Source organism: Paenibacillus sp. FSL L8-0435 (assembly GCF_037965655.1).
Classification (GTDB): Bacteria; Bacillota; Bacilli; order Paenibacillales; family Paenibacillaceae; genus Paenibacillus.
Genome location: NZ_CP150185.1, coordinates 2,595,215 through 2,652,885 on the forward strand (window position 1 = coordinate 2,595,215; position 57,671 = coordinate 2,652,885).

57 protein-coding genes (2 of these 57 running past the window's edge) are annotated in these 57,671 nt (G+C 46.6%); 49 read left to right on the top strand and 8 right to left on the bottom strand.

Annotated features, from left to right (window positions below; all coding sequences use genetic code 11):
* Window positions 1–100 carry the 5' portion of an FAD-dependent oxidoreductase gene (locus tag NST33_RS11960; RefSeq protein ID WP_339307976.1) on the bottom strand. Its footprint begins 2,165 nt before the window's first position, so 100 of the gene's 2,265 nt are visible here — the first part of the coding sequence; the start codon lies at window positions 98–100; its stop codon lies beyond the left edge, outside the window.
* A 152-nt stretch (window positions 101–252) separates the two neighbouring features.
* Between NST33_RS11960 and NST33_RS11965 the strand changes: the two genes are divergently transcribed.
* The 12 genes from NST33_RS11965 (at window position 253) to NST33_RS12020 (ending at window position 13,237) form a co-directional block, all read left to right on the top strand.
* On the top strand, window positions 253–1,020 hold the full coding sequence (locus tag NST33_RS11965) for an AraC family transcriptional regulator (protein ID WP_221825077.1): 768 nt from the start codon (window positions 253–255) through the stop codon (window positions 1,018–1,020).
* Window positions 1,021–1,218: 198 nt separating this feature from the next.
* Entirely contained in the window at window positions 1,219–3,039 is a 1,821-nt protein-coding gene (locus tag NST33_RS11970; RefSeq protein WP_221825075.1) for a histidine kinase, read from the top strand.
* A 23-nt stretch (window positions 3,040–3,062) separates the two neighbouring features.
* Window positions 3,063–3,914: a helix-turn-helix domain-containing protein gene (locus tag NST33_RS11975; protein WP_221825073.1), complete on the top strand. Its 852-nt coding sequence runs from the start codon at window positions 3,063–3,065 to the stop codon at window positions 3,912–3,914.
* 168 nt (window positions 3,915–4,082) lie between these two features.
* Window positions 4,083–5,399, top strand: a complete 1,317-nt coding sequence (locus NST33_RS11980; RefSeq protein WP_339184350.1) for an ABC transporter substrate-binding protein — start codon at window positions 4,083–4,085, stop codon at window positions 5,397–5,399.
* A 209-nt stretch (window positions 5,400–5,608) separates the two neighbouring features.
* Window positions 5,609–6,490, top strand: a complete 882-nt coding sequence (locus NST33_RS11985; RefSeq protein ID WP_221825068.1) for a sugar ABC transporter permease — start codon at window positions 5,609–5,611, stop codon at window positions 6,488–6,490.
* Window positions 6,491–6,572: 82 nt separating this feature from the next.
* Window positions 6,573–7,403 carry a carbohydrate ABC transporter permease gene (locus tag NST33_RS11990; RefSeq protein WP_036671041.1) on the top strand — a complete coding sequence of 277 codons (831 nt, stop codon included), beginning with the start codon at window positions 6,573–6,575 and terminating at the stop codon, window positions 7,401–7,403.
* 189 nt (window positions 7,404–7,592) lie between these two features.
* A complete protein-coding gene (locus tag NST33_RS11995; protein ID WP_339307980.1) occupies window positions 7,593–8,141 on the top strand; it encodes a glutathione peroxidase in 549 nt (182 codons plus the stop codon).
* A 65-nt stretch (window positions 8,142–8,206) separates the two neighbouring features.
* A complete protein-coding gene (locus tag NST33_RS12000) occupies window positions 8,207–9,070 on the top strand; it encodes an AraC family transcriptional regulator (RefSeq protein ID WP_339307982.1) in 864 nt (287 codons plus the stop codon).
* A gap of 136 nt (window positions 9,071–9,206) precedes the next feature.
* A complete protein-coding gene (locus NST33_RS12005; protein WP_221825065.1) occupies window positions 9,207–9,461 on the top strand; it encodes a hypothetical protein in 255 nt (84 codons plus the stop codon).
* Window positions 9,462–9,606: 145 nt separating this feature from the next.
* Entirely contained in the window at window positions 9,607–10,206 is a 600-nt protein-coding gene (locus NST33_RS12010; RefSeq protein WP_074094703.1) for a nitroreductase family protein, read from the top strand.
* Window positions 10,207–10,300: 94 nt separating this feature from the next.
* Window positions 10,301–11,932 (top strand): S-layer homology domain-containing protein, encoded by a 1,632-nt coding sequence (locus NST33_RS12015; protein ID WP_339307984.1) that lies wholly within the window; start codon window positions 10,301–10,303, stop codon window positions 11,930–11,932.
* 387 nt (window positions 11,933–12,319) lie between these two features.
* Window positions 12,320–13,237 carry an NAD(P)/FAD-dependent oxidoreductase gene (locus tag NST33_RS12020; protein WP_221825063.1) on the top strand — a complete coding sequence of 306 codons (918 nt, stop codon included), beginning with the start codon at window positions 12,320–12,322 and terminating at the stop codon, window positions 13,235–13,237.
* Window positions 13,238–13,348: 111 nt separating this feature from the next.
* On the opposite strand, the gene NST33_RS12025 is transcribed toward NST33_RS12020, so the two are convergent.
* The gene (locus tag NST33_RS12025) at window positions 13,349–13,564 is read right to left on the bottom strand and encodes a hypothetical protein (RefSeq protein ID WP_221825060.1); all 216 of its coding nucleotides are present in this window, start codon (window positions 13,562–13,564) and stop codon (window positions 13,349–13,351) included.
* Between the two features lie 244 nt (window positions 13,565–13,808).
* On the opposite strand from NST33_RS12025, the gene NST33_RS12030 reads away from it, so the two are divergent.
* The 5 genes from NST33_RS12030 (at window position 13,809) to NST33_RS12050 (ending at window position 17,239) form a co-directional block, all read left to right on the top strand.
* Window positions 13,809–14,162, top strand: coding sequence for a DUF3243 domain-containing protein (locus tag NST33_RS12030; RefSeq protein ID WP_036609024.1), 354 nt, complete (start codon window positions 13,809–13,811; stop codon window positions 14,160–14,162).
* Between the two features lie 546 nt (window positions 14,163–14,708).
* Complete coding sequence (locus NST33_RS12035) at window positions 14,709–15,275, top strand: hypothetical protein (protein ID WP_221825058.1); 567 nt, start codon at window positions 14,709–14,711, stop codon at window positions 15,273–15,275.
* 157 nt (window positions 15,276–15,432) lie between these two features.
* Entirely contained in the window at window positions 15,433–16,290 is an 858-nt protein-coding gene (gene cyoE, locus NST33_RS12040; RefSeq protein WP_339184361.1) for a heme o synthase, read from the top strand.
* A 239-nt stretch (window positions 16,291–16,529) separates the two neighbouring features.
* A complete protein-coding gene (locus NST33_RS12045) occupies window positions 16,530–17,012 on the top strand; it encodes a tetratricopeptide repeat protein (protein ID WP_339184364.1) in 483 nt (160 codons plus the stop codon).
* A 29-nt stretch (window positions 17,013–17,041) separates the two neighbouring features.
* A complete protein-coding gene (locus NST33_RS12050) occupies window positions 17,042–17,239 on the top strand; it encodes a hypothetical protein (RefSeq protein WP_221825053.1) in 198 nt (65 codons plus the stop codon).
* Between the two features lie 45 nt (window positions 17,240–17,284).
* Here NST33_RS12050 and NST33_RS12055 read toward each other — a convergent pair whose 3' ends face one another.
* Window positions 17,285–18,160: a LysR family transcriptional regulator gene (locus NST33_RS12055; RefSeq protein ID WP_221825050.1), complete on the bottom strand. Its 876-nt coding sequence runs from the start codon at window positions 18,158–18,160 to the stop codon at window positions 17,285–17,287.
* A 165-nt stretch (window positions 18,161–18,325) separates the two neighbouring features.
* On the opposite strand from NST33_RS12055, the gene NST33_RS12060 reads away from it, so the two are divergent.
* The 10 genes from NST33_RS12060 (at window position 18,326) to NST33_RS12105 (ending at window position 30,400) form a co-directional block, all read left to right on the top strand.
* Window positions 18,326–19,273: a DMT family transporter gene (locus NST33_RS12060; RefSeq protein ID WP_339307988.1), complete on the top strand. Its 948-nt coding sequence runs from the start codon at window positions 18,326–18,328 to the stop codon at window positions 19,271–19,273.
* 188 nt (window positions 19,274–19,461) lie between these two features.
* A complete protein-coding gene (locus NST33_RS12065) occupies window positions 19,462–20,493 on the top strand; it encodes a LacI family DNA-binding transcriptional regulator (RefSeq protein WP_221825045.1) in 1,032 nt (343 codons plus the stop codon).
* Between the two features lie 247 nt (window positions 20,494–20,740).
* Window positions 20,741–23,290, top strand: coding sequence for a glycoside hydrolase family 2 protein (locus NST33_RS12070; protein ID WP_339307991.1), 2,550 nt, complete (start codon window positions 20,741–20,743; stop codon window positions 23,288–23,290).
* 166 nt (window positions 23,291–23,456) lie between these two features.
* Window positions 23,457–23,969, top strand: coding sequence for a hypothetical protein (locus tag NST33_RS12075; RefSeq protein ID WP_339307993.1), 513 nt, complete (start codon window positions 23,457–23,459; stop codon window positions 23,967–23,969).
* Window positions 23,970–24,046: 77 nt separating this feature from the next.
* Window positions 24,047–24,751 carry a response regulator transcription factor gene (locus NST33_RS12080; protein WP_017688950.1) on the top strand — a complete coding sequence of 235 codons (705 nt, stop codon included), beginning with the start codon at window positions 24,047–24,049 and terminating at the stop codon, window positions 24,749–24,751.
* Window positions 24,748–25,788 carry an ATP-binding protein gene (locus NST33_RS12085; RefSeq protein ID WP_339307995.1) on the top strand — a complete coding sequence of 347 codons (1,041 nt, stop codon included), beginning with the start codon at window positions 24,748–24,750 and terminating at the stop codon, window positions 25,786–25,788. Before NST33_RS12080 ends, NST33_RS12085 begins: the two co-directional genes overlap by 4 nt.
* A 34-nt stretch (window positions 25,789–25,822) precedes the next feature.
* Complete coding sequence (locus NST33_RS12090) at window positions 25,823–26,548, top strand: cytochrome c biogenesis protein CcdA (protein ID WP_339185385.1); 726 nt, start codon at window positions 25,823–25,825, stop codon at window positions 26,546–26,548.
* A gap of 18 nt (window positions 26,549–26,566) precedes the next feature.
* The gene (locus NST33_RS12095) at window positions 26,567–27,148 is read left to right on the top strand and encodes a redoxin family protein (RefSeq protein WP_339184373.1); all 582 of its coding nucleotides are present in this window, start codon (window positions 26,567–26,569) and stop codon (window positions 27,146–27,148) included.
* A 16-nt stretch (window positions 27,149–27,164) separates the two neighbouring features.
* Window positions 27,165–28,253, top strand: a complete 1,089-nt coding sequence (gene msrB / locus NST33_RS12100) for a peptide-methionine (R)-S-oxide reductase MsrB (RefSeq protein WP_339184375.1) — start codon at window positions 27,165–27,167, stop codon at window positions 28,251–28,253.
* A 236-nt stretch (window positions 28,254–28,489) separates the two neighbouring features.
* Window positions 28,490–30,400, top strand: a complete 1,911-nt coding sequence (locus NST33_RS12105) for an AraC family transcriptional regulator (RefSeq protein ID WP_339184377.1) — start codon at window positions 28,490–28,492, stop codon at window positions 30,398–30,400.
* A 130-nt stretch (window positions 30,401–30,530) separates the two neighbouring features.
* Here the strand turns inward: NST33_RS12105 and NST33_RS12110 are convergent, their stop codons facing one another.
* Together NST33_RS12110 and NST33_RS12115 are read right to left on the bottom strand one after the other, a co-directional pair.
* On the bottom strand, window positions 30,531–31,202 hold the full coding sequence (locus NST33_RS12110) for a hypothetical protein (protein WP_339184379.1): 672 nt from the start codon (window positions 31,200–31,202) through the stop codon (window positions 30,531–30,533).
* A 43-nt stretch (window positions 31,203–31,245) separates the two neighbouring features.
* The gene (locus NST33_RS12115) at window positions 31,246–31,767 is read right to left on the bottom strand and encodes a hypothetical protein (RefSeq protein WP_221825022.1); all 522 of its coding nucleotides are present in this window, start codon (window positions 31,765–31,767) and stop codon (window positions 31,246–31,248) included.
* A gap of 228 nt (window positions 31,768–31,995) precedes the next feature.
* Between NST33_RS12115 and NST33_RS12120 the strand changes: the two genes are divergently transcribed.
* The 5 genes from NST33_RS12120 to NST33_RS12140 all read left to right on the top strand — a co-directional run bounded on the left by NST33_RS12120 (window position 31,996) and on the right by NST33_RS12140 (window position 36,023).
* Window positions 31,996–32,673, top strand: a complete 678-nt coding sequence (locus NST33_RS12120) for an SOS response-associated peptidase (RefSeq protein WP_036608866.1) — start codon at window positions 31,996–31,998, stop codon at window positions 32,671–32,673.
* A 186-nt stretch (window positions 32,674–32,859) separates the two neighbouring features.
* A complete protein-coding gene (locus tag NST33_RS12125) occupies window positions 32,860–33,990 on the top strand; it encodes an NADH-dependent flavin oxidoreductase (protein ID WP_339307999.1) in 1,131 nt (376 codons plus the stop codon).
* 137 nt (window positions 33,991–34,127) lie between these two features.
* Window positions 34,128–34,895, top strand: a complete 768-nt coding sequence (locus NST33_RS12130; protein WP_221825018.1) for a DeoR/GlpR family DNA-binding transcription regulator — start codon at window positions 34,128–34,130, stop codon at window positions 34,893–34,895.
* A 20-nt stretch (window positions 34,896–34,915) separates the two neighbouring features.
* Window positions 34,916–35,374, top strand: a complete 459-nt coding sequence (locus NST33_RS12135) for an OsmC family protein (protein ID WP_076216163.1) — start codon at window positions 34,916–34,918, stop codon at window positions 35,372–35,374.
* 58 nt (window positions 35,375–35,432) lie between these two features.
* Window positions 35,433–36,023, top strand: a complete 591-nt coding sequence (locus NST33_RS12140) for a DUF2062 domain-containing protein (RefSeq protein WP_076327803.1) — start codon at window positions 35,433–35,435, stop codon at window positions 36,021–36,023.
* Here the strand turns inward: NST33_RS12140 and NST33_RS12145 are convergent.
* Window positions 36,001–36,930 (bottom strand): AEC family transporter, encoded by a 930-nt coding sequence (locus NST33_RS12145; RefSeq protein WP_221825017.1) that lies wholly within the window; start codon window positions 36,928–36,930, stop codon window positions 36,001–36,003. The genes NST33_RS12140 and NST33_RS12145 overlap by 23 nt on opposite strands.
* Window positions 36,931–37,143: 213 nt before the next feature.
* On the opposite strand from NST33_RS12145, the gene NST33_RS12150 reads away from it, so the two are divergent.
* The 13 genes from NST33_RS12150 (at window position 37,144) to NST33_RS12210 (ending at window position 53,216) form a co-directional block, all read left to right on the top strand.
* Window positions 37,144–38,226: a lactonase family protein gene (locus NST33_RS12150; protein WP_221825016.1), complete on the top strand. Its 1,083-nt coding sequence runs from the start codon at window positions 37,144–37,146 to the stop codon at window positions 38,224–38,226.
* Between the two features lie 376 nt (window positions 38,227–38,602).
* Window positions 38,603–39,235, top strand: coding sequence for a 3-hexulose-6-phosphate synthase (gene hxlA, locus NST33_RS12155; protein ID WP_036670570.1), 633 nt, complete (start codon window positions 38,603–38,605; stop codon window positions 39,233–39,235).
* Window positions 39,236–39,239: 4 nt separating this feature from the next.
* Window positions 39,240–39,803 (top strand): 6-phospho-3-hexuloisomerase, encoded by a 564-nt coding sequence (gene hxlB / locus NST33_RS12160; protein WP_221825015.1) that lies wholly within the window; start codon window positions 39,240–39,242, stop codon window positions 39,801–39,803.
* Between the two features lie 266 nt (window positions 39,804–40,069).
* Window positions 40,070–40,429, top strand: a complete 360-nt coding sequence (locus NST33_RS12165; protein ID WP_062833989.1) for a helix-turn-helix domain-containing protein — start codon at window positions 40,070–40,072, stop codon at window positions 40,427–40,429.
* A 391-nt stretch (window positions 40,430–40,820) separates the two neighbouring features.
* Window positions 40,821–42,623 carry an oligoendopeptidase F gene (pepF, locus tag NST33_RS12170; protein WP_221825014.1) on the top strand — a complete coding sequence of 601 codons (1,803 nt, stop codon included), beginning with the start codon at window positions 40,821–40,823 and terminating at the stop codon, window positions 42,621–42,623.
* 111 nt (window positions 42,624–42,734) lie between these two features.
* Window positions 42,735–43,250: a DUF2500 domain-containing protein gene (locus NST33_RS12175; protein ID WP_256704335.1), complete on the top strand. Its 516-nt coding sequence runs from the start codon at window positions 42,735–42,737 to the stop codon at window positions 43,248–43,250.
* Between the two features lie 235 nt (window positions 43,251–43,485).
* A complete protein-coding gene (locus NST33_RS12180) occupies window positions 43,486–44,979 on the top strand; it encodes a rhamnulokinase family protein (protein WP_076216147.1) in 1,494 nt (497 codons plus the stop codon).
* 1 nt (window position 44,980) lies between these two features.
* Entirely contained in the window at window positions 44,981–45,742 is a 762-nt protein-coding gene (locus NST33_RS12185; protein WP_221825011.1) for a DeoR/GlpR family DNA-binding transcription regulator, read from the top strand.
* A 271-nt stretch (window positions 45,743–46,013) separates the two neighbouring features.
* Window positions 46,014–46,742 carry a (Fe-S)-binding protein gene (locus NST33_RS12190; protein ID WP_221825009.1) on the top strand — a complete coding sequence of 243 codons (729 nt, stop codon included), beginning with the start codon at window positions 46,014–46,016 and terminating at the stop codon, window positions 46,740–46,742.
* The gene (locus tag NST33_RS12195; protein WP_339308003.1) at window positions 46,739–48,259 is read left to right on the top strand and encodes a LutB/LldF family L-lactate oxidation iron-sulfur protein; all 1,521 of its coding nucleotides are present in this window, start codon (window positions 46,739–46,741) and stop codon (window positions 48,257–48,259) included. The genes NST33_RS12190 and NST33_RS12195 overlap by 4 nt, the downstream gene beginning before the upstream one ends.
* Window positions 48,249–48,974: an LUD domain-containing protein gene (locus NST33_RS12200; RefSeq protein WP_339308005.1), complete on the top strand. Its 726-nt coding sequence runs from the start codon at window positions 48,249–48,251 to the stop codon at window positions 48,972–48,974. Before NST33_RS12195 ends, NST33_RS12200 begins: the two co-directional genes overlap by 11 nt.
* 213 nt (window positions 48,975–49,187) lie before the next feature.
* A complete protein-coding gene (locus tag NST33_RS12205) occupies window positions 49,188–49,742 on the top strand; it encodes a glutathione peroxidase (protein WP_339308007.1) in 555 nt (184 codons plus the stop codon).
* A gap of 300 nt (window positions 49,743–50,042) precedes the next feature.
* Window positions 50,043–53,216, top strand: a complete 3,174-nt coding sequence (locus NST33_RS12210) for a bifunctional cytochrome P450/NADPH--P450 reductase (RefSeq protein ID WP_339308009.1) — start codon at window positions 50,043–50,045, stop codon at window positions 53,214–53,216.
* Between the two features lie 199 nt (window positions 53,217–53,415).
* Here NST33_RS12210 and NST33_RS12215 read toward each other — a convergent pair whose 3' ends face one another.
* Complete coding sequence (locus NST33_RS12215; RefSeq protein WP_339308011.1) at window positions 53,416–53,838, bottom strand: hypothetical protein; 423 nt, start codon at window positions 53,836–53,838, stop codon at window positions 53,416–53,418.
* Window positions 53,839–53,962: 124 nt separating this feature from the next.
* On the opposite strand from NST33_RS12215, the gene NST33_RS12220 reads away from it, so the two are divergent.
* Entirely contained in the window at window positions 53,963–54,307 is a 345-nt protein-coding gene (locus NST33_RS12220; protein ID WP_215075235.1) for a hypothetical protein, read from the top strand.
* Between the two features lie 171 nt (window positions 54,308–54,478).
* On the opposite strand, the gene NST33_RS12225 is transcribed toward NST33_RS12220, so the two are convergent.
* A complete protein-coding gene (locus tag NST33_RS12225; RefSeq protein ID WP_221824983.1) occupies window positions 54,479–55,768 on the bottom strand; it encodes a Gfo/Idh/MocA family oxidoreductase in 1,290 nt (429 codons plus the stop codon).
* Between the two features lie 127 nt (window positions 55,769–55,895).
* Here NST33_RS12225 and NST33_RS12230 point away from each other — a divergent pair, with 127 nt between their 5' ends.
* The 3 genes in view from NST33_RS12230 to NST33_RS12240 are tightly spaced (at most 8 nt apart) and all read left to right on the top strand, a layout consistent with a single transcriptional unit that may run on beyond the window.
* Window positions 55,896–56,798, top strand: coding sequence for an AraC family transcriptional regulator (locus NST33_RS12230; protein WP_221824981.1), 903 nt, complete (start codon window positions 55,896–55,898; stop codon window positions 56,796–56,798).
* The gene (locus NST33_RS12235; RefSeq protein WP_221824978.1) at window positions 56,795–57,241 is read left to right on the top strand and encodes a RidA family protein; all 447 of its coding nucleotides are present in this window, start codon (window positions 56,795–56,797) and stop codon (window positions 57,239–57,241) included. The genes NST33_RS12230 and NST33_RS12235 overlap by 4 nt, the downstream gene beginning before the upstream one ends.
* Before the next feature lie 8 nt (window positions 57,242–57,249).
* Window positions 57,250–57,671, top strand: partial view of a GNAT family N-acetyltransferase gene (locus tag NST33_RS12240; protein ID WP_221824975.1) — the 5' portion only. The gene runs 169 nt beyond the window's last position; the window shows 422 of its 591 coding nt (coding positions 1–422); it begins with the start codon at window positions 57,250–57,252; its stop codon lies off the right edge, out of view.

The following is a 57,671-nucleotide window of genomic DNA, read 5'->3' on the forward strand; positions in this document are numbered from 1 at the left end:
CGACATGTTGGCCCAGCCGGGCAGCAGATATGGCAGCGCATACGCCAGCAAGCCCGCCCCCGATGACGGTGATATCCGGTTTAACGAGTTCGTGCTTCATGTGAACACCTCTCTCATTGAATATGGATGAGCCTAAGCTCAGATTTCATATTTCATATCTATAATTTCATATTAGTTCTATATATTTACTTTTCAAATACACTATATTATCATCGAGCATATACTTTATTTCATAACAAAGGCAGGTGTGTCATGGACCTCCTTAATCACATCTACTGGAAGAAGAAAGCTGAATTTGCTCTGACAGAAGATATCTACGACGCTTGGGTGGTCTTTGCCGTTGAAGAGGGTGTATTTCGTTACGAGATTGATGGACAGAGCGGAGAGGCGGGTTTTGCTGATCTGGTGTTATGTCCGCCCCACGTTCCTTTTCGCAGAGAGACGGTAACCCCGCTGACGTTTCACTATATGCTGTTCCGTTGTAACTCCGCAGAGGATGAGCGTCTCCTGCCGCCAATCGGAAAATCCCTCATTAATGATACAAAGCGTCTGGCTTCAACATATGCCTACCTGCGTCAGGCGAGTGAGGACAACGATGATGCTACAACAGGATGGAAAACCCACTTGATGTTGGATTTGTGGCGGCTATATCAATGGGAGCGCAGACAGAGCAGGCTAATGGAAACGAAGTTCACGGAGGATGGCCTCATGGCTGAAGCGGCAGTATTGTTGGAGGAATGGGCGGGAGAGGCGGTCAGTCTTCGAACGTTGGCCGAACAGTTGGCTTTGAGTCCAGTCCAGCTCACCCGAAGGTTCCGGGAGGCCTTTCAAGAGACACCATCCGATTATCTGAAAGCGATTCGTCTCAAAAAAGCAAAAGCTTTGCTGGCAGATAGCCGTCTGACTCTCACGCAGATCGCTGAGAGATGTGGATATGAGAACGGATTTTATCTGAGCCGTGTATTTTCGTCCACCATAGGAATCAGTCCCTCAGAGTATCGGAAACGACATCAAGTATGAGGTAAGGGTCTCGTCCATCCAGCCTTCCATCCATTCACTCATTCATTTCTTGCTTACACCAATAGAACATATCTGTGTAGTTCACATGGATGCAGGCAGCGAATATCACAAATCCATGCAAATCATTCGACTCCGGCTGTAAATGGCAGGCAGGTGCTATAATGGGGTCATTAATTGTAGGGGAGCGAGCACTAAGGAATGAAGAAGCCAAATTGGAAGAGTTGGTTACCACAGCGGCTCAGATACCGCCTGTTCGGTGCATTTGTGGTGTTGATTCTTTTGCCGTTCAGTGCATTGAATGTCTACAATTATCAGCAAATTGAATCCCTGGTCGAGCAGAAAATCAGTGAGCAGAGTCATGAGCAGCTAGTCCAGATGTATCGCTCTCTGGAGGACCAGATGAGCATTGCCTTCAAAACGCTTATTTTTCTGGAACAGGATTCCGCGGTAAGAAATGTGCTAACCTCCCCGGGCAGTCGTACGCCGCTTGAGAACAAGTCGCTGGTAGAAGAAAAGTTCAAGATGATCAACAACAGTTTCTTCCTATATAATCCTTCGGTGTACTTTACCTTGCTGGATTTTCATGATAGCGTTTACACTTCGTATTTGCCCAAAAAAGCACTGACGTATGGCCCCTATCTGGAACAATTCCGTGAGCGTCTGGGGAAAATAACCATTCCAAAAGGCGGTGCGGATTCACACTCGCTTCAACCGGAAGAACTCTTCTATCGCTGGGATGCACGGGATTCCAACCCTGTGCTTAGAGAGTTATCTTCCAGCCCATATCTGTTGTCGCTGTATGCTTACATGAAAGATAGCGGCGGCAAGCGATACGGGCTGGCACGAATTAGCATTGATTATTCCTACTGGTTCCAGACCATGTTGAAGGATTCACAGAGTAACCAGGAGTATTACCTTATTACAGGTAGTGGAGAGACCATCACCAGTTCATCCAAAACAGCGGTGCTCTCCCCGGAGGTTACGCGTGAAATAGCTCTTCATCCGGCACAGGCTTACCTGACCGATCCAGCCTCGGATACGCTGATTAACTACGTGTACATCGAATCACTGGACTGGTATATGGTGAATCGCATTCCACTTTCCATCCTGTTTACAGAGATATCCGAGCTTAAACAACGTTACTTTCTGACCTTTTTTGGTTTCACAGGAGCATTTGTAGTGATGGCTTTTATGATCTCGGCAACGTTTACGCGCCCCTTGTCGCACTTACAGAACAAGATGAAGGAGGTTGTCCGCAAAAACCTCAAGATTCGTATTCCCGAAGGCCGCAGCCGTGGGGAAGTATTGGAATTGACACGCACGTTTAATACGATGCTGGATGATGCTAATCAGATGATCAACAGACTCAAGGCGGAGGAACGTCAAAAGGAAGCGGTACATTTTCATATGCTTCTGGCCCAGATGAATCCGCACTTTCTCCTGAATACATTGAATACAATGAAATGGAGCGCGATCCGCAGCGGGAATGAAGAGATCTCCGAGATGTGTGTTTCCTTGGGCAAATTACTGGAAGTCAGCCTGAATTCACAGGTCGAATTGGTATACTTGAAGGACGAGATTGAGTTGGTTCAAGCCTACCTTCATATTCAGCGGATTCGTTACCGCGATAGCTTTGAGGTGACTTGTGAATTTGACGATAAATTGGAGTATGCGCTCGTGCCCAAGCTGAGCTTGCAGCCACTGGTGGAGAATGCCATTCATCACGGTGTCGGGCCACTGGAACAACTTGGTCAGATCCGCATCGGAATTTACAGGCAAGACACAGGAAAGCTGATGCTGGAGGTGGCAGACAACGGAATTGGAATGGAGGAATCCCGGCGTCAGCAGATGACTCGCACACGTCTGGGGATCGGCCTGTCTAACCTTAAGGAACGATTGCGATTATTGTTCAAAGGCCAAAGTGAACTCGAAGTGATTGATACCAAGCCGGGGACATTAGTGAGGTTCAGCATTCCTTTTTTATTGTCGACGCCGTACGTACAGAAGCGATCTGACTAGCCGACTGGAGAGGGGAATCTGGCATGTGGAAAGTATTACTTGTAGAAGATGAGGTATTTGTACGTGAGTCGGTGCGAGAGATTATTTCCTGGGAAGAGCTGGGCTTCACGGTCATCGGAGAATCCGGTAATGGGACCGAAGCGCTGGCGATGATCATACAGGATACACCGGATCTGGTACTGACCGATATTGTCATGCCAGGTATGGATGGTCTGGAATTACTTAAACAGACCCGTCAGGCCGGGTTAAAAACCAAATTTGTCATGCTCACCTGTATGGGGGAGTTCGAATATGTACGCCGGGCAATGGAATACGGGGCATCCAATTATATTTTGAAACTGTCCATGAGTGTGAATTCACTGCGTGATACACTCCGTAAAGTAAGTGCAGAACTGGGAGCTTCAACTGAAGCCCGGACAGAGACAGATCATCATGAAGTGCCACCTTCCACACCGGTTCTCCCATCAACGCCTGATTTGCCTAATTCTCTTACGGTCTCTTCTGCGCCCCCGTCTGATACGGATCTTCCATTTACACCTGTTCGTGAGCCGATTGTGAAGCATCCGGAGATTAGCAAAATAATTCAGTATATCGGACAGCATTACGACCAGGACATTACCGTCAAATCCATGTCACGATATGTGATGATGGGCGAGAATTATGTGAGTGCTCTGTTCAAAAAGAAAACCGGTCATACCCTGATTCATTACCTGCATGGGGTACGGATGGAGAAAGCGGCTGAATACTTGCGTGAGACGGACCTTCCTGTACAGGAGATTGGTTACCGGGTAGGGTTCGGAAGTGATAATTATTTCATCAAAATATTCAAGCGTTGGACCGGTTGCACGCCCAGCCAGTATCGCCATCGTTCGTGACTCACAGGATGAGTAGAAGGAATATGTGTACCGAGTGCTCAGGCAAGCACAAGTAAATCCGCATTTTTGTTCAATCCGAATCATGGATATGTATCTTATGAACCCAGCAAGGTCCCTGCTACGATGTAACGGAAGGTACACTTCAATTCAGGGAGGTCATGTGACCAGATGAAAATCAAAAAAGGATTAACGGGGTTAATCGTAGGCGCGCTGATGCTGGGATTACTTGCCGGCTGTGTAGGTAAAAATGAGACGAACGGTGGAGATAACGGAGGTGGAGCGGCAGAGGGAAAAGTGAAGCTCACCATGTGGGGCGCGGTGCCGCCTGAGAATGGTCCACAGGAAGTGGTGGATACCTGGAATGCGGAGCATCCTGATATTCAGGTGGAATATGTGCGGTTTGTGAATGACGATGATGGCAACCTGAAGCTGGATACGGCGCTGTCCACCGGGCAGAACGTTGACCTGTATGTCAACTATACCCTTACAAATCTGGATAAACGCATCAAGGGCGGGACAGCGCTGGATCTGGGCGAGTTCACCGACTACAACATTGATGAGAAAATGGGTGAAGATGCGGCTTCCTGGAAAGTGGACGGTAAATATTACGGGATGCCAACCAAGAAAAACGCTGCCTTCTTCGCTTTAAATATGAAAGCGCTTGATCAGGCCGGACTGAGTGTACCGAAAGCTTGGACATGGGATGAAGCCCGTGAATATGCACTCAAACTGAAGACAGCTGGCTTCAAGTACGGATTGGTGCAGCATACCGCTTCCTATGTAGACCCGCTCGATTCCGTTCTGGTGAAGAACGGTTATGTTAAGGCAGACGGTTCTTCCAACCTCGATGATCCACTCGTTACCAAATGGCTGGAGACGTTGAACGGGATGATGAAGGAGGATGCAACCACGCCTCCACTCGGGGAGCAGCTGACTTCCAAAATGCCGGTGGAAAACATGTTCCTTGGCGGTGAGTCTGCCATGATTAATATCGGCGAATGGCTGATCCGTACATCCAACAATATGACTGAGTTCCCTCGGGATTGGAAAATCGCCTTTGCCCCTGTACCGAGACTGGCTGCAGAGGAAGCGGATATGGTGAAGAGTGGAGGACTGGGTGACTTTATTGCGATCAATTCCAAGTCGAAAAATAAAGAAGCCGCATGGGAGTTCCTGAAATGGTACGCCGATGGGGGAATGATGCCGATGGCTGCGGGTGGACGTTTGCCTTCCTCCAATGCGGTCGATCAGCAGACTGCCATTGATCATTTGCTTGGTGATTATGCTGATTCTTATGACAAGGAGTCACTGGAATTTGTGTTGTATGGTGACGAGACACCTACGTTTGTCCGCAGCATTGCGCAAGAGGTGGTTGATCTGCGTGCACAGGAGTATGAAAAATTCTTCCTTGGTAACCAGACTGCCGAAGTTACGGTACAGAACATGGTCAAACGCCATAATGATTGGCTGAAGCAGAATCAATAGATTGCAAAAGCATTAAGTCCAAAGGCCGTCCCCAATGGGGCGGTTTTTTCTATATAAGTAATAGAACAATTCCATGTTGTTTCCCTCCCGAAAGGCACTGCCGAAATACATATATCTGTGATATCAGGTACAGGGTTATGTTCCTTAAATGTTAGAGGACATCTTGTTATGCTTAATTCCAGAACAGATGTTAAGGAGTGGGGGAGCATATGCATAAATCCTGGATGAAACGGCAGAGCAGACTCGGGTATCTGTTTATTGGGCCCAATATGATTGGTGTGCTGGTGTTTTTTATTATACCGGCTGTCTATTCGTTCTATCTCATGTTCACTGATTACAAATTCATGAGCCCGGAGACGAATTTCGTCGGGCTGGACAATATCCGCCGGATGTTGAATGATGATCTGTTTGGCGTGGCGCTGCGAAATACATTTGTATTTCTGTTAGCGGTTCCGGTATCAATGGGGTTGGCTTTTATCGTGGCGGTGGCGCTGAACAAGTCGGTGTATTGGCAAAAAACGCTGCGTGCTCTCTATTTCATGCCCTATATCACCAGCGGCGTTGCCATCGCTTTTGTCTGGATGCTGCTGTTCCAGCCAACATCGGGGCCCATTAATGGCTTCTTGCGGGGAATCGGTATTACGAATCCACCCGGCTGGTTATCAACAACCGAATGGTCCATGTATGCGATTGATATCATCTGGATCTGGTTCATGTTGGGTTACAACATGATTATTTATCTGGCCGCTTTGCAGGAAATCCCGGAGGAACTGGTTGAGGCTGCACGGATAGATGGAGCCCGTCCCTGGCAGACGATACGCCAAGTGATCTGGCCGCTTGTGAGCCCAACGACCTTTTTACTGCTAATTACGGGACTGATTATGACCATCAAAAACTTTGGTATCATTCAAGCGATTACCCAGGGTGGGCCGGGGAACAGCACAACCGTCCTGTCGCTGTTTATCTACCAGAATGCCTTCCGCTACTACGAGATGGGCTACGCTGCTGCCATTAGCTGGGCACTCTTTGCCATCATTATGGTCTTCACTGTATTGCAGTGGCTTGGTCAGAAACGTTGGGTTCACTACTAGGAGAGGAGGGATCGTTATGGAGAAACAAATTGCCGCGAATGCAAAGCCTACAGCTCCACATTCACCTAAAGTTAAAGTCCGCATGGAGTCCTTGAGCCAGATTCGAAAAATCATACTGACACTTCTGATGTCCGGGTTTGCCCTGCTGATGATTATGCCGTTCATCTGGATGATCAGCACGTCGTTCAAATCTCCGGCGGACGTATTCACCTATCCCATCCAGTGGATACCCTCCAGCCTGAACTGGGAGCATCATATTAAGGTCTGGAGCGGGGCGGATACTTTTGCGACATATTATCTGAACTCGTTGAAAATATCGCTAATTAGCACGATCGGAGCTGTATTTCTCTCGGCTTTTGCAGCCTATGGCTTCGCACGGATTCAATTCAAAGGTCGGGAGACATTGTTCCTGATCTATCTCTCAATGATGATGGTGCCACCGCAGGTACTCTTTGTACCGAAGTTCCTGATGTTTGAATGGGTCGGCATATATAATACGCATTGGGCATTGATCCTGCCTGGGATGTTCACAATCTTTGGGGTGTTTATGCTGCGGCAATTCTTCCTCTCGGTGCCTTCGGAAATCTCGGAAGCGGCGTTCATCGACGGTGCTGGACACTTGCGTATATTCTTCAGGCTGATTCTGCCCTTGGCAAAGCCAGCGTTGGCTACACTGGCGATCATTGACTTCTCCTGGCACTGGAATGACTATGAAAATGCGCTTGTGTTCCTCATCGACAAAGACCTATACACCGTGCCGCTCGGACTGCAGAATTTTATTCTGGAGAATAATGTGGATTACAACGGCATGATGGCCGCTGCAACGGCAGGCATTATCCCGATGATCATCGTTTTCCTCGTGGGTCAGCATTATATCATTCAGGGCGTAGCCGGAAGTGCCGTGAAAGGCTGAATCTGCTGTCACTGTGATCCCATATAATAACCCTTTTGCTGAACGAAGAGATTTTCGTGGCAGAAGGGTTTTCTGTGGTGAGGGAGAGTAACTTATCTTGCGCGATACAATAGTTCAAACTTCGTATATAATTAACAATGACATATGATGCTGTATGACTACATAACTATCGCGAGGTGCACTAGACTTATGCCAACCATCTACGACTTTACCGTAACCAGAACCAGTGGAGAGCGTTTCCCGCTCTATCAATATGAAGGAAAACCTGTGCTCATCGTAAACACGGCAAGTAAATGTAAATATACGCACCAGTTTGATGACATGCAGAAGCTGTATGACCAGTACAAGGATCAAGGGCTTCAGATTATTGGTTTCCCGTGTAACCAGTTTGCAGAGCAAGAGCCTGGAAGCAGTTCGGAAGCGGAATCCTTTTGTCAGATTAACTATGGTGTGAAATTTCCGATGTTCTCCAAACTGGATGTGAATGGAGAAGCGGCGCACCCGCTCTACGACTTTTTGAAAAGATCAGGGCCTTTTGCTGGCTTTGATGAAACAGATATACAGGCCAAATTATTGAAATTAATGATGGCTGAGAAGGCACCAGAATGGTTACACGGCGATGCAATCAAATGGAATTTCACGAAATTCCTGATTGATGCAGAGGGTCGTGTGGTCAGACGCTTCGAACCTATCGACTCCATCGACGAGATTCAAGAGAGTATTAAACAGCTTCTATAATTTCACTTTCATATATCCTACAGGGGCATGACACAAATCGTTTCCCTCTTCCGAACAGGAGGTGCATGAATGTGCCGAGCATGATGCAATTTAGTGCTTCACTGGAGTATAGTTACCGATCCACTAGCACGTTTAACCCAGGCAAGTCAGATGGATTCCATTCACATCCACATTATGAGATTTATTATTTTCATGATGGAGAATGTACTTACATCATAGGGGACCGGGTATATAACCTGGAGCCGGGTGATCTGGTGCTGATGCATGGCTTGACTCTTCATCGACCACATCCGAAACCAGGCAGTGCTTATGAGCGAAGCACACTGCATTTTGATCCGTCTGCAATCCGCAGCAGCCTGCATCCAGACCGTATGGCTGAGGTCTTGAGGCCATTTGAAGAACTCAGAAATTGCCGGGTCAATCTGAAGGGAGATAGCTGCTTTGAATTCGAAGCTCTATTGCATGATCTTCATCGTCTGTCTCAAAGTCAGAGCAATTTCAGGCAAGAGCGAATGAATGTCAGACTGTGTGATCTGTTGTATTTTGTAGCAGAGATCTGCCAGGGTGATGTCCAGGAACAACTTCCCTCATCGGAGAGAGAGCGGCATGTCCAACACATTATTCGTTATGTGGATACCCATTATATGAAGGACATTGGTCTGGATGATTTGGCACTGGAATTACATCTGTCCAAGCCATATCTGGCAGGCATGTTTAAGGAAATGACAGGTTTGACGATATTCAAATATCTGTATGACCGCCGTATCAATCAGGCGAAGCTTTTGTTTCAGTTTCAGCCTGAGATCACCGTGACAGAAGCAAGTCGATTGTCCGGTTTCAAACGCCTTTCGCATTTTAGTCGGATGTTCAAACAAAGTGTGGGATGTTCGCCTGATCTGTACCGTACCCAATTGCATCGCCAATCATAGAAGTCTTGTTTGAGCTGACCAGCTTGTCTGGTTGGCTTTTTTTGTTGATTTTCGTTTGAGGAATGCATACCACTGTGTTTAGAGGACACGCAGAACAGGTAAAGAAAGGTAATGAACCTAGAGGAGGCGAATATGAATGAAACAGCGCACACCGGATCAGAATAACAGCGATACCCATCAGGAGCAATCCCGTGACAATCCTGAACAATATAAGACAGAGCACGAAAGTCTGCTTGACAGATATGAAGAAGAACAGACTGTAGATCCAATTCCGATGGAAGATCTGAATATGGAGGCTCAGGAAGAGAAGAATAAAGACCAGACAAAAAGCAACTCGTCTACTGAAGAGAAATACCGGGCGGATTATCGTAAAAAGACGGGCGAAGGATAATTTCAATTGCTGTATTGGGCAAACTTGTTGAATTGTTTTCGGTGAATGTATATTTAGTGAAAATAAATTAGTTTGTTGACTAATGTATGTTACTATATTATAGTTACTGTGTTGGCAATTGAAAAAAATTGGGAGGCGATTAAGAATGACAACTTTTTTTGATGCGTTGAAAAACAGAAGATCTTATTATGGGATCAGCAAGGAATCTACAATTTCGGATGCTAAAATCCAGGAAATCGTAGAAGAAGCGGTGAAATATACACCAACTTCCTTTAACTCACAAACATCCCGTGCCGTTGTATTGCTCGGTGAACAACATGATAAATTGTGGAATCACACAGAAGAAATTTTGCGTGAAGTGGTAGGCAATGAAGAAGCCTTCAAATCCACAGCAGAGAAAATGACTGGATTCCGCAGCGGATATGGTACGGTTCTCTTCTTCGAAGATAACAATGCGATCGCACAGCTTCAACAAAATTTTGCAGCTTATGCAGATAACTTCCCAATCTGGGCTAACCAATCCAACGGCATGTTGCAACTGGTAATCTGGACTGCTCTGGAACAAGAAGGTCTGGGTGCATCTTTGCAGCACTACAACCCGTTGATTGATGAGAAAGTGAAGCAAGAATGGAGCATTCCTGAGAACTGGAGATTGATCGCTCAGATGCCATTTGGTAAACCAACGGCAGCACCGGGTGAGAAAGAATTCCAACCCATTGAAGAGCGCGTAAAAGTACACAAGTAAGCTTCGCATTTCCCAACATTTAACCACATACGGCCTCGCTTTAATTTGATACGATGATAGTTGATCGTAATCCAATGAAGCGAGGCTTTTTGATGTGAATAATAGATTAAAAGACATAACAAACCAACGGATATGGAAAATAGCTTTATGCGGGTTATTAACACTTGGATCGGTGGCTGGATACGGCTCTACCGTTCAGGCTGCAAGCGTGCAGCAACAGTTTCAGGATACGCACACCAGTTACGCTAAGGATGCCATTACACATCTGGTGGCCAAAGGTATTGCTGCCGGTACGTCAGAGACTACGTTTGAACCGAAGAAAGCCGTTACTCGTGCAGAGTTTGCGACGTTTGCGGTTAGATTGCTAGGTTTGAAGCCCGTTAAAAATAATATAAATCCCTATCAGGATATAAGCATGAATGCTTGGTATTACGGCAACGTTGCTGCCATGACGAATCTTTTTATTTTGGAGGGTAAGGGTCAGGGAACTTTCCAGCCTAATGCTTCCATTACGCGTGAAGAAGCGGCTGCCCTTCTTGTGCGGATGTTAAAACAACAACCCGTAGAGACATCACTCTTATCTTCAACGTATTTTGACGCAGCGGATATCTCGGACTGGGCACGTCCTTATGTGCAGACAGTATATCAACTTGGACTAATGCGGGGAAGCGGAGGCGTGTTCCGACCACATGACCAGGTAACGCGGGAAGAAGCAGCCGTCATGCTTGATGCCATTTTACAAAAGAAAACATGGTCTGAGCAGTTACAACGTGGGGACGAACTTGGCGTTCAGCTGGGCTGGCAATATAACTCCACTACAGCTGAGTTCAAGAAGCAAGTGGAACAGTCTGAAGTGAATACGCTTGTCCCGCGCTGGTTTTTCCTGAACAGCAGTATGAAAGTAACTGATCACGCAGACCCTGCATTGATTTCCTGGGCATCCGCCACCGACAGGCAGCTATGGCCATTACTTGGGAATCGTTCCGATTCGGCACTTACGCATCAGATGTTATCCAGTTCGGCCAACCGAGCGGCAGTGATCTCACAGGTAGCCGCTTATGTCAAAACCTATAAACTGGACGGCATTAACGTGGACTTCGAGAATGTCGATCCTGTGGATCGTGAAGGATTAACGGCATTTGTCACCTCGTTGACGGCAACGTTGCACGCACTGGGTGCAGTTGTCTCCGTGGATGTATCGCCAGACCTGGGTACAGATTGGACGGATGCATTTGATTATGCCAAGCTGGGCGCTGTATCGGATTATATGGTGCTGATGGGATATGAGGAACACTGGAATGGTGATCCAAAAGCAGGGTCTGTGGCCTCTCTTCCATGGGTGGAAAAAGCTTTGGATACCATGCTCTCCGAGGTGGTACGTGCCAAAACAATTTTGGCCCTTCCGTTATATACACGGGACTGGTCTTCCGTTAATCCAGCAACCAGTTCTTGGGACATTACACTGGCAGAGCAGGGAATGCGTGCGCATGCTACGGGATCTGTAAGACGATGGGATGCAACTCTGGTTCAATATATTATTGGGTACAACAGTAACGGTATGCCAAGATATATATGGGCAGAGGATAGTCGTTCTTTATCAGCCAAAGTGTTAATGAGTGAGCAACGGCAAATTGCTGGACTGGCTTACTGGTATATGGGCGGCGAAACAGCCGATGTATGGAACGCCATTTCAAATGCTTCGCGATTTGAATCGTATAACTTCTAAGTAATCATAAATCTTATAGGCCCAAACTCACCGTGATTCCTACGGATGGTTTGGGCCTGTTTATTTTGGTATAAGATAAGGAATAAGAGGAATCGTTTAAGCTTTGCTGAACGGTTTAATGTATAGAAGGACAAAATATATATATATTGAGCTAAACATTTACACAAAACGGAGAGGACAGAACGAATCTGAAGAAGCGAAGCGTGCGCCTAAAAGCTTTCTGAAAGAAAGCTGCATCGAAAGCATACGCTTATCCCCGGATTTACCCTTTGTAGAAGGTATTAAAAAAATCTGGGGATAACAGCGATCGGAAGGTTGTTCTGTCATCGGAGTGACCAGTGTAAATATTCTTTAGTTCAATGTATATAGTTCAGGAGGAGAAGGAGCATGCGAGAGGTTGATTGCATAATAGTAGGTGGAGGGCTCGCAGGGCTTCAGGCAGCCATTCAGCTTGGACGTTATTCAGCTCATCAGGTGTTGGTAATCGACGCGGGAGAAGGCAGATCGACGTTGTGCCGGACTTATCATAATATCCTCGGTTTCCCCGATGGGGTATCCGGTGAAGAGCTTAGAGAACGAGGCAGGATGCAGGCAGAGCGGACCGGTGTATCTTTTGAGAAAGATCGTATTGTTAAAGCAGGACGTCATGGAGAGAAGATCCAATTGTTCGGTACTTCAGGAACTGAATATAGGAGCAAAACCGTGTTATTGGCAACGGGGCTCACGGATAGAGTTCCGGACATTCCGGGACTAACCCCTACGCTGGGCCGAACCGTGTATGTCTGCCCTGATTGCGATGGTTATGAGATTCAGGATCAACGTACGGTACTGTTGGGATCTGGTGAAGCAGGTGCCAATATGGCAATGATTTTAATTCAGCGTACGAATGATCTGTTATATATTAATCATGAGCAGGCCCCCATATCTGCAGAGCTGCATCGCAGCATGAAAGAGGCGGGAGTGCGTTATCTGGAAGCGGCTGTCCAGGAAGTGCAACAGATTGAGGATGGTCATATCACCGGTGTTCTGACCGAAGATGGACAGATCTTTGAGTCGGAGCGTGGATTTATCGCATTTGGAGGCAATCGTGTACACTATGAACTGGCGGAGCAGCTTGGAGCTGTAATCGCAGATAACAAACATGTAGAAGCTGATCCACGCAGCTTGCAGGCAGCGACTAATGTATGGATTGCCGGGGATCTGGGCCTGCACGCAGAGCAAGCAACTGTTGCGATGGGTGAAGGTTCCATTGCCGCGATCTGGATTCATAAGGCGTTACAGCAAATGACAAAGGATTCACGTTGAAATGTACCTCTGGATAAGAGGCTGATTATTCAATTATTACCAAAAAGTCCTCCCAAGCCATGCGTATGGCAGGAGGATTTTTTGAGTTATCTTTTGCTAGGCAGAAAAGCATTACGCTTGTTTGTCTGATGAAGCCGTTGACTTGGAAGAAGAACTCTTGTCCTTCGAGTCATGTGAGAAATCTTTGCGAATGTTGTCCACGATATCACCAACCACGCCTTCGATCATATCGGTTGGTCCGGGATTATTTTTGTCTGGATGGATAACGGTATTTACTCCTGGTTCAAGTTCATCGTTTGTCTTCTCATGTTTTGTTTTATCACGCATGGGAAATCCCTCCTGGTTCGATATTGTATAAGGTGTTCATTAACATATCCAAACACCGTTACGTATATGTAAACGATTAACCGCTGTAGTTCTTTTGAAACGTGTACTTGCTCATATATAGAAGATATACAGAATTGAACGTACTGATTAAAGTTCTGCAATACGTTTATATTATAGATAACCAGTGAGTATTAAGTTTAAAGCTCCAAACCAATAAACAACTATTATGCAGGAGGTTATTCAAATGAATGAAGAAAATCATGTAATCCATAAAGATGGCCAGGTTTCAACGGACAAGGTGGACAATGCAATCGAGAAGATTGCGCCGGAAGAAAGAGAACAGATTCTACAGAACTTTGATGCATTCAAAGAATACCTGGGTAAGCGAATTGCCATGGGAGAATCGATTGGACTAAGTGAGGAGCAGATGGCCAAAATTGCCGAGAAAGTAGCGGATTATCTGGCAGCTCGGGAGGAACCCCGGAATCGTGAAGAAAAACTGCTTCAGGAGCTGTGGAATGTCGGCAAGGAAGATGAACGTCACATGCTCGCTCATATGCTCGTTCGTTTGGCACAAAGCTCCACACCCAATCATTAAGATTAACATCTATGCGGGAACCTGTGACGTCTTATTCAAGGGTTTGAAAGTCCCGCAGCAAACTAAGGAATCTGAGACGCGCTATATTGGTATAAACGGCCATTAATTTCGTGTTTCAGGGAATTTTGGCAAATAACGTGTCTCATGTTCCTTTCAAAATAAAAGGAGCGCCAGAAGAGCAAAAAAGACGTCCTCGGCTCCTTAGTTGTCTGGACCATTCGTCAGGACGAGGCAGCTTGGACTTCAAGATGTTTTGGACACAGACATCCTTCAACGTATCACTTGCCTGAGTTTAAAAGACACACCCTAGTAAAGAACCTCTGAATGGCGATGCCTTCATTGGTTCTTTGCTGTTTACGGAGACTATAGACAGAAGTAATGACGCGCATTGTAACTATTTTTAATCTGGCTGATACTTTTATAATCCCTGTTCTAAGTATGATAGGAAAAGAAAGAACGTTGGAATTAATAGTTCACATGAACGTTTGAGAAGCAAGACTTCCGGTTAAGGAATAATAACGTTCATATTAAGGAGAGATGTTACCTATGAAGAACGCGACAAAACAATGGAAACTACGAATGATCGGTGCAGTTGTTGCTTTACTTGGTATGATTGTGCTGACTACATATTTACTTACCCCTGCGAATGCTCAAGGTAGTACGGATGCTCAACAACCTTCTGCGAAAGAAGCTCAAGTTGCAAACTCCGAGATGTTTACAGCCTATGTTGAAGGTATGCATATAGAAGACGGCAAATTGTTTATGACAGTGGACAAGATTGGCTGGTATCAGGGTGAAGAAGCCGATGCAATTTTTGCACAGCGTAATCCAGAAGCAGGTATAGACGGTGCTCCAGATGGTTACTATATTGTCAATGACAGCAAAGAGCAGGAACAAGTTGAGGTTAGTGCCAATGCTGAAGTGTTGATGCAGTTGTATGATCGGGATGGTACGATGCAGGGCGTAGACATTCAGTGGAACGAACCCGTGACATTATCCAAGTTCGAATCGTTGTATGAGAATACCCGTATTCTTGATCTGTCCGTATTCCCGTATCATCTGACGGTGCAGGATGGAAAAGTGACTAAAATTGTGCAACAATACATCCCATAAAATAAGATGAAATTCATCATTCAAGCATTCCTCCTGTTCATTGGAACGGTGAGGGATGCTTTTTGGTTATGACAAATTCATGAAAGCGATTGTAATTAATGGTAGGTACATGTATCATTATTGGAATGGCGTTTTTACATAGTTCAGGAGGAGCCTCATGCTTAAAGACATGATTGCATTAACTAAGCCCGGACTACTAAGGTTAAATGTGTTTGCGGTGGCGGTAGGATTCTGGGTAGCTTCAAAATGGGATATCAACTGGTTATCTCTGCTCATGGTCGTGATTGGATCAACTTTGGTTATTGCTTCAGCTTGTGTAATCAACAATTATTGGGATCGTGAATTGGACCAAAAGATGGAGCGCACCAAAAAAAGGATGGATTACATCAACCATCTGAAGCCAGGGTTTGTACTTGGCTATGGCATTATCCTGGGTGTTGTGGGACTAGCAGTACTGTATCTCCTGGTGAATCCGTTATCAGGCTGGATGGCACTGCTTGGGTGGTTCGCTTACATCGTGATTTACACGATGTGGTTGAAACGCAGTTCGACGTGGAGCACGTCGCTGGGTGGAATTGCGGGAGCGATGCCGCCTGTCATCGGTTATACGGCTGTAACCAATGAGATTGATGCAGGTGCCTGGTTGCTGTTTGCACTATTATTCTTGTGGCAGCCACCACACTTCTGGTCATTGGGTATTCGCCGGGTAGAGGAGTATCGCGCTGCGGGCTTCCCGTTGTTGCCAGTGGTTAAAGGGGTGAAACGCACAAAGTTTCAGATGATTCCTTATGTTTTTCTGCTGCTTCCTGCTGTATTTCTGTTGTATTATTACAACTACGTAGGTCTGGTATTTCTGATTGTATCTCTGGTCGGTGGACTGATCTGGTTCGTGCATACACTTAGCGGACTGAAGACACAGGATGATGAGAAGTGGGCAAAAGTAAACTTTCTGATCTCGGTTAATTATCTCATGCTCGTATTTATTGTCATGGTAGCAAATACGGTATGGTCTTAATTAGACGATGAACAGATCATTTTCAGAGAGATTTCACCGTTCTGTCATCGAAGTGTCCAGTGGAAATATGCTTTAGTCCATTTTTTATAACAAGCTGCATCGAATGAAAAAGCACACGATGGAATAGCGTTTGGACAACCTTAAGTTGTTACAACATATTCTCTGGGGTGCTTTTTTGGTATAATAAAACAATTGAATCATATATGTGGAAATTATATTGCAAGATGGGAAGTGACAGCATGAGTAATTTGGAACAGGCCGTACGATGGAGACAAGAAGGCAAGGTGCAGGAAGCGATTGAACTACTGCAAGAGATTACAGTCCAGGAACCCGAGAATGCCAATGTCTGGTATCAGCTCGCTTGGGCACATGATTCGCTTGGGTTAGAGCGGGAGGCTGTCCCGCATTATGAGAAGGCACTAAGTCTTGGACTTTCTGGCGAGGACAGAGCAGGTGCAATACTTGGACTAGGCAGTACATATCGAACGCTTGGACAGTATAAGCAGGCGAAGGTTTGGTTTGAAACGGGCATGAAAGAATTCCCGGCGTACCGGGAATTTGAAGTTTTCTATGCCATGGTGCTCTACAATCTGGGTGAACATGCAGAAGCGATGCAAAGACTGCTCGTGCAACTTGCGGACACATCAAGTGACAAGAGAATCAATGACTATAACAGAGCAATCCGTTACTACGCAGATCAGCTCGATCGGGTGTGGGAATAGATCGAATACACAGAAAAGGGGATGTATGAATGAACTCCAATCAAGAACTGAAACAGGTAAATGAAAGATTGGATCAGATTGAGCAAAAGCTGGATAACCTGGGAGGCAACCAACGGAACAAACGCTCACCTGGCGTACGCTTCCTGATTGGTTTTGGCATCACGATTGCGATTATATCTGTACTGCTGCTGACTCTTGGTGTTATCCAATTTGTGAGTATCGGATAGGAGAAAAGGATCATACAGAAAAAGGTAGTGATTCTCCACATTTACTTACATAGCCTGGCCGAGCCACTGTTGCACCTCTTCTATAAAACGTCGCGTAGCGGGCGATAGATTACCCAAAGATGGGCAGGCCATGCCAATCGTACGATAAGGATCTCCAGTGAGTGGCACGAGCGCGAGTGAATCATTATGATTTTGAAGTACCATTTCCGGCAGCAAACTGATTCCGAGACCATTCCGGACCATCGCCATGATGGCTTGATCCTCTGCAACTTCATAGACGACATTAAGCTTGGCTGCATGCTGCCGGATCAGTCGTTCAATCTCGTTATCTCCGCCCCACTTGGGCAGAATAAAGGGTTGCTCCAGCAGAATATCAAACGAAACAGACTCCTCTGAGGCGAGAGGATGATCCAGAGGCAGGATACACATCATCCTGTCTTTTTGTAATGGGATCGTCTCAAAAGGTGATGAATCACCGAGGGACAGAAATCCGAGATCAATGGCACCTCCAGCTAGCCAGCCCTCAATCTCAGCATAATCGCCCTCCCACAGTTTGATCTCAATTCCGGGATGACGCAGGCGAAATTGTTTCAGGATGCCGGGCAACCATTGTGTGGAGACACTTGCGAAGGTACCAATACGCACCGTACCAATCTCCGCTCCGCGAATGAGGGAGATTTCCTGGTTCATCAGTTCCGTCCAGCGCAGAATCTCACGGGTGTATCCCAGAATGCGTTCCCCTTCAGCGGTAACCCGTACACCGGAGCGGCCGCGATGGAGCAGTGAAAAACCACATTCTGTCTCAAGACTTGCGATGGCATGGCTGACTGCGGATTGGGTGATATTCAGAGCTTCAGCTGCTTTGGTGAGACTGCCATATTCCACAACGGTATTTAATATTTCGTATTTGATCAGTGACATGAATGGTTCCGTTCCTTCCCATTTCTGATGCATGAATTTGTTTCATATAATCCATTATAAATATTCATTTTTATAATGCAAAGAGATCGTTTATACTTGCCAAGGCGAGTTAGTTTGACGCACGATCACACAGATCAGAATACATAGAATGAAGGTTGAAGCAAGATGAATGGTGTACAGGTTAATCAAGGTCAGACAACAAGAAGAGCGGACATACAGATGCTGCTCGCAACGGTTATATGGGGATCTTCCTATCTGTTTATGAAATCGGGTCTGGAGTCCATGCAAGAATTGAATCTGGTCGCATTTCGTTTTGGAATTGCCTTTATTGCCGCAGGACTTCTTTTTCATCGGCGGTTGTTTAACATGGATCGCAGAACACTTGTGGCAGGCGCTATTATGGGGACAGCTTTATTCGCTGCATTTGTATTCATCACCTATGGTGTGCAACGAACCACGACATCTCAAGCGGGATTCCTAATAAGTTTGGCCGTTATTTTTGTACCGATCCTGACGACGATCCAGCATCGTCGTATGCCAGATAAACGATTGACGCTCAGTATCCTGCTTGCAGTTACCGGTCTTGGCTTGCTGACGCTTCAACATCAGCTTAGTCTGCACACGGGAGATATTCTCTGCATACTAGCAGCACTTGTGTATGCCATCTATATCATGATTGCTGGCAAGTTCACACCGAAGCATGATCCATTAACATTAGGGACAGTTCAATTGGGTGTTGCGGCGGTGTGGGGAATTGCAGCTACATTTATGCTGGAGACGCCACGTATGCCCGATACGGCTGAATCCTGGGCAGCCATTCTCGGGTTAGGTGTTTTGTGTAGTGGCTTGGGGTATATTCTGCAGACACTCGCGCAGCGTCATGCCTCTCCTACAAGAACAAGTCTGATTTTTTCACTCGAACCACTATTTGCAGCGGCCTTTGCATTTACCTTTCAAGGAGAGTCGCTAACGTTGCAAGGGTATGCAGGAGCAGCTTTGATGTTGGCCGGTGTTCTGATCACAGAGATCAAACTTCCACAGCCTATCTTCTGGCGCAGAAAACGCCCGGTTTTACAGTCGGAACTCGGCGATCAGGGAGCACCAAGTGTATAATTGGAGGACAAAGGGTCCTTTCGTCATCTTCTATGAAGGTGGGGAGAGGGCCTTTTTGGTTATGTCATACACCTTGTGAAACAGGTAAACAGCTACCTAACAAAAACGGGAATAACATAACCTTGTTTTGTTGATTTTTGTTTTTTATGCTACACTGAATGGAAAATTAGGAAATACGGGTGAGTAGGATGGCCAAAAGAGTAACGATGCAGCAAATTGCGGATGCTGCAGGGGTGTCCAAATTCGCAGTCTCCCGTGCGCTGACAGGCAAGCCTGGTGTGAGTGAGCATACACGCGAGATGATTGTCAGAACGGCGGGGCAGCTTGGGTATTTCAGAACTGAGCCTAAGCGTTATCCGGGGGAGACACAGATATCAACGGGGATGAAGCCGGAAGCGGAGCGACAAGGCACCATATTGATTTTGTTTCCCAACATTCGTTCTCAGAATCGAGCTTCCTTATACTGGGGGCCTGTGTTTGATGGCATTTCTGAGAGGCTGAATGAGAAGGGAATGGATATTCTAACGCTGACAGAACCCTCTTCAGATCGGATGTTCTCGGTCCTTAATCCCGACGCAATCAGCGGAGTCATTACCGTGGGCACCATCTCGACATCGGTATTGCTTGAGATTTACAGGCTGCGTATTCCGCTTGTCATGGTGGATCATGAAGACCCTGCCATATACGCTGACTCGGTTTTTACGGACAATATGAAGTGTATGAAAGAACTGGTTCTGATGCTCGTTGGAAAAGGGTATAGAAAGTTCCAGTTTGCCGGGCAACTGCCCGATGCGGCAAGTTTTAGAGAACGCTGGCTTGGATATCGTACGGTGCTGGAAGAGAAGCAGTTGGAGGGGGAACAGCAAGAAGGATTGCTGGGACCAGAGTATGATGAGATCCGGAGATCCATTGCTGAAATGGAGCTGGAGGATATCCCTGAAGTATTCGTGTGTGCAAATGACCATACAGCTGTCATTGTCATTCAGGCACTCCAAAGTCGAGACATTCAGGTGCCTGAACGCTGTGCTGTAACCGGATTTGACAATACGCAGACGGATGAACCCATTCTTGCTTCGGTACATATTAACAAAGAGAATCTGGGAACAAGAGCAGTAGATCAGCTGTTGTGGCGGATCAAACATCTGGATGAACCTTATGAACGCAAGCTGATCTATTCGGAATTAATTATTCGTGATGAATATAACGCCAGTATAGAGTAATGTGATATAAAGTTGATGAACTATTCTAACAATGAACATACGTGTAAATGAAATCAGGTGAAAGACATGGAGAGGTTGGAGCTTCATGTCTTTTTGTTATGCAGAAACCATTTAACAAATTAAATTACAAAACAGATTGACTATAAGAAGTAAATCGTGTTAATTTTGTTTTGTAAGTTATTTGTTTTTATAATAACAAAACCTAACAAAATAATGTTTACCAACTCTAACAACAATGGAGGCTGTCATGAGCACAATACAATCACATGTTTTTCAGAATTGGACGTTCAAGGCTTGCGAAGATCAAGAGTGGATGCCGGCTCAGGTGCCCGGCTGTGTGCATACAGATTTGCTGAAGCTGGGCAAGATTCCAGATCCTTTTTATGGAACAAACGAGAAGGAAGTACAATGGATTGATAAGATAGATTGGGAATATCAGACGGAATTTGACGTTGCCGAAACGTTGTTCTCGCAGGAACATCTGGAACTGGTGTTTGATGGTCTGGATACATATGCGGATGTGTATGTGAATGAGATGCATGTGTTATCAGCAGATAATATGTTCCGAGTATGGAAGGCAGATGTAAAGTCTGTATTGAAGGGGAAAGGCAACATTCTCCGAATACGTTTTCGGTCACCAATTCAGGAAGATCTGCCGAAGCTGGAGAAGCTCGGATATGCATTACCAGCATCGAATGATCAGTCCGATGTTGGCGGACTTGGCGACAAGAGAGTAAGTATTTTTGCACGTAAAGCCCCGTATCACTATGGTTGGGACTGGGGACCGCGTTTTGTAACCAGTGGGATCTGGCGTGAAGCACGTCTTGAAGGTTGGACACAGGTACGAATCAATGATGTGTATATCCAGCAAAATAAAGTAAGCGCTACCTCAGCTTCATTAACTGCTGTTGTGGAAGTCGAGACATCACAAGCGGTAGATACGATTATTCGTATCGGCGCAGATGGACAGAGATGGGAAAGATCCGTATCACTACAACCCGGAACTCAGACTGTGGAGATTCCAATCTCCATGGATGAACCGAAACTGTGGTGGAGCCGTGGACTTGGTGATCCGCATATGTACAACTTCCTTACCGAAGTGCTTCAAGGTGAGCGAGCTGTGGCTGAATCTACAGTGAAGACTGGGCTTCGTTCCATTCGGCTGGTACGTGACAAAGATGAAGCAGGAGCATCCTTTTACTTTGAACTAAATGGTGTTGCGGTCTTTGCCAAAGGGGCCAATCACATTCCGAATGATAGCTTCATCACTGAAATTACTCATGAACGTTATCGTCATGAGATCGTATCCGCAGCCGAGTCCAATATGAATATGCTGCGTGTGTGGGGTGGCGGAATCTATGAGCAGGATGTGTTCTACGAACTGTGTGATGAATACGGAATCCTGGTATGGCAAGACTTCATGTTTGCATGCAGCATGTATCCAGGAGATGAAGCGTTCCTGAACAGTGTAAGACATGAAGCCATTGATAATGTGAAACGTCTACGCAACCATCCAAGTATTGCACTCTGGTGTGGGAACAACGAGATTGATTCGGCTTGGGCTCACTATGTTGAGAATGGTGGCTGGGGTTGGAAAAAGGAATATACTGCCGAGCAGCGTGAAAGCATCTGGGCCGATTACGAAGCCATCTTCCATGATCTGCTGCCAGAAGTCGTTGAAGCGTATTCGCCAGGTGTGGATTACTGGCCTTCCTCACCACTGGTATCACTGACAGGGGATGAGACGCAGCATGCGCACCCGTCCACAGCCGAAGGTGATATCCACTACTGGGGCGTGTGGCACAATGTAGAACCATTCGAGAACTATAACGTGCATGTGGGTCGTTTCATGAGTGAATACGGATTCCAGTCTTTCCCGGAGTACAAGTCAGTACGCACTTACGCGGAAGAAGAGGATCTTGCTCTGGAATCGGAAGTCATGCTTGCACATCAGAAGAATGGCGCTGGTAATCGTCTGATCAAACAGTACATGGATATGTACATGCATGAATCGAAGGACTTCCCATCGTTCCTGTATATGAGCCAGGTGCTTCAGGCCGAAGCGATGAAGACAGCGATCGAGGCACATCGTCGCCGCAAACCATTCTGCATGGGCACACTTTACTGGCAAATGAATGATTGCTGGCCGGTGGCTTCATGGGCAGGTATGGACTACCTTGGTCGCTGGAAAGCATTGCAATATTATGCGAAACGCAGCTTCAGCGATGTGTTGGTATCGGTAGATGGAACAAAAGAAGATACAACCGATATATATATCATTTCGGATCAATTACAACCTGTAATAGGGCAGTTACAGATTCGTTTGCTCGGGTTCGATGGAACGGTGCATCGTAATGAAACACATGACGTGACCTTGGCATCTAATACAGGAGATCAAGTGCTGTCATTACGTAACGCGGAATGGCTTGAAGGTCATGATACAGCTAACACGCTGCTGCGCCTGGATCTGAAACAGGAAGGTGCGGCGAATATTGTACAGGAACACTATTTTGTACCGTCCAAAGACCTTGCTCTGCAGCCTGCAAACATCAATGTAAGCGGGGGAGCGGATGAGAACGGCGTTCATCTGGTACTGGAAAGTGATGTGCTTGCTAAACAGGTATGGCTATCTTCGGATGTGGAGGGTGTCTTCTCAGATAACTTCTTCGACTTGATTCCTGGCATTCCGGTGAAGGTGCACTTTACGTCCAGAGAGGGAATGCAGTCTAATGATGTGATATCAAATCCGGGACCGATCGAGGTTCGATCCATGATTGATTTTATTCGTTTGACCTAGAAGACACGGTTGGAGTCTCTCGTAAGAGAGATTTCAACCGTTTTTTTATTGAAACCTGATCCCATTTATATATCGTAATGGTTTCGTAATACTTCGCTTAGAGAATCGTAAGCTGTCTTGCTTATTGTAATCCATGTAAGAAATAAACCAATGGAGAGTGATAAGAATGATGAAAACAAATAAGAGCAAAAAAGTGATGGTAGCAGTGGTATTGATGATGTCTATGGCCTTTTCTGGATTGGCAAGTGCTGCAGATATGAAAACGATTAAAAAGGATGGCATGGAGCTTGTTCAATTGAGACAGGCAGCCAAAATGTATGATTACAGCATTATGTGGGACAGCAAGGATAGATCTGTAACTCTGATGTATATGGGCAAAATGGACGACATGATGATGAAAGACGACAACATGATGGAAGATGACATGAAGATGAAAGACGACAAGATGATGAAAGACGACATGATGATGAAAGATGACAACATGATGAAAGATGACATGATGGAAGAAACGATGATGCCTGCGGGGAAAACGATTAAATTGTGGATTGGATCGAAAAAAATCATGGTAGACGGTATGCAAGTTAACTTGAAATCGATGCCTGTCATCCATGAAGGGAATTCGTATGCGGCTGAGTCTGTAATTAAACAATACATGATGCCAGCCATGGGAATGAAGTAATTTAAGGGCTAAGCATCGCCATCACCATATGATATGATTGGCTCAAATGTATTTTCTGGAATATGGGGTGGGTTCGTTTGAATGAATGTGTACTGGTTGCTGATGATGATACCAATATTACGGACGTTTGTCGCAGGTATCTGGAACGGGAAGGTTATCTTGTCGTGACGGCCAAGGACGGTTTGGAGGCTATTGAGCTGTGGCACAGTCAAACACCAAGCTTGATTGTGCTCGACCTGATGATGCCACATAAGAATGGCTGGGAAGTTTGCAACGAGATTCGGCAAACTGAGGATGTGCCCATTGTAATGCTGACGGCCCGTGGTGAGGAACAGGACCGTCTGATGGGACTGACGATGGGGGCGGATGATTATCTGACCAAACCATTCAGTCCGAGAGAACTTGTTTTGCGTGTGAAGGCAATCCTGCGGAGAATGCGAATTGCGCAGGCATCACCTGTTACAACATCTGAATATACGATCAATTATGAAGGGCTTACTATTGATTTTACCAAGCGTGAAGTGCATATCAGTGGGCAGGCCATTGAATTGACCGTTACAGAGTTTGAGATGTTGTATTTGCTGGCAAGTCACCCGGGTCAGGTGTTCTCCCGTAACCAGATGTTAAGCAAGATTTGGGATTTTAGCTATGAGGGAGATACAACAACGGTGACTGTACATGTTCGGAGATTACGCGAGAAGATCGAACAAAATCCTTCTGATCCAAAATATATTAAAACAGTTTGGGGTATAGGCTACAAGTTTGCGGGTGGCAGTTCATGAAACTTCGCACATACTTGGTGTTGTCCAGTCTCACAGGCATTGGCGTATTATTAATTTGTTTGTTCATCAGTTATTCCAAAATGCTGCTTACGATCGAACAATTGTATTGGTTATCGGCTATAACGGCAGGGGTAGGCTTACTTTCGTTTATTCTTCAATATTTGCTGACCAAGCCATTAGAGAAATCAATTGCGCGAATTACACAGCAGACAATACGAATTGCCGAAGGGGATTTCCATACGGAAGTCCCTCTCATCGGTACGCAGGAATTTAAGCTCCTGGCACAGCAATTTAATGAAATGAGTTCCAAGCTGAAGGAAAGCTTTGATCATCTGCATCACTCAGAAACCGCGAGACGAGAGTTGATCGCCAATGTTTCCCATGATTTACGGACTCCCTTGGCATCCATTCAGTCATTCGTCGAAGCGTTGGAGGATGATGTCATTAAGGATAAAGAAACCTTTCAACGTTACCTGAACACGATACGACTTGAGACGAAGCGTTTGGGAGGGCTTATTCAAGACTTGTTTGAATTATCCAGCCTGGAAGCGCAAGGTGAGGTATTTGACCCTCAGCCTTGTCACGTCGATGAGTTGCTGCTCAGTACGTTGGAGAGTTTTTCGTTTCATCTCGCCGAGAAAACGCTGAACGTTGAAATCGATTTGCCCGATAAATTACCAGCCGCGGTCATGATGCCTGCACAAATGAAGCGGGTCCTTTCCAATTTGCTGCAAAATGCCATTCAATACTCTTCTATTGAAGGAAAAATCATTCTGGCTGCCGAAGAGAAGGGGCCGTTTATACGAATTTCAGTTACGGATGAAGGGGAAGGCATTGAAGCGGAGGAAACTTCGCGTATATTTGAACGTTTTTATCGAATTGACAAATCACGTAGCAAGAGCAATGGTGGGGCCGGGCTTGGCCTTGCCATCGCTCAATCGATTGTGGAACTCCATGGTGGCGAGATCGGGGTTCAGAGTACAAAAGGAGAAGGAAGCTGCTTCTGGTTCACACTTCCGATCTACGTCAGTCGTTAACCTTGGTTAATCAAACGCAGTATTTATTCAGGTGGTGAATGACTTGACCAGTGATTTAGTATTCCTTTTCGGCGTTTTTGGTGCAGGATTGTTATCGTTTTTTGCGCCATGTATTCTGCCACTGATCCCGGTATACGTATCTTATCTGTCGGGAAGTATGGTCAACGCTACGAATCAGCAACAGCCTGACACCAATTCGGTTCGGTTGCGGTCTACACTTGTTTTGCGGACATTTTTATTTGTTCTTGGGCTGTCCCTGGTATTTGTTTTACTCGGTTTTGGTTCGGGCATCGTTGGTAATTTGATCACAAGTCCTGTGTTTATTGCCATCTGCGGAGCCATCGTGGTGCTTTTTGGGATTTATCAAACCGGGTTGATCCGGCTATCCTGGCTGGAACGGGAGAGAAAGCTGTCAAACAATCAAGCCAAACGGGGAGGGTATGTCGGAGCGTTCCTGTTGGGTCTGACGTTTAGTTTTGGCTGGACGCCTTGTATCGGGCCTGTGCTGGCGGCCATTCTTGGTATCGCCGCAGGAGAAGGCTCTCCACTGTATGGCGGGTTTCTCATGTTCCTGTATACCCTTGGGTTAGCGATTCCCTTTCTGATTCTGTCCGTTTTTTCGGAATATGTTATGAAGCGGATACGTCGTTTATACAGGTACATGGGTGTCATCAAAATAACTTCCGGCTGTATTCTTATTATCATGGGACTATTGTTAATGACAGACCGACTAAACAGCTTGGTGACCTGGTTTCAATAATCATTGGAGGAATTTGGTATGAAGATGGCACGGAAATGGATGGTATCTGTAATCGTATACGCTGGAGTCCTGTTGATCTTGAGCGGATGTGGATCACAGCAAACTGAATCAAAACAAACGGGGTCATCATCAACCCCAGCATTAACATCCGATATGAGTTCGTCAACCATGATGAACAATGGCGAGACGGCTCCTGAATTTTCATTGCGTGATCTGAAAGGAAACACGGTTGGACTCTCTGATGTTCAAGGCAAGAAAGTGTATGTGAAATACTGGGCTTCCTGGTGTTCCATCTGCCTTGCGGGTTTGGAAGACCTGAACAATCTAGCGGGTCAAGACAATGATTTTCAAGTCATTACGATTGTGACGCCAGACTACAAAGGGGAGAAATCCTCCCAAGCGTTTACCGAATGGTTTGACCAACAGCCGTATGATAACATAACTGTTCTTTTGGATGAGAAAGGTGTATGGGCCAAGAAATTTGGTGTAAGAGCGTATCCTAGTTCCTTTTATATTGGCTCTGATGGTATTTTAACGAAATCGCAGCCAGGGCATGCATCCAATGAACAGATCATGGAATCATTACAAGAGATTTTGTGAGAAGGGAGGAAGTGTCATGAAAAGGACGCTGCTCGGCTTGTGCCTCCTTGTTATAGCGATAGTTGTGTCTGCTTGTGGAAACAGGGCTGAGAGTCATTCATCTTCATCTTCGATATCCACTCAACCTGTCAAGGCATCGAGTGTCTCCGAGGAAAACCTGAGTAACCTGTACTTGGCAGGAGGCTGTTTCTGGGGTGTGGAGGCATATATCGCTCGTATTCCGGGGGTTCAGGATGTGACTTCCGGTTATGCCAACGGTGAAGGAGAGAATCCAACCTATGAGGAGGTTATTCGCGGGGACCGGGGGTTTGCGGAGACGGTTCATGTAAAATATGATCCGCAGCAAGTATCTTTGCAGAAATTGCTTGAATCTTATTTTCGAGTTATTGATCCTACCAGCTTGAATAAGCAGGGCAATGATCGTGGCGTTCAGTATCGGACTGGCATATATTATACGTTGCCTGAAGATGCCAAAATCATTGAGCAGGCTGTAGCGGTAGAACAAGAAAAATATGACCAACCCATTGTAACGGAAGTGATGCCTCTGCAGAATTATTATTTGGCGGAGGAGTACCATCAGGATTATTTGGAAAAAAATCCGAACGGATATTGTCACATTGATATGACTGTCCTGGATGACCTGGAGATTGGAATTGATCCGGCTCAATATCCACGTCCAACAGATGAACAATTAAAGGAACAATTAACAGACGAACAGTATGCGGTTACGGTAAACAATGATACGGAGCATGCGTTCAGTAACGAATACTGGGATAATGAGGAGCCCGGTCTGTATGTGGATATTGCAACGGGAGAGCCGTTATTCACCAGCCTGGATAAGTACGATTCCGGTTGCGGGTGGCCAAGTTTTACAAAACCGATTGTACCTGAGGTTGTTACCTATACAACGGATACGAGCTTTGGGATGGAGCGCACGGAGGTACGAAGCCGGGCAGGTGACATCCACCTCGGTCATGTGTTCGATGATGGTCCCGAAGATCGCGGCGGCAAACGTTACTGCATTAACAGTTCATCGATCCGGTTTATTCCGTTAGACAAAATGGAGGAAGAACGATACGGGTATTTATTGTCTTTTGTCGAGTAGAGAAGGGCAGCTGACTTTATCAAAAGATAATAAGGCCATAATTTTAGAACGGTTGAGATCTCTCTATGAGGGATTTCGACCGTTTTTTGTTCTGCGGCATCTAACAAAAACGGAGGTAGGCTTCTAAGATGGTTCCATCATTGTTATAATTGATAATCATTATCAATTATAGGTGGGTTTTTAGTCACAATGCCAAGGTATTGTGTGTGTTTGATCGCTCAGGAGAGGGAGTTTATATGGGAATTCAGAATGACATCAAGCTGTGGGATCAGGTACAGGTTCGCGTGCTTGATGTGCGTCTTATATCACTCGCAACACACGAGTTCATACGCAATTATGTGTTACCAACCAGTGCATTTGTGTATGTTCAAGGCAGGGGTCAGGTCTGGCTGGATGAAGAGGTATGGACTACAAGCCAGTTCTTGCTGCTGCATGGTGGAAAAGGAAGACGTCTGACACTTGAAGCGACAGGGGTTATGGAGGTACATCTGATTTTGTACAAATCAACCTTGCCCTCCAACGTGCTTGTGGAGTACCGAATGATGTTGAACCAGCGTAATCCGTTTGAAGAGTCCTGGGCGACAGTGCCGGATCATACACTTGAGCTACGTGAGCTTGTGCGGAATATACATGAATATTGGTCAGGGCAGGAGCGAGTGAGCAAAATTCAAGTCAAAGTGTATTTTTTTCAACTGGTACAGCTAGTTTTGTTACAGCGGAGTCGCATGTTTAACGAAGTTCAACAGCCTTCGCTTACCGATCAGGTTTTGCGATATATCAAAGCTCATTACCGGGAATCCATCTCACTTGATTCGCTTGCCCAGTCCTTGAGTTACAGTCCGCAATATGTATCACGCAAATTCAAGGAACAGACGGGATGTACACCGACAGAATATGTGATTCGGTTACGAATGGGTGAGGCAAGGAGTCTGCTTGCGTCCACAGAAGCTTCATTACAGGAGATTGCTGCGTATGTGGGTTATATGGACCCGTTTTATTTCAATCGCATATTCAAAAAAGAGACCGGTATCACACCGGGGCAATATCGGTTGAAGCAGCAGGAAAACTCGAAATCAGTTTCAAAAAGTACATTAAATGCAACAAATGAATCCATTGTAACAGGTGGGGATGAACGTTATCCTTTAATTGATGATGATAATCATTATCAATATAAGGGAGATGAGGAAATCAACATGTTTAACCATTTTAAATCAGCGATCATGTCGCTTGCGCTTGTACTCACATTAAGTGCTTGTGGAACAGCCCAGCAGGGGGCAGAAACATCCGAAGCTGCAGCTGAACCCGAACAACCGGCAGTCGTGGAGACCCAAATGGTAAATACGACCTTTGGTGAGGTAGAGATTCCTGCACATCCGGAGCGAGTTGCTGCCATAGATTATCTGGGAACGGTGCTTGCTCTTGGTGTCAAACCGATTGGTGGAGGCCAATTTCTGATGAACAGCCCTTATCTGGAAGGTCACTTGGATGGTCTTGAGACCATAGGGGATTCCGTTGAACAATTGATGGAGTTGGAACCTGATCTCATTATTACATTGAATCCGGACAAGGCGGCTTATGAGAAATATAGCAAGATTGCTCCAACCGTTTCGATCGCATCCATCACATTCCCGACACTGAAGGATGAAGTGAACTATTTCGGTAAAGTCCTTGGCAAAGAAGCGGAAGCAGAGAAGTGGCTGTCTGATTTTGATGAGGAGGTTGCCAAAATCAAACAGGAGGTGCAGAGCGTTGTTCCAGCTGATGCTACATTCTCCGTTATGCAGGAATATGATCGTCAAGTCTTCATTTTTGGCAATCAGTCGGGCCGAGGAGGACGTAACATCTATGAATTGCTTGGATTGCAAGCACCAAAGAACATTCCATCCGAGTTGATGCAGGGCGCTTATCATGAATTCTCCATAGAACTGCTCTCCAAATACGCTGGAGATTACATTGTGTTGACCAGCAACTCTCAACTGAAAGACCTTCAGGCAGATCCGATCTGGGGTTTATTGCCTGCAATCAAAAATGGAAAAGTGTACATATGGACGGAAGAGCAATCCTGGTTCCGTGATCCGATCGCCTTGTTGAAACAGACACAGGATCTGGCTGAATGGATTATTGGACTTAATACACCGTCTAAGTAAGGAACTTCAGAAAAACCGTGCCGCCCAGTTTGCTGAGCAGCACGGTTTTCATATTCTTATGTAGGACTGAACAGTAGAGGGGATTAACTGCCTGTAGGTAGATGAAATAACAGTGTGATTACCTAAGAGTTTATTCGCTCTTTTGTTCGTTCTGAATTTCTTGCAGATCCTCCAGCTGGAGTGTAAGGTCATTCTCGGGGTTTGCACTCACAATGACTTCTGACTGTGATTGTTGCTGACCTGGCTGGTTCGACTTGGCGGCAGATTTGATCACGTAGAGACTTTGAACGGAGTTGAGCAGGCTGGCTGGGGTGTCTTCATACGTTTCCAGGAAGAGTACATAGTCTTTGGTAGGAATCAGCTTGAGGTTGTCATCATTAATAATCTCGGTGTTGCCTAGTTGTCCGCCAAGTTGCTTCACTTCAAGTTTTTCCCCGGCAGTGTAACTGCCCTTATAGGATTCAGCGACCTGAATCGTATGGATCGTATAGATTTTGTCAAAGGAAGATGGCTCTCCGCCCGGATCGGACGCGGGATTTAACTCGTTCTCATTGGCAGCATCAGTAACTTGTACAATATCGTTTAAAGCTTCCACACGAGTCTCAACAACACTACCTTTCACAATGGTATTTGCTCTCTCGGACAGGTCGCCAATGCTGGCATAACTCGGGTAATCTTCAGAAGCAATAATGGTCATGGGTGCATCGGATGGGGACGCGGTAGGTGTAACAGAAGAACATCCAACAGCAGATAAAATGAAAATGGAAGAAAGAAGCAGCGTTAATACTCGATTTTTGTTCATGGATAGGAATCCTCCTTGGATTTTGGGATAAGTTCGTAGCAGATTAGTACTTGGATCTTACGTTATTGATATCAAAAGTTTGGGGTTGGGTCATGGAATTGCGGTTGCGGGAGTAAGACATAATGGAAGGACTGCTTGTTGTTGGGTTGTCACCGAGCCATATGGAGTGCCCGAGTTCGTGGACAAATACGCTTTGAATGAAGTTGGATAAGTTGGTTGCGTCAGGGGTGATCGTGGCTGCATTGAGTTCGATGCGGAAGCTTACGACTTGACTGCCGGATACAGAGGCGTAGTTGACACCATATGCTGTATTATTGAAGTTTCCTGCGGTGATGGTGTTTGGGGAGTTACTTGTTTTGGTGAATTTAACTTTGGCACCTGCATTGTTCCAGTTGGTAAGGGAAGCGTCCATGGGAGTCTGCCATGCGGAGGCGTAATTATACGTACGAATGGGGATGGTGGTGCTTGGATAACCGTAGGTCAGAAAGGTTGCCGCATAGATGGTACTGCCAAACATCGCAATCGCTGAGAGCAACATGATGCTCATCAAAAACTTCCTTTTCATACTTAAAACCTCCAATAAATGTATTTTATTCTCTATTATAGTAACAAGTAATATTGGAGTTGAAATGAGTCCGAGGTCGTTGTTTTTGTTGTGAAAAACATGAAATATATCTTGATCAGACCCTAATGGTGTCAAAATAAGTCATTTTCTGTTCGATATGCATGCATAATTTCCCTAAAATTACAAACAATACGTTCAACTTCTCATAGGGAAAGGTAGTGCTTGAACATGTGCAACCGATTTTCATTGGCAGCCGATTTGGACGATGTCAGAGATCATTTCAAGATTCAGCGAGTGATGTATTATTACAAAAACCGATACAATATCAGCCCAACCCAGCATACGCCGATTATTTTGCATCAGGATGGTGAGCGTGTACTGGATGAGTTCCGGTGGGGGTTCATTCCATTCTGGGGTCGTGATGCCGTTAACGCGAATCTTATGACGGTACATGAGAATCCTTCCTATTACAAACTGGTAGAGACCAAGCGCTGCGTCATTCCCTGCAATGGATTATATTACTGGCGGCAAGAGGGCAAAAAAAGTTATGCAGTTCGTGTTGTCATGCCAGATCGCGGTCTGTTCGGCATTGCCGGGTTATACGAGGTGTGGAGAGATACACGGAAAGAGCCGCTTCGTACCTGCACGATGCTTATGACAGGCGCAAACATGGTTACACGCGAGTTTGGCAGTAAAATGCCAGCCATTCTCTCCGAAGAAGAGATCAACACCTGGCTTGACCCTGCCAATACACGAGTGACTCAGTTGTTACCGCTATTGAAATCGTATAACAGTACAGAGATGAATCTGTATCCAGTCACCCCAATGGTCGCCAACGATGAACACGACTGTTACGAATGCGTGGAAGAGATGGATCAGAAGCTGGCTTACGTTCGGAGTTTCTGAGTATCCTTTGCATGATGTGAAGAAAATGAAGAGGGCTGAGAGTCTGGAGACACTCTGCTCTTTTTTCCTTTCAGAAAATGAAAAGTTGCAATTGCGGTGAAACGTAACTATAATCATTACAGTAAGTGAACGCACATATTCATATATCTATTAAAAGAGATATTTATAATCAGGAGGGAACCACGAATGAATCCAAAGTTTAACCAGATGTTTGAACAAGTTTCACTACCGACTGGCATTACACTGAAAAACCGTATCGTGCTCGCTCCGATGACTCATATGTCCTCGAATGCTGATGGTACAATATCCGACGCTGAACTTGCTTATTATGCACGTCGCACCGGTGGTGCTGGCATGTCAATTACGGCTGTAGGGCATGTAACAGAGACAGGCATTGGTTTCCCGGCTCAATTTGGTGTTTATGACGACCGCTTCATTCCTGGTCTGAAAAAACTGGCTGATACCATGAAACAACAGGGCTCCGTAGCCGTATTGCAAATTTTCCATGCGGGCCGTCTAACTCCTGAACAAGCTGTACCTGCGGGTCAAGTTGTTGCTCCTAGTGCGGTTGCAAGCGAGCGTCCGGGCTCTCCTGAACCAAGAGAGTTGACAGATTCCGAGATTACTTCGATTATCAAAGACTTTGGTGAAGCGACACGTCGTGCCATTGAAGCCGGATTTGATGGTGTTGAGATTCACGGTGCTAATGGTTATCTGATCCAGCAATTCTTCTCCCCGCATTCCAACCGGCGTGAAGATCGTTGGGGCGGAAGTGTAGAGAAACGTCTGACATTCCCACTTGCTGTAGTGGATGAGATTCAGAAAGTGGTTGCCGAACATACCAAACTGCCATTCATCATTGGTTACCGTTTCTCTCCGGAAGAACCGGAAACACCGGGACTCACAATGGAAGATACGTATGCACTGGTGGATGCGCTGAAAGATAAAAACTTGGATTACCTGCACGTTTCCCTGAACGAATTCTGGTCCAAACCAAGACGTGGCGAAGCAGATACGCGTTCGAGAATGGAATTCATTCTGGATCGTGTGAACGGTAAACTGCCTGTTATTGGCGTAGGTTCAATTCATACGGCTGATCAGGCCGCTGAGGCGCTTCAAACGGGAGTACCTCTGCTTGCCATTGGACGTGAGCTGATTATTGAACCGGATTGGGTTGAGAAAATCGAGAGTGGACGGGAAGAAGATATTGAGACGATTCTGACCAAATCCGATCAGGAACGTCTGGTTATCCCTGACGGGTTGTGGAATGCAATCATCCACACACCAGGCTGGTTCCCTATGGCAGAAGATAAATAAGATACACTTCAGAACTGGAATGGAGGGGGCGAAAGCTCCCTCTTTTTGCACATGGTCCAAATTCTCCTTGTCATCGCTCTGTGGTATGATGGATGAACAGGATTAACTGGATAATCAACGGTTTGGAGTGAAGGAATATGCTCGTAGCTGAACGGTATGAGAAAATAGTGGAATGGGTGGATACGCAAGGCAGCATGCGTGTGACCGAACTTAGTGAGCGCTGCGGGGTGACGGAAGAGACGATTCGTCGTGATCTGGACAAGCTCGAACAGGCAGGCAGGCTCAGGCGGTCCCATGGCGGGGCGGTCAGCGTAAAATACAAGGATGAGTTACAGTCGGAGATTCCGTATCCGGAACGGGCTATAGCCCATGCAGAAGAGAAGCGCAGAATTGCAAGCGAAGCAGTGAAAATGGTGGAATCCGGCGACCGGATCGCCCTGGATGCAAGTACAACGGCGTGGTATATGGCGGCAGGATTGCCAAACATTCCACTGACGGTATTAACCAACTCGATTAAGGTCGCCGCTGAGCTGAGTAACAAGGAACAGATTCGAGTTATTGCCACAGGTGGGCAACTGGCTTCGAAGTCACTGTCTTTTGTAGGACCGCTGGCAGAACGTTCGCTTGATGCCTATCATGTGGATAAAGTATTCCTGTCTTGCAAAGGAGTGCATCTGACCAAAGGCATCAGTGAATCCAATGAATTACAGGGCTTGGTGAAGCAGAAAATGATCCATATTGCGGATGAGGTCATTTTACTTGCAGATTCCAGCAAATTTAACATACAGGCGTTTACCAGAGTTGCTGAGATGAGAAGTGTGGGCAAAGTGATTACAGATCAGGGTGTAGATGAAGAGCACGTTAACGCATTGATCGAGCAGAATATTACGTGTATACGTGTGTAAACAAGAAAGGAATGAATGTCATGAAACATCCTTTTCATCTGAAAGCGGTATGGAATGGTGGGCGTAACAGTGAGGGAACAATCGATGCAGGTGGATTAAAAACGGTCATATCGATTCCGCAGGAGATGGGCGGACCCGGTACGGGAACTAACCCAGACGAGATGCTGCTGGGTGCAGCCTCCACCTGTTACCTGATCACGCTGGCAGCGATGCTGGAGCGTTCGGATATTACGCCGGATGAATTAACGCTTGAATCGGAAGCAACGGTAGATGTTACAAATAACGTATTTACGTACGAACGGATCGTACATAGACCCCGGATTGTACTCAGCCAAGATGCTTCAGAAGCGGATCTGACCAAGGCTGAGCGCCTGGCGCATAAGGCTGAATCCTCCTGCATGATCTCCCGAGCGGTGGCAGGTAATGTTCAGATGGAGACACAGCCTGTCATTGTTACTACAGGAGCTAACGCGGTGTGATATACTGAAGAATAGACGATTCAAGTTGTCATTTGTGTAAAATAAGGAGTAATTCAGTATGAACACACAGAAGCGCAAGACTAACCGCTGGGTACGTTTAACACGTGCTATGAAGCTGAATTTCCTCAAATTGTTACGTGCTCCCGGAGGTGCCCATAAAGTATCTACCGGATTTGCCATAGGGTTCGGACTGGAACTGATCGTGATCTCGACGGCTTCCCTGATCTATCTCGTATTTTATCCGATTGTGCGACTGTCTGGGGGTTCGGTGCCAGCAGCGATTGTTGGCAATGTGATCGGGAAACTTACGTTTTTACCTATTATTCTGATGCCACTCGCCAAACAAATTGGCTCATGGATATTGCCTGCTCACAGCATGGGACAGGGACTGGTACATGAGAGTGCATTCATGGAGCTGTTTCGCGGGAACTGGTCGGCCGTGAGTGAATTGTTGCTTGGTGGACTGGATATTCTGGCAGGCATGTCCGTGTTTGGTGTCATTCTGGGTGTGATTTCGTACTTTGTCGTGAAATTCTTCTACGTCAGAGCGCTCAACCGGCGTTATGAACGCCGGTTGGAGAAACGCCGACAAGCGGACATCGCTTCGGTATCACCTCCGGTATTAATCAGGAAGCCATCACAATCATAATGGGCAGCATCAACATGGATGCAGCGGTGGTCCACAGAATACAGCGGGATACAAATTGCGGAGAAGCATTGAACTGTTCAGCCAAAATAACGGCGTTCACTGCGGTCGGCATCGATGCGAGGATCAGCAGCACACTGAACAACGTACCTTCGACCTGAAGAGCGGTCAGTATCAGCCAGGACAGGATCGGCGCAGCTGCGAGACGGACCACAAGCCCGGTCCAGAAAGCTCGGCGTACATTGGGTAGCCAAGGCACCGTTGCACCTTTTGGTCTGAGCATCTGGGCTCCCAGAATGGCGAGTACGACAGGAGAGTAGCCCGCAGCCAGCATAGAGATCCCTCCATCCAGTGCTTCAGGCAGGCTCAGATTGGATGCACGCAGCGCAATGGCGATGCCGGCAGCATAGATGGATGGCATGCGGAAAACGGACAGGATCGCATCTTTTACCGCGAATTCGGATCTCGCAGCAAAAAAGATACCTACCGTATTAACAATGATCATCTGTCCAATGACGTAGACGGAAGCCTTGTCGAGCCCAAGCTGACCAAAGGCAAGCAGCACAAGCGGGAGCCCGTAATTCACGCAGTTTGTAAACGTGGAGACGAGGGTGAGACCCGCTTTTTCGCTTGCACCCAGACGGAAAATCCGGCTTAACAGCTCGGCGAGTGCCCACAGGGCAATCAGATTAATAATAGAGAACCAGAATGTGCTGGTGACGTCCGTCCAGGTAATCTCTGCATGCAGCAATGTATTGAAGATGAGCGCAGGGCTCAAAATATAAAGGGAAAAGGTCGAGAGCGACCGGGTATCCCAATTTTTGAAGCGTTTTAACAGAATACCTCCGATCACGGGAAGTGAGATCGGCAAGAACACATGGTATAACGTGAGTAAAAATGAGTGAAGCAATGCAATTCAGTCCCTTCTGGATGAAAAACCTATCTTATCATAGCAGAAGATGCATCTCATATGAATGGATTTCAGTATGATGATGTGTAGTAATCGCCTTGTTTAACTAAGGATTCCCCTGAGGGCAGCGACAGCGGATTGCTATTTTGATATGGCAGATTTATTATAGAAGAGGTGCAACAAGATTACATACACATAGAGGAGGAAACTGTAATGAGTGAATCAAAACGCTTGCTCGTACTTGCTGGCTCTTACGCTGAAGCGGAAAATGAGGGCATTTATGCATATGAATTGAATGAGGATACAGGAAGCTTGTCCAAGCTTGACGGCATCGCGGGCGTGAAAAACCCAACGTTTGTCAACGTGGATGCTGAGGGTAACAAACTGTACGCGATTGGTGAAACAGCGTCAGCTGAGGGCAACAAAATGTCTGAAGCTGTAGCTCTGAGCATTGATCCTTCTACAGGAAAATTATCGTTGCTGAACCGGAATAACTCCATTTCAGCTCCGCCATGTCACATCCAGCGTGACCCTTCCGGCAAATTCTTGATTCTCTCCAGCTACCACGGTGGTCTGGTAGGTCTGCAAGCCTTGACGGATAACGGTGAAGTTGGAGCGCTTCTGGACGAGAAGAAACATGAAGGACAAGGTGCGCATCCTGAACGTCAGGACAAGCCACATGTGCACTCCGCATTCTTCAGCCCGGATGGTAAATACATGATGGTACAGGATCTGGGCGCAGATAACATCGCGATCTATTCCATTGATGCAAACAAAAATGAACTTGTGCTGCACAGTGAAACCAAAACACATCCGGGAGCAGGCCCACGTCACTTGGCGTTCCACCCGAATGGTCAATTCGCTTATGTCATCAATGAAGTGGATTCATCCATTACTTCGTTCCAATATGATGCAGCAGCGGGCACGTTGACTGAATTGTCTACAGTATCTACACTGCCTGATGGATATGATGGCAAAGAAAATACAACAGCAGAAATCACGGTTTCCAATGATGGACGTTATGTATATGGTTCCAACCGTGGACATGACAGCATCGTTGTATTTGCAGTAGATGCAGACCAAGGTCACCTGACACTGGTTGAACATGTATCTGCTGAAGGTGAGCACCCGCGTCATTTTGCTCTGACACCTAACGGCAAATTGCTGATCGCAGCTAACCGTGATACGAACAACCTCGTGACATTCACGGTAGATCAGGACAGCGGACGTCTGAAATACACAGGTCACAGCACAGGTGTATCCAAGCCGGTATGCGTGAAACCTGTATATCTGTAAAATGATAAATTTCTAAACCAGCCCTGGCTGGATTGAAAATGATAAAGATAAAGACCCTGCCATGTGGCGGGGTCTTTTATATTGAATATTTAATGGGATGATTAGGTTGCTGTTCTGCTGTAAGCAGGCGTATTGGAATAGAGGATTAATTCTATGTTGGATTCATCTAACAACGAAAAGTTGTCAATAGTATCGCCCAAGTAACTACCCCACTTCAAAGTGCGTACTTCCTGAATGGATAGTCAGAGTCTACAATAAGTGAGTAGCCAAAACAAACACTGCATGCATCTGAACAGACAAATTGGTGCAGGCTAAATATCTGATTATTATTTGTACAGGAACGACTCATACTTGAACAACAAAGGAGAAATAAATGATGAAATTGCAATTGGCGCTTGACTTGGTAAATATCCCTGAAGGTATCGCACTGGTTAAAGAGGTTGAACAATATATTGATATCGTTGAGATTGGTACACCAATCGTTATTAATGAAGGTTTGCACGCGGTTAAAGCGATGAAAGAAGCATTCCCTAATCTGCAAGTTCTTGCAGACCTTAAAATCATGGATGCTGGTGGTTATGAAATCATGAAAGCAGCTGAGGCTGGTGCGGATCTGATCACTGTGCTTGGGGCAACCAATGACAGTACGATCAAAGGTGCAGTAGCAGAAGCGAAGAAACAAAACAAACAAGTTCTTGTGGACATGATCAACGTGCCTAACCTTGAACAACGTGCTCGTGAAATTGATGCGCTTGGCGTAGATTACATCTGTGTACACACAGGTTATGACCTGCAAGCTGAAGGACAAAGCCCGTTCGAAGATCTGCAAACGATCAAAGCAGCTGTGAAAAATGCTAAAACGGCAGTCGCTGGTGGAATCAAGCTGGAAACATTGCCAGAAGTCATCAAAGCACAACCGGATCTGGTTATTGTAGGTGGCGGTATCACAGGACAAGCAGACAAAGCGGCAGTTGCAGCTGAAATGCAACGTCTCGTTAAACAAGGGTAAGCGAATGACCAAAACACAATACGCAGCTGACATCTTGAAGGAGCTGGAACGCACGTTAAGTCAGATCGATGATGCAGAGATGCAAGCGATGGCTGAACATATTCTGGCTGCAGAACAGATTTTTGTAGCAGGAGCAGGACGGTCGGGACTTATGGGAAAGGCTTTTGCCATGAGACTGATGCAGATGGGGCTTCGTGTATATGTGGTGGGCGAGACCGTAACACCTGGGATCAGCTCGAAGGATTTCCTCTTGCTGTGCTCTGGCTCAGGAGAGACAGGCAGTCTGGCAGCGATGGCTCAGAAGGCCAGTCAAGCAGGTGCACCTGTAGGACTCATTACAATTAAGCCAGAGTCCACGATTGGGAAATTGGCGACTACGATAGTGCGCCTTCCGGCTTCAGCCAAAGAGGACACAGCAACTTCCGGAGCGGCAGTAACCATTCAGCCGATGGGCTCGTTGTTCGAACAAGGACTATTAATCGGCATGGATGCTCTCATCCTTACGATGATGGAAATGAAGGGTATGACCGGAGCGGATATGTTTGGCCGCCACGCGAACCTGGAATAGTGAATAGTTGAAGACTGGAATCCTTTGATTATGAAGGGTTCTGGTCTTTTCTGCGATACATAGTCATTCATCTGTGTAGGTTTTATCCGTGATTTTCAGTTAAACTTTGCATCCCGACCAGGCTGTAGTAGAATTACTAGATAGCTGTATCGAATGAATGTACTTATTACATCATGCATGGAGCGGAAAGCTTACCTCGTGTGAAGTGTCCCCGTGATATGTGTAACATACGCGATATAAGATTGAAGATGAGGGGGCTCGGAGCCATGGCAGCCGAAGTCAAGGAACGGATTAATCTGAAAGAAATCAACTGTGAGAAGGAATTGACCCTTGCGGTGATCGGTGGCAAATGGAAACTGATTATTTTGTGGCATTTGGGTCTGGAAGGCACCAAACGTTTCAGCGAGCTGAAACGCCTAATCCCTCATATTACCCAGAAGATGCTGACCAACCAGCTTCGTGAGCTGGAGGAAGACAAGCTGATTGAGCGCAAGGTGTATGCAGAGGTACCTCCTCGGGTGGAATATACGTTGACCGATCACGGTCAGAGCCTGATGCCCGTCCTGCACGCGATGTATAACTGGGGTAAAAATTACGGTGAAAATGTAATCTGGAAAGAAAGCTAAACAAGTTTCTAAGAAAGCTAAATAAGTATGTTCTATAATGAACCGCCGGGTAAATGGATACTTCCATCACCTGGCGTTTTTTTTAGTTACTTTTAAATTTTGGTCAGTGGATCAATAGTTTACTCCAAACGCAGCGGGCAGAAATAGACTTAAGAAGCGAAGCGTTCGCCTTTATCAACGGATTTTCACCTTTAAAAAAGTGAATCAAAAAATCCGGGGATAACAGCGATCGAAGGGCTATTCTGCCAGCGGAGTAATAAGGAGTAATCCATTTGTCTGCTCTACCATAAATCCATACCAAAAGTCTCATTTTAGGTCATGTCATGTATAGATGAGCGGAATATGATACGATGAGAGATATTGGAAAATGCAAGGAGGATGACAACTAAAGATGGAAAAAATACGTACACGCGCTGAGGTAAATCAGGAAACGACTTGGGATTTGAGAGACTTGTTTGTAACCGATGCAGAATGGGAGCAGGAGCTTCGATCACTTCCACTGGCTGCTGCCCAGATCGAAACGTTCAAAGGACGTCTGGGCGAAGGCGCTGAACAATTGCTGGCTTGTCTGGATGCGCGTGAAGCTTTGCAGGAGCGGATCGGCAAGACGGCTTCTTATGCCCGCTTGAAGCAGTCCGAGGACAGCACCAATCCGGTGAATATTGAGAATTCAGCTAAAGCAGGAGATATCCTATCAAATCTGTCGTCGTCCTTGTCTTTTGTCAATTCGGAGATCATTGATTTGCCGGAGGGAACCGTTGAACGTTACCTTGAAGAACTTCCGGGATTGGAGCCGTATGCACGCAGTTTGGAGCGTTTGATTCGAGAAAAAGCACATCGGCTTACGCCAGAGACCGAGAAGGTACTTGCCTCACTTGGAGAGGTACTGGATTCTCCATACCGTATCTATCTGCGCGGTAAACTGGCAGACATGACGTTTGACGATGCTCTTGATGGAGAGGATAATACTCGTCCACTGTCCTGGTCATTCTACGAAAATAATTATGAGATGTCATCTGATACAAAGCTACGCCGTTCTGCTTATGCTGCATTCAGCTCGACATTAAATGATTACAAAAATACGTTCGCAGAAGGTTATGCAACCGAAGTGAAGAAACAGGTTGTTTTATCCAGGCTACGTGGTTACGACGATGTTACAGATATGCTTCTCAGCCCACAGCAAGTGAGCAAAGAGATGTACAATAATGTGCTCGATATTATCCAGCAGGAACTCGCACCTCATATGCGCAGACTGGCGGCTCTTAAGAAACGTGAGCTGGGTCTGGACAAACTGATGTTTTGTGATCTGAAGGCGCCGCTTGATCCTGAATTTAGCCCTGCCATTACATATGATGAGGCGTGCACACTCATTCGAGAAGCACTTGATGTGCTTGGGCCGGAGTACGGCGAGATCGTAGAGCGAGCATTCCGTGATCGCTGGGTGGATTACGCAGATAATGCAGGCAAATCCACAGGGGCATTTTGCTCCTCCATATATGGTTCACACTCCTATATCTTAATTTCATGGGCAAACAATATGCGCGGAGCATTTACGCTTGCCCATGAAGTGGGGCATGCAGGCCACTTCATGCTTGCGGGACGTTACCAACGGCTCACGAATACACGGCCATCTCTTTATTTTATTGAGGCACCGTCGACCATGAATGAAATGCTGCTGGCAGACCATCTATTGAAGCGTTCCGATAATCCGAGAATGCGTCGCTGGGTCATTTTGCAATTGTTGAACACATATTACCATAACTTCGTTACACATCTGCTGGAAGGTGAATTACAGCGCAGGGTGTACGCACGCGCAACCAATGATGAGCCCATTACGGCAAAGACGTTGAGTCAGCTCAAGGGAGACATCCTTTCCGAATTCTGGGGACCTGATCTGGTAATTGATGAAGGGGCCAAGCTCACGTGGATGAGACAACCTCATTATTATATGGGACTATATCCATATACCTATGCGGCAGGCTTGACGGCTTCCACAGCGGCTGCACAGCAGATTCGTGAAGAAGGACAGCCTGCGGTAGATCGCTGGCTTGATGCACTCAAAGCTGGTGGAAGTCTCACGCCACAGGAGTTAATGAAGCTTGCGGGTGTGGATATGTCCGGACCTGAGCCGATTCGCTCTGCGGTTGCTTATGTCGGCAGTCTGGTCGACGAACTTGAACGTCTGTATTCCTGATCTGGTTCATATAGTATACGGACAAGGCAGAACGGGTTGTCTGCATGCACCGCCTTCCTTGCGTGGGGGGCGGTGCATCTTATTTTTGCAAGGGGAAAGGAACGATGATGAATGGCGTTAACAAGCGAGTCCTCATCGATGGGCCGATTAAGCGTAGACGGCTTTGGTGTGTTTGACGACATGAATGGAGTACCAGGTTTTGAAGGCAATCAGGGTGGTTTTTTTTCGGGATTTAGTGAGTTTGCTGCAATGAATGCATTTGCTTCGATTTTCATTGGCGCCATATTTCTCATCATTGCGGGAGTTATTGTTTTTGTTATTATTTCAGGCATACGCTCAGGGATGTCAAATAACGCGGCAGCCTTGTTAACCCTGCACTCAACGGTGGTGACCAAACGAACGGAAGTTTCAGGTGGCAGCGGGGATAGCCGTGCGACTACCCGGTATTATGTTACATTTGAATTCGACAATGGGGAGCGCACTGAACTAATTGTTGGCGGAAACCATTATGGCATGATGGTGGAAAATGATCGAGGGATGCTGACGTATCAGGGGACACGATTCAAGCATTTTGAGAGAGATGTACAGCCCCAGTCCGGGGTAAGCAAAGGTCAATTTTATACGTAAAAAAAGAAATGCGGCTCCTCCCAAGTGGGAGAGAGTCGTTTTTGGTATACCCAAAAGAAAGAAATACCGAAGGGTATTCAAACGCTTACAATGGTGATATACTCGTAAAATAAAGTAAAACAGTATTAAACAAAAACAAACAAACAATAAATACAGAATAAAGTACAGGGTTACGGACTGAATCAAGAGATACCGTTTGGAAAATAGGATGGGTTCGAAAGGTTGGTGAAGCGCGGTGAGTGTGCTGGCTTATGATTTGGGCGCTGGGAGCGGGAGAGCGTTACTGGGACATCTGAATGATCGAGGGATCGAAACGAGCGAAATTCATCGGTTCAAGAATGAACCAGTGAAGGTTGGCGAGCGGATGCACTGGGATATTCTGCGATTGCATCATGAATTGTTGCAAGGGCTTACACTTGTGAAACAGCAGGGAGAAAAACCAGAGAGCCTGGGGATCGATTCGTGGGGCGTTGATTTTGGTCTGCTTGGCAGTAATGGTGAGTTGCTGGGTAACCCATATCATTACCGTGATACACAGTTTAACGGCATGATGGATCAGGTGCGCCAAGAGCTGAGCTCCCAGCGAATCTTCGAACGTACAGGGATTCAGTTTCTTAGCTTTAATACCTTGTATCAATTGGCGACACTTCAACGCAGCGGTTCCCCGTTACTTCATGAAGCAGAGCGTTTTCTCATGATTCCGGATTTACTACGTTATTTCCTGACCGGGGAAGCGGTGAATGAGTTTACCAATGCAACCACAACCCAATTATACAATCCATCAGCGGGGCAGTGGGATAGTGAGTTGCTGGCGCATATTCGCATTTCGGAGAAACTGTTTGGTGAAGCCGTGCTGCCAGGTACCCGTGTTGGACAATTGCGAAGCAGTATCTGTAACGATCTGGGATTGTCCCCGATTCCCGTGATCGCTGTTGCGGAGCATGATACGGGTTCAGCCGTTGTGGCTGTTCCTGCAACGGAACGTTCATTTGCTTATCTGAGCTGTGGAACCTGGTCCCTGATGGGTACGGAGATAGATCATCCTGCGATAAGTAGCCAGAGTCTGGCCTTGAACTTCACGAATGAAGGCGGGGCGGGCGGAACATTCCGTCTGCTGAAGAACATTATGGGCTTATGGATTTTGCAGGAAAGCATGCGGGAGTGGGACCGCCAGGGGCAGGGAATTAGCTATGATGTGTTATTGGCAAAGGCCGAACAGGCACCTCCATTTGCTAGTTTGTTTGACCCGGATGATGAACTGTTCATGCCCGCAGGAGATATGACGAAGCGTATACGTCAGTATTGCCGTGATACAGGGCAAGTGGTACCAGAGGATCAGGGGGCTATTGCCCGGGCAATTCTGGAGAGTCTGGCATTGAAGTATAGGAGAGTTCTGGAATGGACGGAGCAATTGTCGGGTCAGATGTTCAACGGATTGCATATGGTCGGTGGAGGCATCCAGAACCGCCTGTTATGTCAGTGGACTGCAAATTCCATTGGCAAGCCGGTATGGGCAGGTCCGGCAGAGGGAAGTGCCATCGGGAATATGGCTGTGCAATGGATGGCGAGCGGAGCTTTTAAAGATATCTGGGAGGCTCGTAAGGCCATTCGAGATTCATTTCCGGTAACTACGTATGAGCCGCAGGACAAGTCAATCTGGGAAGATGCTTACGGCAGATTTCTGCGTGTGACGGCTTCATCCAATTCACAAGCGGGGAGTGAGGTGTAACATGCTGGCAGCCGAGCGGTATGACCGAATTGTGGAGATGGTGAACGTAAAGGGCAGTATGCGTGTATCCGAGCTTAGTGAGCGCTGCCGGGTGACGGAGGAAACCATCCGGCGGGACCTGGATCGGCTGGAACAGGCAGGGCGACTGCGCCGATCTCACGGTGGTGCAGTGAGTGTGAAGGAAGATCAACCGGAGATCCCTTACCGGATCAGGGAGACAACACATGCGGAAGAGAAAAAGCGGATTGCACAAGCGGCTCTGGCGATGATTAATCCGGGTGATCGCATTCTGTTGGATGCCAGCACAACGGCAGGTTATATGGCAGCGAATATGCCGGATTTCCCGCTGACGGTCTTAACCAATTCGATTCAAATCGCCACTGAACTCAGCAGCCGTGACAAGGTTGAGGTCATCTCAACAGGGGGGCAGCTGGCATCGCGCTCGTTATCTTTTGTTGGGCCGCTGGCGGAGCGTTCTCTGGAAACGTATCACGTGGATAAAATGTTTATGTCGTGCAAAGGTGTACATCTCGAAGGTGGCGGAATCAGTGAATCCAATGAACTCCAGGCAAGGCTGAAGCAGAAGATGGTTGGCATTTCCGATCAGGTCATCTTACTTGCAGATGCCAGTAAATTTGGTGTCCGTGCTTTCGCCCGGGTATCCGGGTTAAATGCAGTCCATATGATCGTTACCGATCAGCCATTGGAGGCTGAACAGACAGACCGGTTGAGCGGATACGACATAGGGATCATTACAGTTTAAGATTTTAGAATTTACTTATATTAATTGAACTAAACATTTACACGAAACGGAGAGGACAGAAATAACTTGAAGAAGCGAAGCTAAAAGCTTTCTGAAAGAAAGCTGCATCGGAAGCATATACTGCGCCTTTATCCCCGGATTTTACCCTTACAAAAGTAAATTAAAAAATCTGGGGATAACAGCGATCGGAAGGTTATTCTGTCATCGGAGTGTCCAGTGTAAATATTCTTAGTCAATTCATCTACTAATCAGTTAATAGGAGCGTGTAATTATGAAGGTCTCCTTATTCATTACCTGCCTCAGCGATGCCATCTATCCCCGAGTGGGGGAGGCTATGGTCAGATTGCTCGCGGCTCATGGTGTTCGGCTGGATTTTCCGCCGAATCAGACCTGCTGCGGTCAGCCTTCCTACAATAGCGGGTACTGGGATGAGACTCGGGTAGCGGCCAAGACCATTCTTGAAGCGTTTGACGACAGTGATTTTGTGGTATGTCCTTCGGGATCGTGTACGTACATGATTCATCATTATCCCGAACTGTTCGCGGATGAACCAGTATGGTTGGAGAAGGCAAAACGATTGGAAGCCAAAGCTTATGAGTTTACTCAATTCCTCGTTCAAGTACTCGGGATAACCGATCTGGGCGCACATTTTCCGCACAAAGTAACCTATCATCCATCCTGTCATGGTAGCCGTTTGCTGGGTGTAAAGGATGAACCGATGGCGCTGCTCTCTCAGGTGAAAGGACTGGAATTGGTTCCACTCCCATTTGCTGAGGATTGTTGTGGGTTTGGAGGTACGTTTGCCATCAAAATGTCCGATATTTCAGGAGCGATGGTGACGGAGAAGGTCGATCATGTCAAAGAGACACAAGCCGAAGTGCTGGTTGGGCTGGACATGGCCTGTCTGATGAATATCGCAGGTAATCTGCGTTATCGGAATGAACCGGTGCGTGTGATGCATCTGGCGGAACTACTGTATGAGGGGGTGCGAACAGGATGAGCCAACCGGGAGTTATGGATACGACGGTCAAAGAACGTGCCGGACTGGCCTTGAATGATGATTTTCTGCGTAAAGCGGTCAAATTCACGACAGAACGATTGCGTAACGGAAAGAAGTCTGCCTCAGAAGAACATGGAAATTGGGATGAATGGCGGGAGCGTGGCCGTCAGATTCGTCTGCACACAATTGCATATCTGGATTATTACCTAAATGAATTTGTGAATAACGCCCGTGCGAACGGGGTTCATATTCATTTTGCAGATACATCGGTGGAAGCAGCGGCAATTGCGCTGGATATTGCGGCGCATAAGCAGGCTTCTACGGTGGTGAAATCCAAATCGATGGTGTCGGAGGAAGTGCATCTGAATCATGTGCTGGAGTCGGCGGGCATTGAAGCCATCGAGACTGACCTGGGTGAATATATCATTCAGTTGGCAGGCGAAGCTCCATCTCATATTGTCATTCCAGCCATCCATAAGAACCGCTACCAGATTGCCGAGTTGTTATCCAAGGAAGCGGGTGAAATTCTGGAGCCGGATACAACGGTACTTGCCGGATTTGTTCGCAAAAAGCTGCGCGAGAAATTCCTCGAAGCAGATATCGGCATGACCGGCTGCAATTTTGCGATTGCAGAGACAGGTTCCATGGTTTTGTTCGAAAATGAAGGTAATGCCCGTATGGTATCCACTGTTCCCAAAACACAGATTACACTGATGGGCATGGAGCGAATCATCCCGTCGTGGACGGATCTGGAGGTCATGGCAACCTTGTTACCACGCTCCGCAACAGGTCAGAAACTAACGATGTACATGTCAGGCATCACAGGTCCGCGTCGTACAGCGGATGGAGATGGACCAGATGAAATGCACATTATTATCGTGGACAACGGTCGATCCCTACAGCTTGGTGATCCTGAATTCCAGGAGTTGTTGAATTGTATTCGCTGTGGTGCTTGTCTGAATGCTTGTCCAGTATATCGTCATATTGGAGGTCATGCCTATGGTGGCACCTATAGTGGTCCGATTGGCGCGGTACTGACACCTGCACTCAATGGCAACATTGATGAATGGAACGATATTGCGGGTGCTTCGAGTCTGTGCGGAGCCTGTTATGAAGCATGTCCAGTTAAAATTCCGCTGCATGATATGCTCGTTTATTTACGTAGGCGTAAAGTGGAAGACGGCCATGGAAACAAAATGGAAAGCATGGGCATGAAGGGATTTGCCGCTGTTGTATCCAATTCCAAACGTTTCAGTGCGGCCATACGTCTGGGACAGATCGGGCAGAAGGCAGTTGTACGCAACAACGGCATTTCTCTCAAATTGGGACCACTTAAAGGCTGGAACAATTATCGGGTTGCGCCAAGCCTCGCCAAGAAATCCTTCCGGCAACAATGGAACAAGCTGGATCAGGAACTGAACCAGAAGCAACCGGCCTTGGATTCTTCTGTTCGCAGTCGCATGGAGCAAATTATACGTGAACGAGAGGAAGGGGAGGGTACTAAGCATGGTCACTGAACATCAGCAATGGCTTGCACAATTGGAGAAGAAGTCCATGGAGAAACAGGAGCAGTTCATGAATGACATTGCTTCGAAATTGAAGAGACCAAGGCAACGCCATGCGCCGACCCAACCCTTTCGGGGAGCCCCCGACTTTTGGACTGAACTGGAATGGGATGAAGAGAAGCGTATTCAAGCATTTACGGATAACTTTGTGAATGTAGGCGCACACATTGCCCGGGTTCAGAACATGGAAGAAGTGTCTCAATTTATAGCCAACAAATCTCATGAACTGAGTGCCAAATATATCATTCGGCAGAATGAACAGGCGTTACAGGATCTTGGGTTGGAAGAGCAGCTTCCGGACGTACAGATCTCAGTCTGGAATAGTCAGGCGGATGAGAACTGGAAGGCTCGTGCAGCTGAGGCAGATATCGGTGTGGTCATGGCGGATTATGCAACAGCATACACAGGCTCGGTCACTGTACTTTCTTCACCGGAAAAAGGTCGTTCAGTCAGTCTCTTGCCTACGGTACTCATCATCATTATTCCAGTGGACCGACTGTACACCAGACTGGGTGAGACGCTGGATCGATTTGACGAAGCGGGAAGAGAGAATCTTCCGGCAGGCATTCACTTTATTTCCGGGCCAAGCCGATCTTCCGATATTGAAAATGATTTAACCATTGGCGTACACGGACCAGGCATTGTTTATGGTTTAATTATGGGTTAACGGTGTCGAGTGTTATGGCACATCATGATTTTGATAACTGTCCGAGATGCAGTATTTGACTGCTGAGGGCAGTTTTTTATATGGCCTGCTATAGTTAAAAACTATCATAATTATATCAATTATATATTTTACCTATTAATAATGGAGGTGTATAATCCATCTCAAGAGAGAATTCATATGAGATACAAAAGAGAAAGAGGAGGATGAATACAGATGAGTATATTTTCTTACCAAGTTCCGTTTATGGATGGAATTAAGGGTGATTTTTCTGCTTTTAAAGGGAAGGTTCTGCTTATTGTGAATACAGCAAGTCGGTGCAGCTACTCCCGGCAATTCAGTGAACTTCAGCAGATGTATGAGAAATATGGTGATCAGGGGCTGGAGATTCTGGCGTTCCCGTGCAGCCAGTTTAACGACAAAGAACCTGGTAGTAGCGCTGAGGTAGCTGAGTATTGCAGAAGTCAGTTTCAGATATCCTTTCCGATTTTGGAGAAGGTTGAGGTCGTTGGGCAATCGATGCATCCTGTGTTTCGTTATCTGACTACAGAAGCGCCATTTCAAGGTTATGATCTGGACACGAAGGAAGGAGAGTGGATGGACACCTTTGTGAAAGAGAAGCATCCAGAATTGTATCAAGGTGACGGCATCAAATGGAGTTTCACCAAATTCCTGATTGACCGTAATGGGGATATCCATGGCCGTTTTGAAACGACAGTTGCTCCATTAGAGATGGAGTTGGCAATTCAGATTCTGTTAAAGAAATCATAAGTAACCCTTAATCACTGTCCTGAGGTCCTATGACTTTGGGACTGTTGAAGATTGGAACTGGAAATGTTAGGGTAAAAGAAGATAACGAAGTCATCCATTTTTTTTAATCAAAAATGACCAATATACCATTTCAGTCAGTTAGTTCTTTAAATGGTTTTATCGTTATCTGGATGAAATATGAAAATGTGCAAAAAATAACTTGAATCTGTTGATCTGAAGAGTAAGTGTAATCGCGTCTGTAAACCAAGTCATAATTTTTTAGTTGTAGAACTCTTAACTTGGAAAGAAGGAGTGAGTGTCATGCCACCAATTTCAGTGCCTCAACCAAAAACATTTGGCCCACTGGGCAATCTGCCGCAATTGAATTTTGAAGAGCCGGTGCAATCCTTGGTGAAACTTGCCGAAGAATATGGACCGATCTTTCGTATGGAGTACCCCGGGCGAAGTGAATTGTATATTTCAGGTCACGAACTGGTCGCCGAGGTAACAGATGAATCCAAATTCGACAAACGTGTGTGGGCCCCCCTTGCGAAGGTTCGTGCATTTGCAGGAGATGGACTATTTACGAGTTGGACCGAGGAGCCGAATTGGAAAAAAGCCCATAACGTACTGCTGCCAAGTTTCAGTCAACGTGCCATGCAGGGATATCACAACAAAATGATTGATCTGGCTGTGCAGCTGGTTCAGAAATGGTCACGATTGAACCCGGATGAGACAGTTAACGTTCCGGATGATATGACACGTCTTACGCTCGACACGATTGGCCTGTGTGGGTTCAACTATCGGTTTAACAGCTTCTATCGGGAAGAACCACATCCATTCATTACGAGCATGGTTCGTGCGTTGGATGAATCCATGAGTTCATTGCAGCGACTACGTCTGCAAGACAAGCTAATGATCACCAAAAAGAAACAGTTTGAACAGGATATCCGTTCCATGTTCTCCTTGGTGGATCACATTATTGCTGAACGCAAAGAGAAACCGCAGGAAGGCGCAGATGATCTGTTGTCCCACATGCTCAGCGGCAAGGACCCCGAGACAGGAGAAACACTGGATGATGAGAACATCCGTTATCAGATTATTACATTCCTGATTGCTGGACATGAGACCACAAGTGGGCTGTTATCCTTCGCCGTTTATTATCTGATGAAGAATCCGGATACGCTGGCTAAAGCCCAAGCTGAGGTGGATCAGATTCTGAAAGATCCGGTTCCCACGTACAACCAGGTTCGCAATCTGAAGTACGTCCGCATGGTTTTGAACGAAGCATTGCGGTTATGGCCAACGGCCCCGGCATTTTCTTTGTATGCAAAAGAGGACACGGTACTTGCAGGTCAATATCCTTTGCAAAAAGGAGACAGCGTCAGTGTACTTATTCCCAAACTGCATCGCGACCGCGAAGCCTGGGGAGACGACGTAGAGGAATTCCGCCCGGAACGGTTCGAAGATCCGAGCAAAGTGCCGCATGATGCCTATAAACCTTTTGGTAACGGTCAACGGGCCTGCATTGGTCAGCAGTTTGCACTTCAGGAAGCAACGCTGGTACTGGGCATGGTGTTGAAGCATTTTGACTTCATAGATCATTCTGATTATCAGTTAAAGGTGAAAGAAACGCTGACACTTAAACCGGATAACTTCACAATTCGGGTACGTGCGCGTGGGGGGCAGCCAGTCATGGCCGTTCCGGGTGTAGCGGTCGAAGAACCAAAGCCGGTTGCCAAAAGAACGGAGCCGGATGCAGCGAATGCCCACCACACACCGATGCTTGTTCTGTACGGTTCCAATCTGGGTACCGCTGAAGGCATTGCACGTGAAATTGCGGATACCGCCAGATATCAGGGTTTCCGGAGTGAGGTCGCTACGCTGGATGATCGTGTTGGCAAACTGCCAAAGGAGGGTGCCGTCATTATTGTCAGTGCATCCTATAACGGTCAGCCGCCAAGTAATGCCAAGATGTTTGTCGAGTGGATTGAACATGCGGATGCCAATGAATTCAAAGGGGTGCGTTTCGCCGTTCTTGGATGCGGTGACCACAACTGGGCCAGCACCTATCAGCGTATTCCGCGTTTAATAGATGAACAGTTATCTTCCAGAGGAGCAGAGCGGTTATCACCGCTGGGTGAGTCAGATGCCAGCGGTGATTTTGAGAAACAGGTGGGGGATTGGACGGAGCAACTATGGCCGGATCTCGCACGAACGATGGGACTGAAGCTAAATACAACCTCCAATAGCGAACGCAGTTCACTATCTGTACAGTTTGTCAGTGGGCTCGCCGTAACACCGCTTGCGGATACGTATGATGCCCATGTAGCGGAAGTACTGGAGAACAGAGAGCTTCACGACGCAGGCAGTGAACGCAGTACACGTCACCTGGAGATCAAATTGCCTGAAGGCATAACCTACAAGGAAGGGGATCATCTGGGTATTCTGCCGCAGAATCCACCGGAGCTGGTGGAACGTGTATTGCGTCGTTATGGATTCACCGGAACGGAGCATCTCGTTCTGGATGCATCTGGTCGAAGTGCCGCGCATCTGCCGCTGCATCAACCGGTTAACCTGTATGATCTGCTTAGTCATAGCGTTGAGCTTCAGGAGGCGGCAACTCGTGCGCAACTGAGAGAAATGGCAGCATACACCGTATGTCCACCGCATAAGAAGGAGCTTGAAGCGCTGCTTGATGAATCTGTGTATATGGATGAAGTGCGGAACAAACGGATCTCCATGCTGGATTATCTGGTGAAATATGAGGCATGTGAACTGCCGTTTGAGCGTTTCCTTGAATTACTGCCTTCATTAAAAGCCAGATATTATTCGATCTCCAGTTCACCGCGTGTTCAGCCCGATCAAGCGAGTATTACGGTCAGTGTTGTGCGTGCCCCGGCATGGAGTGGGCAGGGAGAATACAGAGGTATTGCGTCCAACTATCTGGCTAACCTGAAGTCGGGTGATGAGATCGTGATGTTTACGCGGACACCGGAATCCGGGTTTCAACTGCCGGAGGATGCACAGGTTCCCGTCATCATGGTAGGTCCGGGTACAGGTGTTGCTCCATTCCGAGGTTTCTTGCAGGCAAGGCATGTATTGAAGGAACAAGGCCAAGAGGTTGGCGAAGCCCATCTGTACTTTGGATGCCGGAACCCTGAGCATGATTATCTGTACAAAAATGAACTGGAAGCAGCCCAGCAAGAAGGGCTTGTGAAACTTCATACGGCCTTCTCCCGTGTAGACGGGGAGGAGAAATGTTATGTACAGCATCTGATGAGAGACGATGCCCATCATCTGATTCCTTTGCTTGAAGAGGGTGCGCATCTGTATATCTGCGGTGATGGCAGCAAGATGGCACCTGATGTGGAAGCTACACTCCAGCATGCGTACGCTGATATTCATGGCAAGTCCGCGAAAGAAGCAGAAGACTGGCTTAATCAGCTTCAGCAGGAAGGTCGTTATGCCAAGGATGTGTGGACAGGCATCTGATGTACACATGTGAAGGTTCAGCTTGATCCGTAACTGGCTGAGCGGTGAGATACAGAAGCAGTTCTGTTCTCACCGCTTTTTGACATAAAATGATTCTTCAGCAGATGAGTGGTTGCATGGGTTATAATTATATATTGGAAGGGAGCACCCGTATGCAGACATTTGGGAACCTTTGTATGGCTTGCGAAAAGAACCAGCTTTACTTCCGCCTACAAGGACGTTTCAGTTTTTTTCTTCCGGCGCATGGTCGATAGATCGACTCAACGCTGGAGAGAGGAAATAAAATACGGGAAGGAACTCTGCCTTTTCCCTGGAGTTCAAGATAATCCAGTCCCACGCCCACAAGTCTGATATTGTTAAATGCATTCCTGGAAGGGAAAGTCGTGCGGATTCCCACTCTGACGCCTCGCCGTGTTCGAGGAATATCGAATACCCGAATGGAATTCAGACTGAGTGGAATGAATAACTGCCGGTTTACTTTGATAAACTGCCTTGGATAGACACGACGAATACGTCCCGGTTCCAAGCCGGAGAGTGGAGTATTCAGTTCTGCAAGGTGCCCCTGGAGTTCTGCTAGGCGCTGCTGAAGTGTTTTTCCAGTATGGAGATGCCGCCAACTCATAAGTATTCCTCCGTTCGCCATTTGTACCTATTATATGAAGGAACGGGGTAGGAAGGTGTACGTTTGATAGCCCATGTTCGTTACGGCTAACGGGGTTTCATTTTATAATAGAGGAGTGATTCACATGATCGTAGAGATGTATAAAGATCTCATTCAGGATGAGCGTGGCAATTATTATCTGGCAGTACAGATGGATGGTAATGAGCTTACGCTTGTTAATGCATTCGTTGAAGCGGCATTCACACCTGAACTGATCTACAATGAAGAGTTTCGTACCAAACATAAAGAGATGGAAGGCGGGTTTGTAGGCAAAATTGCGATGGACCTGCTCAGGCACGATGTGGTCATGGGGATGAAGCAAATCGACCGCAAGCTGTTGAACCTGTCGGATGTGGAACAGCAGTTCACGGTGAATTATATTGATACGATTGAATTTTATCGTCACCCGGCGTGGAACCGGAAGGTGTAAAAGGAAAGACATTTCCTCTGTAAACAGAGAGAAGGTTCTTCTCCAATCCAATTGGCCATGATCTTACTTATACCAGCAACAGAATATATTGAGATGTAAAAGCGCAAGTGCAGGGCAGTAAGCCTTCGCAACTTGCGCTTTTTGACGTATATGGTCAACGACCTAGGAGACTTAGAAACGAACCAGATTATTGACGTTGACAGGCAAGCCCGTGGCGATAGCGCGATTGGCCGCAATACCCGTCAGAATGGATCTGGCACCGTCCACGTGGTTAGCTGCACGATGGAACGGATCTTCTACAGGCTCTCCAAACAGATCGTTCAGCAGAACCGGGTCACCTCCGCCATGTCCACCTGCTTTCTCTTCCACTTCAACCTTATATGGCGCATCAAACATTGGAAGAACCCGTAACGTTTTACCGATCAAAGCACCTTCTTTACTTTTGTCACCCAATGAATTGACATAGGATTGCTCCACAATGTTCATTTCAATCCGGCCTTTGGTGCCATTAATGGCAATGCGGTAACCTTCCCATGGCTGGTAGGCAACGAGGGAGTAGGTCAGAATGGCTTTGTTCCGATACTTCACCAGAACACCCATCGTATCCTCAATGTTGATGCCATCCCCAAATACGCTTTGATCCCGCTGATAACCATCTTCTGATTCAGCATCCAGATACATGGACTTCATATGAGCATCCGAATCCAGATGAAGTGCAAAAGGATCTTCTTTTGCGATCGGATTGCCAGTTGCCCGATTGTAGAACTGCGTTACACCGCGTTCTTCTGCGTTTTCTCTGCCGTAATACATGAGATCACCAAATGCAAACACGGTGTCCGGCTGTGAGCCGATCCAGAAATTCACCAAGTCGAAGTGATGGGTAGATTTATGCACGAGCAGTCCGCCGCTATTACGCTTGTCCCGATGCCAACGGCGGAAATAGTCTGCCCCGTGGCGGGTATTCAGCAGCCACTCGAAGTGAACGGAAGTGACTTTTCCAATGGTATCATTTTGAATAAGTTCCCGAATCTTAGTATGGTGCGGTGCATAACGGTAGTTAAAGGTGACCCTTACATTCTGGCCAGTTCGCTTGACAGCATCCAGAATATCCTGACATTTCTCCTCATCGATCGTCATTGGTTTCTCGGTGACAACGTCACAACCCAGTTCCATCGCGCGAATGATGTACTTGTGATGGGTACGGTCAACGCTCGTTACGATGACATAGTCAGGCTTCTCGTTCTCAATCATCTGATCAAACTGATCTGCAGGATAAGTAGGTACCTCGGGATAATTGTATTTTTCCTTCAACAGTTGATTCGCGTAATTCATACGGACTTGATTTATATCACAAAAGCCGACAAGCTCGGAAGTATCCCTGTAATCCCGGGTTAAAGCACCATAAAAAAATTCGGCGCGGCCGCCGGTTCCAACTAATACATAACGTTTCTTGTTACTCATGTCTATCGCCTCCTTGAATATAGCTCTAGACTATAACAAGGGAGTACTTCTTTCGCCGCATTTTATGCGTAACCGCTTTCAAATGCCGCATATTTTGCTATAATTTATGGAAAGGAGAGAGGGAGACATGACAGAACCTTTTCGTGCGGATTTTCATGATCCTACGGATTTGCTGCACATCGAATATGATCGTCGCATTGGATATTTCTCGATGACGGATGACCATCTGCATGATCATTATGAGTTGTATTACCTGTTGTCTGGCGAGCGTATTTATTTCATTAAGGACCGAACCTATCGGGTAAAGGCTGGCGACCTAGTGTTTGTTGACCGAAATACGGTTCACAAGACATTGGAGAGCGGCATGCCTGACCATGAGCGGATGGTGCTGTATATGAAGCCTGAGCTTTTTGAAGCCATAGCTATTTCCGCAGAGTTAGTTGAAGGATTGAAGGAACCCTTTTGCTGGGAGATTCCTATTGTAAGGTTTCCATCTCAAGTCACTGAGGTTCTGGAACGGATGGTTAGCGAAATGGTGGATGAAATGCTTCGTCCTCAACCTGGAAGCAACCTGTTGCTTCGTCACCGGGCTATTGAATTGTTGCTGCATGCCTATCGTAATCAACACCTGGGCAGGTTAAGCTCCGATGATCGTGAGCCGGTTCTTCACCCCAAGACACAGGCAGTTGTACGTCACCTGAATGAGAACTATCAGAAACCACTGACATTACCGGAGGTGGCGAGCATGTTTCGCATTAGTCCGCATTATCTGAGTCGATTGTTCAAACAAACGACGGGCTTTACCTTCAGTGATTATCTGAATCTGTTACGGGTGAAGGAAGCACAGCGTTTGCTGCGAGAAAGTGAAGAATCCATTACGGACATCGCCTGGCTTGCGGGATTCAGTAACTTCTCTCATTTTGGCAAGATGTTCAAGCGTACCGTTCAGGTATCACCAAGAGTCTATAGGCAGGAATACAATGAATCGGGTTCCGTGAGGACCTTAAAAGAGGGAGAGAATGTACGATGATTGAAGCGAGATTAAATGAACTGGGGATTATTTTACCACAGGCCAGCGCCCCCGCAGCGAAATATGCCAATGCCGTTATTGTGAATGGAATCATGTATGTATCCGGGAAAGGGCCTGATACCTCCGAACGCGGTAAAGTTGGAGCAGACTTCACAACAGAACAGGGATATGAATTTGCCCGGAACGCTGGACTGGAGGTACTCGCTGTCGTTCGAGACGTGCTGGGTTCACTGGATCGGGTGAAGAGAGTGGTTAAAGTGCAGGGGTTTATCAATGCGTCCGCTTCGTATCAGGAGCATCATAAAGTGCTGAATGGATTCTCGGATCTGATGATGGAGGTATTTGGGGATCAGGGGGTACACGCTCGTTCCGTATTCGGTGCAGTGTCCGTAAGGGATAATTTTCCGCTGATCATTGATTCCATATTTCAGGTAGAGGAGTAAGTATAACGATGACCGAATCGTCTTCATTTAATCCAATTATGTTAACGATACCCGAGAGCTTCCATACGGAACGCCTCACAATTCGAGCACCGAAGTGGGGGGACGGTGCGGCTGTTAATGAAGCCGTCCGTGAGAGTGCGGAGCAGCTGCGGTTGTGGTTACCTTTTGCCAAGAAAATTCCTTCATTGGAAGAGTCAGAAGTCACTGTTCGCAAAGCAAGACTGCAATATCTGGAACGTACCGACATGATGTTACATTTGCGTGATAGACATACGGATGAATTCGTAGGCAGCAGCGGGTTACATCGCATCGACTGGAATGCACGCTGTTTTGAGATCGGTTACTGGATTCGAACATCGCGAGCTGGTGAGGGTTTGATGACAGAAGCGGTGAAAGGGATAGAGAATTTTGCCATTACTCATCTGGAGGC

What these genes read in the sequence shown, in the direction of transcription:
- NST33_RS12185 (WP_221825011.1), top strand. Translation starts at nt 44,981, where the DNA reads ATGCTGGCAGCCGAGCGGTATGACCGAATTGTGGAGATGGTGAACGTA.
- NST33_RS12230 (WP_221824981.1), top strand. Translation starts at nt 55,896, where the DNA reads ATGACAGAACCTTTTCGTGCGGATTTTCATGATCCTACGGATTTGCTG.
- pepF (WP_221825014.1), top strand. Translation starts at nt 40,821, where the DNA reads ATGGAAAAAATACGTACACGCGCTGAGGTAAATCAGGAAACGACTTGG.
- NST33_RS12210 (WP_339308009.1), top strand. Translation starts at nt 50,043, where the DNA reads ATGCCACCAATTTCAGTGCCTCAACCAAAAACATTTGGCCCACTGGGC.
- NST33_RS12150 (WP_221825016.1), top strand. Translation starts at nt 37,144, where the DNA reads ATGAGTGAATCAAAACGCTTGCTCGTACTTGCTGGCTCTTACGCTGAA.
- NST33_RS12000 (WP_339307982.1), top strand. Translation starts at nt 8,207, where the DNA reads ATGAATGTGCCGAGCATGATGCAATTTAGTGCTTCACTGGAGTATAGT.
- NST33_RS12085 (WP_339307995.1), top strand. Translation starts at nt 24,748, where the DNA reads ATGAAACTTCGCACATACTTGGTGTTGTCCAGTCTCACAGGCATTGGC.
- NST33_RS12075 (WP_339307993.1), top strand. Translation starts at nt 23,457, where the DNA reads ATGATGAAAACAAATAAGAGCAAAAAAGTGATGGTAGCAGTGGTATTG.
- NST33_RS12020 (WP_221825063.1), top strand. Translation starts at nt 12,320, where the DNA reads ATGCGAGAGGTTGATTGCATAATAGTAGGTGGAGGGCTCGCAGGGCTT.
- hxlA (WP_036670570.1), top strand. Translation starts at nt 38,603, where the DNA reads ATGAAATTGCAATTGGCGCTTGACTTGGTAAATATCCCTGAAGGTATC.
- NST33_RS12025 (WP_221825060.1), bottom strand. Translation starts at nt 13,564, where the DNA reads ATGCGTGATAAAACAAAACATGAGAAGACAAACGATGAACTTGAACCA.
- NST33_RS12055 (WP_221825050.1), bottom strand. Translation starts at nt 18,160, where the DNA reads ATGTCACTGATCAAATACGAAATATTAAATACCGTTGTGGAATATGGC.
- cyoE (WP_339184361.1), top strand. Translation starts at nt 15,433, where the DNA reads ATGCTTAAAGACATGATTGCATTAACTAAGCCCGGACTACTAAGGTTA.
- NST33_RS12095 (WP_339184373.1), top strand. Translation starts at nt 26,567, where the DNA reads ATGAAGATGGCACGGAAATGGATGGTATCTGTAATCGTATACGCTGGA.
- NST33_RS11975 (WP_221825073.1), top strand. Translation starts at nt 3,063, where the DNA reads ATGTGGAAAGTATTACTTGTAGAAGATGAGGTATTTGTACGTGAGTCG.
- NST33_RS12215 (WP_339308011.1), bottom strand. Translation starts at nt 53,838, where the DNA reads ATGAGTTGGCGGCATCTCCATACTGGAAAAACACTTCAGCAGCGCCTA.
- NST33_RS11985 (WP_221825068.1), top strand. Translation starts at nt 5,609, where the DNA reads ATGCATAAATCCTGGATGAAACGGCAGAGCAGACTCGGGTATCTGTTT.
- NST33_RS12010 (WP_074094703.1), top strand. Translation starts at nt 9,607, where the DNA reads ATGACAACTTTTTTTGATGCGTTGAAAAACAGAAGATCTTATTATGGG.
- hxlB (WP_221825015.1), top strand. Translation starts at nt 39,240, where the DNA reads ATGACCAAAACACAATACGCAGCTGACATCTTGAAGGAGCTGGAACGC.
- NST33_RS12125 (WP_339307999.1), top strand. Translation starts at nt 32,860, where the DNA reads ATGAATCCAAAGTTTAACCAGATGTTTGAACAAGTTTCACTACCGACT.
- NST33_RS11965 (WP_221825077.1), top strand. Translation starts at nt 253, where the DNA reads ATGGACCTCCTTAATCACATCTACTGGAAGAAGAAAGCTGAATTTGCT.
- NST33_RS12120 (WP_036608866.1), top strand. Translation starts at nt 31,996, where the DNA reads ATGTGCAACCGATTTTCATTGGCAGCCGATTTGGACGATGTCAGAGAT.
- NST33_RS12130 (WP_221825018.1), top strand. Translation starts at nt 34,128, where the DNA reads ATGCTCGTAGCTGAACGGTATGAGAAAATAGTGGAATGGGTGGATACG.
- msrB (WP_339184375.1), top strand. Translation starts at nt 27,165, where the DNA reads ATGAAAAGGACGCTGCTCGGCTTGTGCCTCCTTGTTATAGCGATAGTT.
- NST33_RS12030 (WP_036609024.1), top strand. Translation starts at nt 13,809, where the DNA reads ATGAATGAAGAAAATCATGTAATCCATAAAGATGGCCAGGTTTCAACG.
- NST33_RS12225 (WP_221824983.1), bottom strand. Translation starts at nt 55,768, where the DNA reads ATGAGTAACAAGAAACGTTATGTATTAGTTGGAACCGGCGGCCGCGCC.
- NST33_RS12115 (WP_221825022.1), bottom strand. Translation starts at nt 31,767, where the DNA reads ATGAAAAGGAAGTTTTTGATGAGCATCATGTTGCTCTCAGCGATTGCG.
- NST33_RS12190 (WP_221825009.1), top strand. Translation starts at nt 46,014, where the DNA reads ATGAAGGTCTCCTTATTCATTACCTGCCTCAGCGATGCCATCTATCCC.
- NST33_RS11990 (WP_036671041.1), top strand. Translation starts at nt 6,573, where the DNA reads ATGGAGTCCTTGAGCCAGATTCGAAAAATCATACTGACACTTCTGATG.
- NST33_RS12050 (WP_221825053.1), top strand. Translation starts at nt 17,042, where the DNA reads ATGAACTCCAATCAAGAACTGAAACAGGTAAATGAAAGATTGGATCAG.
- NST33_RS12195 (WP_339308003.1), top strand. Translation starts at nt 46,739, where the DNA reads ATGAGCCAACCGGGAGTTATGGATACGACGGTCAAAGAACGTGCCGGA.
- NST33_RS12110 (WP_339184379.1), bottom strand. Translation starts at nt 31,202, where the DNA reads ATGAACAAAAATCGAGTATTAACGCTGCTTCTTTCTTCCATTTTCATT.
- NST33_RS12005 (WP_221825065.1), top strand. Translation starts at nt 9,207, where the DNA reads ATGAAACAGCGCACACCGGATCAGAATAACAGCGATACCCATCAGGAG.
- NST33_RS12060 (WP_339307988.1), top strand. Translation starts at nt 18,326, where the DNA reads ATGAATGGTGTACAGGTTAATCAAGGTCAGACAACAAGAAGAGCGGAC.
- NST33_RS12035 (WP_221825058.1), top strand. Translation starts at nt 14,709, where the DNA reads ATGAAGAACGCGACAAAACAATGGAAACTACGAATGATCGGTGCAGTT.
- NST33_RS12200 (WP_339308005.1), top strand. Translation starts at nt 48,249, where the DNA reads ATGGTCACTGAACATCAGCAATGGCTTGCACAATTGGAGAAGAAGTCC.
- NST33_RS12220 (WP_215075235.1), top strand. Translation starts at nt 53,963, where the DNA reads ATGATCGTAGAGATGTATAAAGATCTCATTCAGGATGAGCGTGGCAAT.
- NST33_RS11995 (WP_339307980.1), top strand. Translation starts at nt 7,593, where the DNA reads ATGCCAACCATCTACGACTTTACCGTAACCAGAACCAGTGGAGAGCGT.
- NST33_RS12140 (WP_076327803.1), top strand. Translation starts at nt 35,433, where the DNA reads ATGAACACACAGAAGCGCAAGACTAACCGCTGGGTACGTTTAACACGT.
- NST33_RS12135 (WP_076216163.1), top strand. Translation starts at nt 34,916, where the DNA reads ATGAAACATCCTTTTCATCTGAAAGCGGTATGGAATGGTGGGCGTAAC.
- NST33_RS12175 (WP_256704335.1), top strand. Translation starts at nt 42,735, where the DNA reads ATGGCGTTAACAAGCGAGTCCTCATCGATGGGCCGATTAAGCGTAGAC.
- NST33_RS12235 (WP_221824978.1), top strand. Translation starts at nt 56,795, where the DNA reads ATGATTGAAGCGAGATTAAATGAACTGGGGATTATTTTACCACAGGCC.
- NST33_RS12105 (WP_339184377.1), top strand. Translation starts at nt 28,490, where the DNA reads ATGGGAATTCAGAATGACATCAAGCTGTGGGATCAGGTACAGGTTCGC.
- NST33_RS12165 (WP_062833989.1), top strand. Translation starts at nt 40,070, where the DNA reads ATGGCAGCCGAAGTCAAGGAACGGATTAATCTGAAAGAAATCAACTGT.
- NST33_RS12205 (WP_339308007.1), top strand. Translation starts at nt 49,188, where the DNA reads ATGAGTATATTTTCTTACCAAGTTCCGTTTATGGATGGAATTAAGGGT.
- NST33_RS12045 (WP_339184364.1), top strand. Translation starts at nt 16,530, where the DNA reads ATGAGTAATTTGGAACAGGCCGTACGATGGAGACAAGAAGGCAAGGTG.
- NST33_RS12070 (WP_339307991.1), top strand. Translation starts at nt 20,741, where the DNA reads ATGAGCACAATACAATCACATGTTTTTCAGAATTGGACGTTCAAGGCT.
- NST33_RS12065 (WP_221825045.1), top strand. Translation starts at nt 19,462, where the DNA reads ATGGCCAAAAGAGTAACGATGCAGCAAATTGCGGATGCTGCAGGGGTG.
- NST33_RS11980 (WP_339184350.1), top strand. Translation starts at nt 4,083, where the DNA reads ATGAAAATCAAAAAAGGATTAACGGGGTTAATCGTAGGCGCGCTGATG.
- NST33_RS11970 (WP_221825075.1), top strand. Translation starts at nt 1,219, where the DNA reads ATGAAGAAGCCAAATTGGAAGAGTTGGTTACCACAGCGGCTCAGATAC.